This is a genomic window from Tropicimonas sediminicola (genome assembly GCF_900188335.1).
In the GTDB taxonomy this organism is placed as follows: domain Bacteria; phylum Pseudomonadota; class Alphaproteobacteria; order Rhodobacterales; family Rhodobacteraceae; genus Tropicimonas; species Tropicimonas sediminicola.
The window spans coordinates 1-57,671 of the sequence record NZ_FZOY01000001.1; the positions used below are offsets into that span (position 1 = coordinate 1).

General features: G+C 65.7%; 48 protein-coding genes and 1 pseudogene (1 of these 49 running past the window's edge). 25 read left to right on the forward strand and 24 right to left on the reverse strand.

The annotated features are described in order from the left end of the window. Nucleotides 1-33 precede the first annotated feature (33 nt). The 3 genes from CHB86_RS00005 to CHB86_RS00015 all read right to left on the reverse strand — a co-directional run bounded on the left by CHB86_RS00005 (nt 34) and on the right by CHB86_RS00015 (nt 3,430). On the reverse strand, nt 34-909 hold the full coding sequence (locus CHB86_RS00005; protein ID WP_089231525.1) for a formylglycine-generating enzyme family protein: 876 nt from the start codon (nt 907-909) through the stop codon (nt 34-36). A 283-nt stretch (nt 910-1,192) separates the two neighbouring features. Continuing rightward, the gene (locus CHB86_RS00010) at nt 1,193-1,798 is read right to left on the reverse strand and encodes a hypothetical protein (RefSeq protein ID WP_089230510.1); all 606 of its coding nucleotides are present in this window, start codon (nt 1,796-1,798) and stop codon (nt 1,193-1,195) included. A 351-nt stretch (nt 1,799-2,149) separates the two neighbouring features. Continuing rightward, nucleotides 2,150-3,430, reverse strand: coding sequence for an FAD-binding domain-containing protein (locus CHB86_RS00015; RefSeq protein WP_342747438.1), 1,281 nt, complete (start codon nt 3,428-3,430; stop codon nt 2,150-2,152). A gap of 96 nt (nt 3,431-3,526) precedes the next feature. On the opposite strand from CHB86_RS00015, the gene CHB86_RS00020 reads away from it, so the two are divergent. The 4 genes and pseudogenes from CHB86_RS00020 to CHB86_RS25330 all read left to right on the forward strand — a co-directional run. Beyond that, on the forward strand, nt 3,527-3,961 hold the full coding sequence (locus tag CHB86_RS00020) for a thiol-disulfide oxidoreductase DCC family protein (RefSeq protein ID WP_089230511.1): 435 nt from the start codon (nt 3,527-3,529) through the stop codon (nt 3,959-3,961). Further along, a complete protein-coding gene (locus tag CHB86_RS00025; protein WP_089230512.1) occupies nt 3,958-4,347 on the forward strand; it encodes a DUF4149 domain-containing protein in 390 nt (129 codons plus the stop codon). Before CHB86_RS00020 ends, CHB86_RS00025 begins: the two co-directional genes overlap by 4 nt. Before the next feature lie 65 nt (nt 4,348-4,412). Then, nucleotides 4,413-4,826, forward strand: a complete 414-nt coding sequence (locus CHB86_RS00030) for a DUF427 domain-containing protein (protein ID WP_245837681.1) — start codon at nt 4,413-4,415, stop codon at nt 4,824-4,826. A gap of 138 nt (nt 4,827-4,964) precedes the next feature. Further along, nucleotides 4,965-5,147, forward strand: a pseudogene (locus tag CHB86_RS25330) (IS256 family transposase); the annotation flags it as partial. Between the two features lie 217 nt (nt 5,148-5,364). Here the strand turns inward: CHB86_RS25330 and CHB86_RS00040 are convergent. From CHB86_RS00040 to CHB86_RS00105, 14 genes are all read right to left on the reverse strand, one after another. Further along, on the reverse strand, nt 5,365-7,629 hold the full coding sequence (locus tag CHB86_RS00040) for an adenosylcobalamin-dependent ribonucleoside-diphosphate reductase (protein WP_089230515.1): 2,265 nt from the start codon (nt 7,627-7,629) through the stop codon (nt 5,365-5,367). 238 nt (nt 7,630-7,867) lie between these two features. Continuing rightward, entirely contained in the window at nt 7,868-8,503 is a 636-nt protein-coding gene (locus tag CHB86_RS00045) for an ABC-type transport auxiliary lipoprotein family protein (RefSeq protein WP_176442719.1), read from the reverse strand. 8 nt (nt 8,504-8,511) lie between these two features. Then, on the reverse strand, nt 8,512-10,251 hold the full coding sequence (locus CHB86_RS00050) for an MlaD family protein (protein ID WP_089230517.1): 1,740 nt from the start codon (nt 10,249-10,251) through the stop codon (nt 8,512-8,514). 9 nt (nt 10,252-10,260) lie between these two features. Then, nucleotides 10,261-11,046 carry an ABC transporter ATP-binding protein gene (locus CHB86_RS00055; RefSeq protein ID WP_089230518.1) on the reverse strand — a complete coding sequence of 262 codons (786 nt, stop codon included), beginning with the start codon at nt 11,044-11,046 and terminating at the stop codon, nt 10,261-10,263. Between the two features lie 2 nt (nt 11,047-11,048). Next, nucleotides 11,049-12,188 (reverse strand): ABC transporter permease, encoded by a 1,140-nt coding sequence (locus CHB86_RS00060; RefSeq protein ID WP_089230519.1) that lies wholly within the window; start codon nt 12,186-12,188, stop codon nt 11,049-11,051. A 96-nt stretch (nt 12,189-12,284) separates the two neighbouring features. Next, on the reverse strand, nt 12,285-14,729 hold the full coding sequence (locus CHB86_RS00065) for a GcvT family protein (RefSeq protein WP_089230520.1): 2,445 nt from the start codon (nt 14,727-14,729) through the stop codon (nt 12,285-12,287). Between the two features lie 12 nt (nt 14,730-14,741). Beyond that, nucleotides 14,742-15,299 (reverse strand): helix-turn-helix domain-containing protein, encoded by a 558-nt coding sequence (locus CHB86_RS00070; RefSeq protein ID WP_089230521.1) that lies wholly within the window; start codon nt 15,297-15,299, stop codon nt 14,742-14,744. Between the two features lie 141 nt (nt 15,300-15,440). After that, nucleotides 15,441-16,586 (reverse strand): iron-containing alcohol dehydrogenase, encoded by a 1,146-nt coding sequence (locus CHB86_RS00075; RefSeq protein ID WP_089230522.1) that lies wholly within the window; start codon nt 16,584-16,586, stop codon nt 15,441-15,443. Nucleotides 16,587-16,591: 5 nt separating this feature from the next. Further along, nucleotides 16,592-17,968, reverse strand: a complete 1,377-nt coding sequence (locus CHB86_RS00080) for an aldehyde dehydrogenase family protein (protein ID WP_089230523.1) — start codon at nt 17,966-17,968, stop codon at nt 16,592-16,594. A 61-nt stretch (nt 17,969-18,029) separates the two neighbouring features. Continuing rightward, on the reverse strand, nt 18,030-19,394 hold the full coding sequence (locus CHB86_RS00085; protein WP_089230524.1) for a glutamine synthetase family protein: 1,365 nt from the start codon (nt 19,392-19,394) through the stop codon (nt 18,030-18,032). Nucleotides 19,395-19,493: 99 nt separating this feature from the next. Next, nucleotides 19,494-20,528, reverse strand: a complete 1,035-nt coding sequence (locus CHB86_RS00090; RefSeq protein ID WP_089230525.1) for a twin-arginine translocation signal domain-containing protein — start codon at nt 20,526-20,528, stop codon at nt 19,494-19,496. 55 nt (nt 20,529-20,583) lie between these two features. Beyond that, complete coding sequence (locus CHB86_RS00095; RefSeq protein ID WP_089230526.1) at nt 20,584-21,909, reverse strand: TRAP transporter large permease; 1,326 nt, start codon at nt 21,907-21,909, stop codon at nt 20,584-20,586. Beyond that, on the reverse strand, nt 21,909-22,433 hold the full coding sequence (locus CHB86_RS00100; protein ID WP_089230527.1) for a TRAP transporter small permease subunit: 525 nt from the start codon (nt 22,431-22,433) through the stop codon (nt 21,909-21,911). The genes CHB86_RS00095 and CHB86_RS00100 overlap by 1 nt, the downstream gene beginning before the upstream one ends. Before the next feature lie 26 nt (nt 22,434-22,459). Then, a complete protein-coding gene (locus CHB86_RS00105) occupies nt 22,460-23,272 on the reverse strand; it encodes an N-formylglutamate amidohydrolase (protein ID WP_089231529.1) in 813 nt (270 codons plus the stop codon). Between the two features lie 105 nt (nt 23,273-23,377). On the opposite strand from CHB86_RS00105, the gene CHB86_RS00110 reads away from it, so the two are divergent. The 5 genes from CHB86_RS00110 to CHB86_RS00130 all read left to right on the forward strand — a co-directional run bounded on the left by CHB86_RS00110 (nt 23,378) and on the right by CHB86_RS00130 (nt 31,449). Next, nucleotides 23,378-24,256 (forward strand): MurR/RpiR family transcriptional regulator, encoded by an 879-nt coding sequence (locus tag CHB86_RS00110; RefSeq protein WP_281251199.1) that lies wholly within the window; start codon nt 23,378-23,380, stop codon nt 24,254-24,256. Nucleotides 24,257-24,795: 539 nt separating this feature from the next. Beyond that, a complete protein-coding gene (locus tag CHB86_RS00115; RefSeq protein ID WP_217898242.1) occupies nt 24,796-26,376 on the forward strand; it encodes a tetrathionate reductase family octaheme c-type cytochrome in 1,581 nt (526 codons plus the stop codon). A 1-nt stretch (nt 26,377) separates the two neighbouring features. Beyond that, nucleotides 26,378-27,040, forward strand: a complete 663-nt coding sequence (locus CHB86_RS00120; protein ID WP_089230529.1) for a cytochrome b/b6 domain-containing protein — start codon at nt 26,378-26,380, stop codon at nt 27,038-27,040. Between the two features lie 229 nt (nt 27,041-27,269). Further along, nucleotides 27,270-28,250 carry an efflux RND transporter periplasmic adaptor subunit gene (locus CHB86_RS00125; RefSeq protein WP_089230530.1) on the forward strand — a complete coding sequence of 327 codons (981 nt, stop codon included), beginning with the start codon at nt 27,270-27,272 and terminating at the stop codon, nt 28,248-28,250. Beyond that, nucleotides 28,243-31,449 (forward strand): efflux RND transporter permease subunit, encoded by a 3,207-nt coding sequence (locus CHB86_RS00130; RefSeq protein WP_089230531.1) that lies wholly within the window; start codon nt 28,243-28,245, stop codon nt 31,447-31,449. Before CHB86_RS00125 ends, CHB86_RS00130 begins: the two co-directional genes overlap by 8 nt. Before the next feature lie 65 nt (nt 31,450-31,514). On the opposite strand, the gene CHB86_RS00135 is transcribed toward CHB86_RS00130, so the two are convergent. The 3 genes from CHB86_RS00135 to CHB86_RS00145 form a co-directional block, all read right to left on the reverse strand. Further along, nucleotides 31,515-32,735, reverse strand: a complete 1,221-nt coding sequence (locus tag CHB86_RS00135; RefSeq protein ID WP_089230532.1) for a glycosyltransferase family protein — start codon at nt 32,733-32,735, stop codon at nt 31,515-31,517. An 18-nt stretch (nt 32,736-32,753) separates the two neighbouring features. Continuing rightward, nucleotides 32,754-33,533, reverse strand: coding sequence for an HAD-IIB family hydrolase (locus CHB86_RS00140; RefSeq protein ID WP_089230533.1), 780 nt, complete (start codon nt 33,531-33,533; stop codon nt 32,754-32,756). A 178-nt stretch (nt 33,534-33,711) separates the two neighbouring features. Next, on the reverse strand, nt 33,712-35,691 hold the full coding sequence (locus CHB86_RS00145; RefSeq protein WP_089231533.1) for a bifunctional 2',3'-cyclic-nucleotide 2'-phosphodiesterase/3'-nucleotidase: 1,980 nt from the start codon (nt 35,689-35,691) through the stop codon (nt 33,712-33,714). A 222-nt stretch (nt 35,692-35,913) separates the two neighbouring features. Between CHB86_RS00145 and nudC the strand changes: the two genes are divergently transcribed. Together nudC and CHB86_RS00155 are read left to right on the forward strand one after the other, a co-directional pair. Next, on the forward strand, nt 35,914-36,882 hold the full coding sequence (gene nudC, locus CHB86_RS00150) for an NAD(+) diphosphatase (protein WP_089230534.1): 969 nt from the start codon (nt 35,914-35,916) through the stop codon (nt 36,880-36,882). A gap of 43 nt (nt 36,883-36,925) precedes the next feature. Continuing rightward, nucleotides 36,926-37,378 carry an SRPBCC family protein gene (locus tag CHB86_RS00155; protein ID WP_176442720.1) on the forward strand — a complete coding sequence of 151 codons (453 nt, stop codon included), beginning with the start codon at nt 36,926-36,928 and terminating at the stop codon, nt 37,376-37,378. A gap of 13 nt (nt 37,379-37,391) precedes the next feature. Here the strand turns inward: CHB86_RS00155 and CHB86_RS00160 are convergent, their stop codons facing one another. Then, nucleotides 37,392-38,231, reverse strand: a complete 840-nt coding sequence (locus tag CHB86_RS00160; protein WP_089230536.1) for a prephenate dehydratase — start codon at nt 38,229-38,231, stop codon at nt 37,392-37,394. Between the two features lie 124 nt (nt 38,232-38,355). Here CHB86_RS00160 and CHB86_RS00165 point away from each other — a divergent pair, with 124 nt between their 5' ends. The 5 genes from CHB86_RS00165 to CHB86_RS00185 all read left to right on the forward strand — a co-directional run bounded on the left by CHB86_RS00165 (nt 38,356) and on the right by CHB86_RS00185 (nt 44,988). After that, nucleotides 38,356-38,877, forward strand: coding sequence for a c-type cytochrome (locus CHB86_RS00165; protein ID WP_089230537.1), 522 nt, complete (start codon nt 38,356-38,358; stop codon nt 38,875-38,877). Nucleotides 38,878-39,065: 188 nt separating this feature from the next. Further along, nucleotides 39,066-40,934: an extracellular solute-binding protein gene (locus CHB86_RS00170; protein WP_089230538.1), complete on the forward strand. Its 1,869-nt coding sequence runs from the start codon at nt 39,066-39,068 to the stop codon at nt 40,932-40,934. 27 nt (nt 40,935-40,961) lie between these two features. Beyond that, on the forward strand, nt 40,962-42,122 hold the full coding sequence (locus CHB86_RS00175; protein WP_089230539.1) for a microcin C ABC transporter permease YejB: 1,161 nt from the start codon (nt 40,962-40,964) through the stop codon (nt 42,120-42,122). A 1-nt stretch (nt 42,123) separates the two neighbouring features. Then, the gene (locus CHB86_RS00180) at nt 42,124-43,284 is read left to right on the forward strand and encodes an ABC transporter permease (RefSeq protein ID WP_176442721.1); all 1,161 of its coding nucleotides are present in this window, start codon (nt 42,124-42,126) and stop codon (nt 43,282-43,284) included. Between the two features lie 87 nt (nt 43,285-43,371). Beyond that, nucleotides 43,372-44,988: an ABC transporter ATP-binding protein gene (locus CHB86_RS00185; RefSeq protein ID WP_089231534.1), complete on the forward strand. Its 1,617-nt coding sequence runs from the start codon at nt 43,372-43,374 to the stop codon at nt 44,986-44,988. Nucleotides 44,989-45,012: 24 nt separating this feature from the next. Here the strand turns inward: CHB86_RS00185 and hemN are convergent, their stop codons facing one another. Next, nucleotides 45,013-46,368 carry an oxygen-independent coproporphyrinogen III oxidase gene (hemN, locus tag CHB86_RS00190; RefSeq protein ID WP_089230541.1) on the reverse strand — a complete coding sequence of 452 codons (1,356 nt, stop codon included), beginning with the start codon at nt 46,366-46,368 and terminating at the stop codon, nt 45,013-45,015. A 64-nt stretch (nt 46,369-46,432) separates the two neighbouring features. Between hemN and fnrL the strand changes: the two genes are divergently transcribed. Further along, nucleotides 46,433-47,179 (forward strand): transcriptional regulator FnrL, encoded by a 747-nt coding sequence (fnrL, locus tag CHB86_RS00195; RefSeq protein WP_089230542.1) that lies wholly within the window; start codon nt 46,433-46,435, stop codon nt 47,177-47,179. 100 nt (nt 47,180-47,279) lie between these two features. Here the strand turns inward: fnrL and CHB86_RS00200 are convergent, their stop codons facing one another. Then, nucleotides 47,280-48,116, reverse strand: a complete 837-nt coding sequence (locus tag CHB86_RS00200; protein ID WP_089230543.1) for a universal stress protein — start codon at nt 48,114-48,116, stop codon at nt 47,280-47,282. Nucleotides 48,117-48,315: 199 nt separating this feature from the next. On the opposite strand from CHB86_RS00200, the gene ccoN reads away from it, so the two are divergent. The 8 genes from ccoN to ccoS all read left to right on the forward strand — a co-directional run bounded on the left by ccoN (nt 48,316) and on the right by ccoS (nt 56,615). Beyond that, on the forward strand, nt 48,316-49,923 hold the full coding sequence (gene ccoN / locus CHB86_RS00205) for a cytochrome-c oxidase, cbb3-type subunit I (RefSeq protein ID WP_089230544.1): 1,608 nt from the start codon (nt 48,316-48,318) through the stop codon (nt 49,921-49,923). 15 nt (nt 49,924-49,938) lie between these two features. Continuing rightward, nucleotides 49,939-50,664 (forward strand): cytochrome-c oxidase, cbb3-type subunit II, encoded by a 726-nt coding sequence (ccoO, locus tag CHB86_RS00210; protein ID WP_089230545.1) that lies wholly within the window; start codon nt 49,939-49,941, stop codon nt 50,662-50,664. A 13-nt stretch (nt 50,665-50,677) separates the two neighbouring features. After that, complete coding sequence (locus CHB86_RS00215) at nt 50,678-50,878, forward strand: cbb3-type cytochrome c oxidase subunit 3 (protein WP_089230546.1); 201 nt, start codon at nt 50,678-50,680, stop codon at nt 50,876-50,878. Next, a complete protein-coding gene (gene ccoP / locus CHB86_RS00220; RefSeq protein ID WP_089230547.1) occupies nt 50,875-51,771 on the forward strand; it encodes a cytochrome-c oxidase, cbb3-type subunit III in 897 nt (298 codons plus the stop codon). Before CHB86_RS00215 ends, ccoP begins: the two co-directional genes overlap by 4 nt. 569 nt (nt 51,772-52,340) lie before the next feature. Continuing rightward, nucleotides 52,341-53,786 (forward strand): cytochrome c oxidase accessory protein CcoG, encoded by a 1,446-nt coding sequence (gene ccoG, locus CHB86_RS00225; protein WP_089230548.1) that lies wholly within the window; start codon nt 52,341-52,343, stop codon nt 53,784-53,786. A gap of 2 nt (nt 53,787-53,788) precedes the next feature. Next, entirely contained in the window at nt 53,789-54,238 is a 450-nt protein-coding gene (locus CHB86_RS00230) for a FixH family protein (protein WP_089230549.1), read from the forward strand. Between the two features lie 6 nt (nt 54,239-54,244). Further along, on the forward strand, nt 54,245-56,452 hold the full coding sequence (locus CHB86_RS00235; protein ID WP_425445397.1) for a heavy metal translocating P-type ATPase: 2,208 nt from the start codon (nt 54,245-54,247) through the stop codon (nt 56,450-56,452). 4 nt (nt 56,453-56,456) lie between these two features. Next, entirely contained in the window at nt 56,457-56,615 is a 159-nt protein-coding gene (gene ccoS, locus CHB86_RS00240) for a cbb3-type cytochrome oxidase assembly protein CcoS (RefSeq protein WP_089230550.1), read from the forward strand. 84 nt (nt 56,616-56,699) lie between these two features. On the opposite strand, the gene CHB86_RS00245 is transcribed toward ccoS, so the two are convergent. Beyond that, on the reverse strand, nt 56,700-57,671 hold the 3' portion of the coding sequence (locus CHB86_RS00245) for a D-alanyl-D-alanine carboxypeptidase family protein (protein WP_089230551.1). The gene runs 528 nt beyond the window's last position; the window shows 972 of its 1,500 coding nt (coding positions 529-1,500); the start codon falls outside the window, past its right edge; its stop codon occupies nt 56,700-56,702.

Consider the following 57,671-nt stretch of genomic DNA (forward strand, 5'->3'; position numbering starts at 1 on the left):
GCTATACGAGGAGCACGTTTGCCAAGGCGACGGTCATGCCCAGACTGGCCGACTTTTGCTCCGCCCAGTGGTCGGTTTTTGCGCCGCCGTTGACACATGCAGCGCAAGGCGCTTTGGATCTGGGCGGGGTCCATAGTAATCCTGAACCCACTCCCAGACATTTCCCGTCATCTCGTAGAGGCCATAGCCGTTGGGCGGAAAGCTTCCAACCGGCGCGGTCCCGACCCAGCCATCTTCTGCCGTGTTGGCCGCCGGGAAGTTGCCTTGCCAGGTATTCATTGCATGAACCCCGCCCGGCATCATTTCATTGCCCCATGGGAACTTCTTTCTGGCCAGCCCCCCTCGCGCGGCAAACTCCCATTCGGCCTCTCTCGGCAAGCGCAACCCTGCCCAGCGACAATAGGCGAACGCGTCGTACCAGGCGATCTGCACGACCGGATGGTCGGGCCGGTCTTGCCAGTTGCTTCCGGGGCCTTCCGGCGTACGCCAACACGCGCCTTCCACGAGCCGCCACCAGGGAGCGGTGCCGGCGAAATCGGGATATTTCGCGGTGTTGTCGAGGAAAAGGTGGAAGACGTAGCTCCACCCTTCCTGCTCCGCGACCGTGCGGTATCCGGTCGCCTCGACGAAGGTTGCGTACTCGGCGTTGGTGACAGCGTGTGGCGCAATCCGAAACGGCGACACCCGGACGCGTCGGCGGGGGCTGTCGAGGTCATCGGGATACCGCGACTGGCGTGCGCCCATATCGAAGAACCCTCCATCGAGCTTCACCAGCCGGTCACGTAGCTCAGATCTGAGTTCAAGCGGCGCCTGAGGCACCGAGAGGGCAGGGGCCTCGAACCTCGCATCAGAGTCCCTTGCAGAGGCTTCGGTCGCCGGACCGCAGCAGGTCTTGGTGTCGTCATGCATTTCGTGTGTGCTCGCTTCTCTCAACGGCGTACTTGCCATGCATTCTTCCATCAAGCCAAGGGTCGTTGCTCGCTGGCCTGGAACGCATCTATGTCTTTCGGATGCTGGCGACGGGCACTTGCCTGCGATTCAATAGTCGCTTGCCATCATGCCGGAGGAAGTCCAGCTCTCAGATCCGGAACTCGCCTTGCTCGAATTCCACCGGCCGTCCTCGAACTTCGGCGCAGCCTTGCCTGAAGCGCTTGGCGCCCCTGAGCAGGCCCTTCGACAGGAACGTCGAGGATCATGACCAGCCTTCCGTTTGATTGGCTATTGCGGGAGGCGCAAAGCGATCGCTGCCAGATCGCAGAGGATTGACCCGCGTTGCAAGTTGGAGCCGCCAGTCAGGCGCCAAGGTAATACGCTCCCGTGCGGCCCAGGCCTCTGCCTGGTCCACGAGAGGCAAGCCGGGCTTGACCTGGTCGATGAAGAGCCGCTCCGGTCGGCGTTCTATCCGGTCGACAAGCGGCGCCACGAGATCGCGTCCGAAAAGATCCTCGATCCGCGCTCGCTCCATGCCAACGATCTCCTCGAGCCCGATCACCCGATCCGGGCAGGTCGCGTGGCTCGAAGAGCGACGCTGCCTTCCTTCGATCCGTCCCGTATCTGGTCCGTCAAGAAGGACCGGCGGCAGATCGGTGTCTTCGTTGGCCAGAAGAGCCGCCATTGCCTGCATGACGCGCTGGCCGGTGGCCGGGGCAAAGACGACCTCCCGGCGTGGGCGGAATCGGCCCGCGCCGATGAGCAGCGTCTTGAGCGTAGAGAGGTCGGTCTGGTCCGTCGTGCTCGCCACCAGCACCGGCTGAGCACCGCCCAGCATCACGGCTTCGAGACCCAGGAATGTTTCCATGGTCCCTGTATGCCCATTATTTCTGGTGCTTTGCTCACCGCACGAGCTGGTGCAGCTGCGCCCTTCGCCAAGTCACATTGCTGAGGCAATCCTTCGCAGGGGGAAGACCGGTTTGGCGCTGCGGGTGCCCGGGAGCGGCGACTGCACGGCAACTTGAGCAGTCGTCAGCATCAGGCTCGGAACCATGAGGATGGGCGACGTCCGGTCGTAGCGAGATGGCCGTCACCGGCGGCTCGAATTGCGGTGGTCATCCAACGCAATATGCATCCGGAATGGCATCTGTACGCGCTCCGATTTCGCGAGTGTCGGCGCAATCCGCTCAACAGCCTTCAGTCTTGACGGTTTTCATCGTCACCGCTGCGTCATCTCCAGCGTTCGTAGAACATCGGGAATCCGCTTCTTCACCTTGAAGAAGCCCGCGGTCGCATGAGGCCAGATCGCCGTATCCCAGGTGCGGCGCAGTTCGCAAAGTGAAATGCCTTGACGTTCAAGTGCAGGCGCCTGCGTCAGCAGATAGTCTCGCAGAGGACCCTCGGGGACATAGGGCGTGACGATCTGACCAACGCCTTCGGTTGTCGCCCAATCGGCAAGAGCCGTCGGCTCCGCCGCTCGGAGACGCCGTGCGACCAGACCGCAGCGCCGCACGGTATCGTCGAGGACCTCGTTCTCGAAGGCCGAAACCGCCGCCGAAATGGGACGCTTTGACCGCAGTTCACTGCCTGCCAAGGTCGCGCAGGTATGGATATCCAGCCCGGACAGGTCGAAGGTCTCGACGCGGCAGTCTTCCTCGGTGATGAGGAGCGCGGTCTGAACACGCGTTTGCGGCGGTCGAACCTCCCGCAGCGGCCGCAAAGGTGGCAGGCCGTCCGGCTCGGTATGATCCAGCGGGACAATCTCCGCTGCGAGGTCGGACTCGCGCACCTGGAACCGACCTTCGGTGAAGCGCTCGATGTTCGAAGCGGTTGCCTGGTACGCCTTGCCACGTGTGTGCAGCCCTGCAACCCATCGCCAACCCAGCGTGTTCGAGGCCGGATCGCCGTCGATCAGGTGACGCAGGAAGAAGTCCGCCCCAGTTCGCCATGGAAGGCCAAAGGTGAAGATCCAGATCGAAGCGAACCACATGCGCGCGTGGTTGTGCAGGTACCCAGTCTCGGCCAACTCCCGCGCCCAGAAGTCAAAGCATTGCAGCCCGGTCTTGCCGCTCTCGGCGGCCTCGAGCCGGCTCCGCAAATCGTCATTTCTCTGCACCTCCGCAAGATCGTGTTCGAGCCCCGAACGATAGCTTTCCCAAATCGACGGTCGATGCTCCAGCCACCCCTTGAAATAACCGCGCCAGATAACCTCCTGGATGAACTTCTCGGCTCCGGCCGGGCCGTGCGCGTCGAGCGCGGCCGCCACGGCCTCGCTCTCCGTTACGAGGCGACGACGGATATACGGCGAGAGATGGCTGGCCGAGGTCTGTTTGCCTGGCCCGGCATCGACATTGCGGTTTGCTGCGTAGCTTCGGCCCATGCGCGGACGGAAAGCGTCGAGCAGGTCCAGCCCGGCCTTTCGGGTGCCGGGCCGTCTGTCGGAACTGTACTGAGAACTGGTCATGGCGTTGAAACTGGGCCGCCGGCACCGTTTGTCCATGCAGGCTTCGACTGCCTCGCATGATACTCGGACGAGACATCTCGTCCGCTCGACTTATGTAGCACTGCGAAAGGCGGTCGGGAGCGAATTGGCGATATGCAATCATCGATAGCGGCGGGAAGGCTGGACAGGGACGCGTCAGCGCCGGGCGATTCACTCACGGTCTATTTCGACGGATCCTGTCCTCTGTGCACGGCAGAGATCCAGCACTATGCCTCCCGAAGAGGAAGCGAGGCGTTGCATTTCATCGACGTATCCGACGAGACTGCGACAACCGGCCCGGACCCGGACAGGACTGCAGCGATGCAGAGGTTTCACGTGCGCCGTACGGACGGCACTCTGCTGTCGGGCGCTGCCGCTTTCGCGGAAATCTGGAGCATGTTGCCCGGCTGGCGCATTGCCGGACGTCTCGCCCGGACGTGGCCTGTGTCGGTCTTCCTGGAGATCGGATACCGTGCGTTTCTGCCGGTCCGTCCCGCAATTTCGCGCCTCGCACGGCGCATCATGGGGCGCGGGAGGGGCGCGCAATGACGAGCCTCGCGCTTCTCGCAACAGCGCTTCTGTTCGGTGGTATGATCCTGTATTCGTTTGGCTTCGCGGCGTTCCTCTTCTCGGCTCTGCCGGCTGCGCAGGCAGGCAAACTGCTGCGACGCGCCTTCCCGCACTTCTACCTGTTCGTGCTCGCCGCATCGGCTCTTTCGGCCTTGCTCCTGGTGGGGGCCGACGCATCGGGCGCATGGCTCATGGGACTGGTCGCTCTTACGGTGATTCCGGCCCGTCAGGTTCTGATGCCGGCGATCAACGAAGCGACCGTCACGGGCCATACGAAGCGCTTCAAGGTCCTGCATGGGCTGTCGGTCGCCCTGACCCTGTGCCATATCGCAGCTACCGCGGCCGTCCTCGTCGGCTTTACCTGATCGTCGCAATGCCGCTTCTGCCCGAGAACGTTCAGCACTACCCGAGGCCACCGCGGTTGGAGCCAGTGAGCAACCGCATCCAGATCATCCTCGGCGGTGCAACGGTGGCCGACACGTCCCGGGCAATCAGGGTTCTCGAAACCCACCATGCGCCGACCTACTATCTCTGGCCGGACGACATCGTCGCCGATCTGCGCCCTGTACCGGGTAGGAGCTATTGCGAGTGGAAGGGCGTTGCCTCCTATTTCGACGTGATCTCCGGCGGACAGGTCGCGGCCCGCGCGGCCTGGTGCTACGCCGCTCCCACCCGATTTTTTCGGCCGCTGACAAACCACGTCGCTTTCTACGCCGGCAAGATGGACGCATGTATGGTCGATGGCATTCGCGTCGTTCCACAGCCGGGTGATTTCTATGGCGGCTGGGTCACGCCAAACCTCATCGGGATCCCAAAGGGCGCGCCGGGCACCGAGCATTGGTGACCCCTGCTGGCGCCCCTCCCGACGCCACGCATCTGCCTGTTCCCGAGATCAGCCAAAGCGATGGGCTACAAGCAAGAGCTCTCTTTCCATTGGCTGTGTCTGCCGTTCCCAGAGGATTGCGCAAAAGCATCTACTTGCCGCAATGACCTTATTGGGATCTTTCCCACGACGGAGCCCATCATTCGGCTCGTCGGAGCGCTGATGCTGGAGGCCAACGACGAGTGGACCGTCGCGCGAAGGTACGCGAAGGTACATGTCGCTTGAAACTCTCGCCCGCGCACCGACGATCCAACCTTCAGGCTGCCCGCTGTGGCGACCTGATCAGCCTCGAGCCTCTCCGAAGCTCCGCGCTCTTACACCATCCGGTGGGACACTATCGGACAGGGCGAATTCGTCAGTTCAGAAAGGCGTTCGCCGAAAGCCGAGTATTTCCAATCGCTTCAAGGCCCTTGGTGCTCTTGATCCCGACATTTGGCAGCCAATACACCCGGTTTTGGCTTCGTGACGCCCTACGGAACAAATTGCTCCCGGTTAGGCCTCAGCCGCACTTCGAATGCCCGCAGCTCATGCAGGTCATGCAGCCTTCGACCATGCGCATCTCGTATTGTCCGCAGGACGGGCAGGCCTGGCCTTTGGGGCGGTCGCCGACGACCATGCGTTCGGCTTCCGGGTCCGCCTTGAGGCCGAGCCCCTCGCCCTCGATGAAGCCGATCGAGACCATGTGGCGCTCGATCACGCCGCCGATGGCCGCGAGGATCGACGGTACGTACTTGCCCTGCATCCAGGCCCCGCCGCGCGGGTCGAACACGGCCTTGAGTTCCTCGACCACGAAGGACACGTCTCCCCCGCGCCGGAACACGGCCGAGATCATCCGCGTCAGTGCCACGGTCCAGGCGAAATGCTCCATGTTCTTGGAGTTGATGAACACTTCGAACGGGCGGCGCGTGCCGTTCAGGATGATGTCGTTGATCGTGATGTAGATCGCGTGCTCGCTGTCGGGCCACTTCACCTTGTAGGTGTGCCCCTCGAGCGATTGCGGCCGGTCGAGCGGTTCGCTCAGGTAGATGACGTCGGCGCCCTGATCGGCCTCGGGCGTGTCCTCGGTGGTCTCGCTGACCGACAGCACGGAGCCCGTCACATCGTTCGGACGATAGGTGGTGCAGCCCTTGCAGCCCGAATCCCAGGCCTGCATGTAGACGTCCTGGAAATCGTCGAAGCTGATGTCCTCGGGGACGTTGATCGTCTTGGAGATCGAGCTGTCCACCCATTTCTGGGCCGCCGCCTGCATCCGCACGTGATCGCCCGGGCTGAGCGTCTGGGCGTTGACGAAATGCTCCGGCAACTCGCGCTCGCCGAACTTGTCACGCCACATCTGGACCGCGTAGTCGACCACTTCCTCTTCGGTTCGCGACCCGTCCTTCTGCAGCACCTTGCGGGTGTAGCTGTAGGCGAAGACCGGCTCGATGCCGGAGGAGACATTGCCGGCATAGAGGCTGATCGTGCCCGTGGGAGCGATCGAGGTCAGCAATGCGTTGCGGATGCCGTGTTCGCGGATTGCGTCGCGCACGTCCTCGTCCATGTGCTGGAGAGAGCCGCTGGCGAGGTACTTTTCAGCGTCGAACAGCGGGAAGGCGCCTTTCTCCTTCGCCAATTGCACCGACGCCAGGTAGGCGGCGCGGGCGATCCGGTGCAACCAGCGCGAGGTCTGGCGCGCCGCTTCCTCAGAGCCGTAGCGCAGGCCCACCATGAGCAGCGCATCGGCAAGGCCGGTTACACCAAGCCCGATCCGGCGCTTGGTACGGGCCTCCTCGGCCTGTTGCGGCAGCGGGAAGCGCGAGGCGTCGACCACGTTGTCCATCATCCGCACGGCAGTGGCGACCAGCTCGTCCAGCGCCTCCTCGTCGATCTCGGCTTCGTCCTCGAATGGTGCCGCGACGAGGCGTGCGAGGTTGACCGAGCCCAGAAGGCAGGCGCCATAGGGCGGCAGGGGCTGCTCGCCGCAGGGATTTGTGGCTGCGATAGTCTCGCAATAGGCGAGGTTGTTCATCGCGTTGATGCGATCGATGAAGATCACGCCCGGCTCGGCGTAATCATAGGTCGACTGCATGATCCGGTTCCACAGGTCACGCGCCTCGACCGTGTGATAGACCTTGCCGTCGAACACCAGCTCCCAGGGACCGTCGGCCTTCACGGCCTCCATGAAGGCGTCGGTCACCAGCACCGACATGTTGAACATGCGCAGCCGGGCCGGGTCGGACTTGGCGGTGATGAAGCTCTCGATATCGGGGTGATCGCAGCGCATCGTCGCCATCATCGCGCCGCGGCGCGAGCCGGCGGACATGATGGTGCGGCACATCGCGTCCCAGACGTCCATGAACGACAGTGGGCCGGAGGCATCGGCGGCCACGCCTTTCACGTCGGCGCCGCGCGGGCGGATCGTCGAGAAATCGTACCCGATCCCGCCGCCCTGCTGCATGGTCAGCGCGGCCTCCTTCAGCATGTCGAAGATCCCGCCCATGTTGTCGGGGATCGTGCCCATGACGAAGCAGTTGAACAGCGTGACGGTGCGCCCGGTGCCGGCGCCGGCGGTGATGCGCCCGGCGGGGAGGTACTTGAAATCCTCCAGCGCGGCATAAAACCGGTCTTCCCAGTGGGCGGAGTCCTTCTCCACCTCGGCGAGCGAGCGGGCGATCCGGCGCCAGCTATCCTCGACCGTCAGGTCCAGCGGCGTTCCGTCCGCGTTCTTGAAGCGGTATTTCATGTCCCAGATGGACTCGGCGATGGGGGCGGCAAAGCGGGTCATGTGGTATCCGATGGAGTGGAGATCTGCTGGTCGGATGCCAAATATAGCGAAACTGACCGGCGGCGACACCACATTCTTGATATTCTGCGTCGCAAAATTCCGGTCGTGCCGCGCGGGGCGAAAAAGCCTTTCGAGATAACAGGCTTGGCGTGACCGGCGGCGCACCCGTCGGTCGCGGAAACGACCTGCCGACACAGCCGACCGCGCCGTGCTGCCGGTGCCGGGAGGGGCCCGTGCCTCAGCTCGGCGCCTGGGCGATTCCGCGGGCGCTCAGCACCCAGGAAGAGAGCTCCGCGAGCAGGCTGCCGGACGCGGCCTCGTAGGCGGCGATGATCGTGGGGGTCGCGGTGTCGGGCACCGCCACGGCTCGCGTGAAGGTGCGGCTCGACAGGATCCGCGCGTCGTCCTCCCGCACGAGCCGGGCGACGAGGGTCATCCGTACGGTGCCGGTGTCGCCATCAGGCTGCACGTCGACGTGGAACTCGGTCAGGTTGCTCACCAGCGCCACATCGCCCGAAAGCCCGAGCGGCTGCCGGCCGACATAGCGGAACGCGCCCATGCGCTCGAAGCTCTCGACCAGGGCCGAGCGGATCATCGCCGGGGCGGTCTCGCTCCAGCGCGCGTCGGGAAGGTATTGCACCTGGGCCGAGGACGGCCGTACCAGGATCCGGTCGGTGTTGATGACACCGCTGGCGGTGGGCTCCTCGACGATGAAATCGATTCCCTGCGGCCCGCCCCGTGTCGTGGGCAGCGACCGGGGCGCGCGCAGCTCGTAGACGTCGAGCGGTGCGCTGGCCTGGTTCAGGGCGCCCACGGCCGAGCACCCGGCGAGGGCGAACAGGGCAAGGGCGGCGACCGTCAGGGGGCGGAGCATGGGCATCCTCATCGTCTGTAGACCGGTTCGTCCCGGCCGAGGAAATAGCGCGCGGGGTCGCGCTCGATCCTCTGGACGAGCTTGTCGAGATTGGTGACCAGATCGCGAGCCTGGCGGGCGAGGTGGGAGAACTGCGGCAGCCCCTCGTTGCTGAAGGCGCGCAGCGGCGGGCCGATGCTGGCGGCGGTGCGGTTGACCTCGTTGAAGGCGGCGCTCGCCGCCTCGACCGTGCTGCGCAGTTCGGCGCTGATCACCGGCACGTCCTCGGTGACCTCGGCGATCGCCGCGTCCAGCCGGTCCAGCGTCTCGCGCAGGCGATCGCTCAGGGGGCCGATGTCCTCGGTCAGGAAGGCATCCGCCGAGGTGAACGCCTTGTCGGCGGCGGAAAGCGCCGAGTCGCCGGTTTTGAGCGCGGTGTTCAGGCGTCCCAGTGTTTCGTTGGCATTGGTGAAGGTCTCGGTCACCGCGTCCACCGCGGTGCCGATTTCGGCCGAGATCGCGTCGGTGCGTCCCGCAGCGGCGGAAAGGTCCGCGCCGACCGTCTCGACCACCCGCGCGGCGGTCTCGGTGGCGGTGCGGATGTCCTGCATGATCGCCGGCAGGTCCGTTTCGGCGATCTGCGCGGCGGAGGTGGCGACGCGGCTCGCCTCGGCCACGAAGGCGCGGGTCTCGCTGACCAGTTCGGTGCCGCTCTCGGTCACGAGGATGTCGAAATCCGTCGCCGCGACTTCCACCGCCTCGACCGCCGTCGAGATCTCGTCGAGCGTGGTTTCGGCCAGTGCCAGCGTCTGCTCCGCGGTGTCGATGAATTCCGTCGCGCGGCTCCCGGCGGTGCGGAATTCGGCCATCGTGTCGCTGGCGTCCCCGGCGACCTGGTCGAGCTGCTGGCGGAGGGTTTCGGTCGTCTGCTGGAGGTCGGCCACGAGGCTTGGCAGCTCCTCGTTCATGAAGCGGTTCGCGGTGTCGAGCGCGGTGCGGCCGCTGTCGAGCGCGGCATCGCCCTTGTCCAGCGTGCCCTCGGCGCGATGTGCGAAGTCGGTGATGCTCTCCAGCGTCGTGTCCGCCGTGTTCAGCACGCTCTCGGTTGCGGCGGAGATCTCCTCCAGCTTGCCGGTGAAGGCGACGAGTTCCGAGCTCGAGGTGGCAATCGTGTCGGCGACGGAGGAGAAATCGGCAAGCGTCTGCTCGAGGTTGGCGGAGGCGCTCTCCACGTTCTGCAGGATCGTGGCCACGCGCTCCTGGTTTTCGGTCCCCAGCAACTCGCCGAGCTGGCGGCTGACCGAGAGCACTTCCTCGACGATGGTTGGCGCGTCCTCGCTCAGCGTCTGCAGCACCGAGCGTCCGGAGCGGATCAGCGGAATGGTCTGGTCCGAGCTGTCCGACAGCAGCGGATCGCGCGGATCGCCCGACGAGATCCCGACGAACGAAACCCCGGTGACCCCGAGCGACTCGATGGTTGCGACGCTGCTGGTACGCACCGGCGTGTCGGCCGCGATCTCGACCCGCACCCGGACCTTGCCGCTCCTGTCCGGCGCGAGGCCGACATCCACGACCTGGCCGACGGGAAACCCGCTGAAGCGCACGTCGGAGGCATTCGAGAGGCCCGAGACCGTCTCGAACTCGATGTCGAAGTAATCGTACTGCCGGTCGAGCTCCACCCGTGCGAACCAGACGAAGAACAGCAGCAGCCCGACGAAGCCCGCCAGGGTAAAAGCGCCGATCAGCACGTAGTTTGCACGGGTTTCCATGAGACTCGCTTAGCCTTTTGTCGGCGGCGCAGCAATTGCGCCGCGTGCCGCGCGTGCCCTCGGCCCCAGGAAATACTCCTTGACCCAGGGGTGATCGACCTCGGCCATCTCCTCGACGGTGCCGGTCACGAGCACGCGCTTTTCGGCCAGCACCGCCACGCGGTCGCAGACCGCGTAGAGCGTGTCGAGATCATGGGTCACGAGAAAGACGGTGATGCCGAGCGAGCGGGACAGGTCGCGGATCACCTCGTCGAAGGCGGCGGCGCCGATCGGGTCGAGCCCGGCGGTGGGCTCGTCGAGAAACACGATCTCCGGATCGAGCGCCAGCGCCCGCGCCAGGCCCGCGCGCTTGCGCATGCCGCCCGACAGCTCGGCGGGATACTTGTCGCCGGCGATCCAGGGCAGGCCCGAGAGCGAGATCTTGAGCCGCGCCAGCGCCTCGGTCAGTTCCGTCCCGAGCCCCGGGATCGCCTTGAGCGGCACCTCGACATTCTCCAGCACGCTAAGCGAGGAAAAAAGCGCCCCGTCCTGGAACATCACCCCGATCCGCTCGCTCAGGCCGCGCAGTTCGGCCTCGCTCGCCGTTTCCATGTCGGTGCCGAGCATTCGAACCGAGCCGGCCGCCGGCCGCTGCAGCCCGGCGATGGTGCGCAGCAGCACCGACTTGCCGGTGCCCGAGCCGCCGACGACGCCGAGGATCTCCCCGCGATAGACATCGAGGTCGAGGTTCTCGTGCACCACGTGGCTGCCGAACTGGTTGCGCAGGCCCCGGACCTCGATCACCGTTTCCGCCATGCTTACAACCCGATCTGCTGGAAGAAGATGGAAAAGATCGCGTCAGCGAGGATGACCGCAAAGATCGCCGCAACCACCGCCGAAGAGGTCATCCGACCCAGCGACTCTGCCGTGCTGCCCACCTTCAGCCCCGCCTGGCAGCCGATCACGCCGATCAGGATGGCAAAGACCGGCGCCTTCACAAGCCCGACGAAGACGTTGGAGACATTGGTACCCTCGACCAGCCGCGTGGCGAACATCGCGGGCGATATGCCAAGCTCCATCCAGGACATCAGCGCGCCACCGAAGAGGCCCGCGGCATCCGCGATCAGCCCCAGAATTGGCAGCATCAGCAAAAGCGCCAGCACGCGCGGCACGATCAGCGCGTGGCCGGGGTCGATGCCCAGGGTTCGCATGGCGTCGATCTCCTGGCGCATCTTCATCGAGCCAATGGCGGCGGTATAGGCCGAGGCGGTGCGGCCGGCGACGATGATCGCGGTCAGCAGCACGCCGAGTTCGCGCAGGATCGAGATCGCGATGAGGTCGACGACGAAGACCTCGGCGCCGAACTGGCGGAGCTGGGCCGAGCCCTGGAACGCCAGGACCACGCCGATCAGGAAGGACATCAGCGCCACGATCGGCACCGCCTGCAGGCCCACGGCCTCGCAATGGTGAACCAGCGCGGTGAGGCGGAACTCCCGTGGCCGGATGATGCTCTGGGCGACGCGGGCCAGGAACATCCCGAAGACGCCGGCGAATTCCGTGAGCAGGGCGCCCATGCCAACCACGCCCGCGCCGATCCGGCTCAGCAAGGCGGTCAGCCACGGCGCGCCGGGCTCGGCCGGTTCGGGCGTGGGGCGGGCTTCGGTGACGGTCTCGATCACCTGCGCCACGTTCGGCGCGGCGCTGGTGACGGAGACCTCCGCCTGCCGGGCGTCGAACCGCTGGCGGGCGGCATCGATGGCCCAGGCGATGCTCGTGTCGATGCTTTCGGCGGAGGCGAGGTCGAACTCGACCGGCCCCTCGCCATCGATCTCCCGAAGCGCCGCCTCAAGCGACGGCAGATCCCGCACCGTGAGCCGGCCGGAGAGTTCGACGCGGGTCCGCTCCGCCTCGCTGCGGATCTCGAAACTGCCTTGCCTGCGGTGTGTTCGCCTCTCCATGCCCCTTCCTCTCACAGAGCAGGGCGGCAGGAAACGGGGGAAACGCACTGCACGCGGCGCCCCGGCATGGGAACCCGGGGCGTGCGGCGATCGGGATCAGTCCTTCACGCGCTCGGAGCGCGGGTCGTACATCGGCTTGAGCGAGGCTTCCGCCGCCACCCGCACCCCGGCGACCTCTATCTCGAAACGCGAGGCAAGAAGCTCCGCCGGCGTCTCGCCGGGGCAGGGGACGTATCCCAGCCCGACAGCGCCACCCAGCGTGTGCCCGTAATTGCCCGAGGTCAGGTGACCGACGACCTCGCCGTCCCGCAGGATCGGCTCGGCGTGGTAGAGCAGTGGCTCCGGGTCGGTCAGGCGGAACTGCACCAGGCGCCGCTCCAGCCCGGCGTCCCGCTTGCGCAGCAGCGCGTCGCGGCCGATGAACTCCGGCTTGTCGCGCTTCACGGCAAACCCCAGCCCCGCTTCCAGAACGTGGTCCTCGCAGGTGATGTCGTGCCCGAAATGGCGGAACGCCTTCTCGATCCGGCAGGAATCCATCATGTGCATGCCGCAGAGCTTCAGCCCGTGATCGGCGCCCGCCTCCCAGAGCGTCTCGAAGGCGTGGGCGGCCATGTCTGCGGAGACATAGACCTCCCAGCCCAGCTCGCCCACGTAGGTCACCCGGTGCACCCGCGCGAGGCCCATGCCCAGCTCGATCATCTGCGCTGTGCCGAAGGGGTTCGCCTCGTTCGAGAAGTCGTTGGGCGAGACGGACTGGAGCAGGGCGCGCGCGTTCGGCCCCATCACAGCGAGCACCGCCTCGCCGGCGGTGACATCGGTGATGACGACGCGGTGGTCGCCCACGTGGCGGCGCAGCCAGGTTTCGTCGGACAGCCGGGTCGCGGCCGGCGTGACGACGAGAAAGGCTGTCTCCGACAGGCGCGTCACGGTCACGTCGGCCTCGATCCCGGCGCGGCTGTTCAGGAACTGGGTGTAGACGATCTTGCCCACCGGCACCGAGTAATCGCCGCCGCCGACGTAGTTCAGGAAAGCCTCCGCGTCCGGCCCCTCGACGCGGAGCTTGCCGAAGGAGGACATGTCGTAGAGCCCGACCCTCTCGCGCACGGCGCGGTGTTCCGCGGCCGAATTCTCGAACCAGTTCTGGCGCTTCCAGCTGTAGCGATATTCGCCCGGCTCGCCCTCGTTCGCGAACCAGTTGGCCCGCTCCCAGCCGGCCAGTTCGCCAAAGACCGCGCCACGCGCCTTGAGCTGTTCATGCAACGGCGTGCGGCGGACGCCGCGAGCCGTGGCCTTCTGCCGATAGGGGAAGTGGTCGGCATAGAGCAGGCCGAGCGTCTCCTTCGAGCGTTCGAACAGATAGTGCCTGTTTCCCTGAAAGGGCTGCATCCGCGAGATGTCGACGTCGCCGAGGTCGAACGGCTTCTCGCCCGTCTCCATCCAGTCGGCCAGCGCCATCCCGGCGCCGCCTGCCGACTGGATGCCCACCGAGTTGAATCCGGCGGCGACCCAGACGTTGTCCATCTCGGGCGCGAGGCCGAGGTGATAGGCGTCGTCGGGCGTGAAGCTCTCGGGGCCGTTGAAGAAGGTCTGGATGCCGGCTTCCGCGAGCATCGGCAGCCGGTTCACCGCCATCTCGAGGATCGGTTCGAAATGGTCGAAATCCTCCGGCAACTGGTCGAACTCGAAGCTTTCGGGGATGCCGTTCATCCCCCAGGGCTTCGCATTCGGCTCGAAGGCGCCGAGCAGGATCGAGCCCGCGTCCTCCTTGTAATAGGCGCATTCATCCGGCACCCGCAGGACGGGCAGCTGCTCGAGGCCGGGGATCTTGTCGGTGACGATGTAGAAATGCTCGCAGGCGTGCAGCGGCACGTTGGTGCCGGCCATGCGCCCGACCTCGTGCGCCCACATGCCGGCGCAGTTGACGACGTGATCGCAGGCGATCTCGCCCTCGCCCTCGGCGCTCTGCCAGTGCACGCCGGTCACGCGCCGGCCGTCCCTGCGCAGGCCGGTGACCCTGGTGCGTTCCAGCACCTGCGCGCCGCGTATCCGCGCGCCCTTTGCCAGCGCCAGCGCGATGTTCGAGGGGTCGCCCTGGCCGTCCAGCGGCAGGTAGACGCCGCCGACCACGCCCTCGCAGTTCAGGTGCCCGTAGCGCGCCTGAACCTCCGTGGGCGAGATCGGCTCGACTTCCACGCCAAAGGCCCGCGCCATCGATGCCTGGCGCAGCAGTTCCTCCTGCCGCTCCGCCGTCAGCGCCACGGTGATCGAGCCGACCCGCTTGAAGCCGGTCGACATGCTGGTCTCTTCCTCAAGCGTGCCGTAGAGCTCCTGGCTGTAGCGGGCGAGCCGGGTCATGTTCTGCGTCGCGCGCAGCTGGGCGATCAGCCCGGCGGCGTGCCAGGTGGTGCCGGAGCAGAGTTGCTTGCGCTCGAGCAGCACGACGTCGGTCCAGCCGAGCTTGGTCAGGTGGTAGGCGACGGAGCAGCCGATGACCCCGCCTCCGATGATGACGACGCGGGCCTGCTTTGGGGGAAGAGGCATGAAGGTGGTTCCTCAGTAGACGGGCGGAGAAATGACCCAGATGGCGATGGAGGGGGAGTCGTAGGGGTTGGCCCAGCAGTAGCTTTGCTCGCGGATGCGGAAGCTGTCGCCGGCGGCAATGGTGAACTTCTGGTCGTCGAGCCAGATGTCGAGCTTGCCCGACGCCATCCAGACCACCTCCTGGGTCGGGCGGGCGACCGGGGTCATGCGGCTGGCGCCGGGCAGGAAGGTGGAGTGGATCACCTCGAAACTGTCGGTCAGGTCCGGCGAGATCAGCGTCTCGACCAGGCCGCCTTCGTTCTCGCCCATGACCCGCCGGGCCGAGGCGCGCACCACGCGGCCGCGCTCGGCCTCCGGCGCATCGGCATTGCCGAAGAACAGCGAGACGGGGACGTCGAACACCTTGGCGATGGCCTGCAGGTCGGACATGCGCGGCGTCGAGATGTCCCGCTCCACCTGGCTGACCCAGCCTACGGAGCGGCCGAGCGCGCCGGCGAGCTCTTCCAGCGTCATCTTGCGCGAGGTCCGCAGGGCGCGGAGGTCCTTTCCAAGGGTATCGTTGCCGCTCATGGCTGATCCGCTCTCGTGAAATTTTCGCCATAAATTTCACAGAGTGGGCGTGCGGCTGTCAATCGGGATTCTGCAGCGCAGTGCAGAAATCGTCCCCCGGAAGGGCCGCGGCGCGCCCGGAGGCGCGCCGCGTTGAGCACTCTAGAGAAGCGTCTCGAACAGCTTCCGGGTATTTTCATAGGTCATTTCGACCGGATTGCCGCCGGTGCTCGGATCGTTCAGCGCCGATTTCGTCAGCGCGTCGAGATCCGGGTCCGTGACGCCGAGCTCGGTCAGCGTCCGGGGGATGCCCAGAGAGGCGTTGAGTTCATCCACATAGGCGCAGAACCCGTCGAACCCGCCGTCGATGCCCAGATAGGCTGCGGCCTGGCCGAGGATGCCCTCGCAGGGCGCTTGGTTGAACTGGAGCACCGCCGGCATGCAGACAGCGTTGGTGGTGCCGTGATGGGTATGGTGCACGGCGCCGATCGGGTGGCTCAGCGCGTGGATGGCCCCGAGCCCCTTCTGGAACGCGGTGGCGCCCATCGCGGCGGCCGACATCATGTGCGCCCGCGCCTCGAGGTCGGTGCCGTCCGCATAGGCGCGCGGCAGGTACTCCTTGACCAGCCGCATCCCTTCGAGCGCGATGCCCTGGCTCATCGGATGGTAATGCGGCGAGCAGAAGGCCTCCACGCAATGCGCGAAGGCGTCGAGCCCGGTGCCGGCGGTGATGAACTTCGGCATCCCGACCGTCAGTTCCGGATCGCAGATCACCACGGAGGGCAGCATCTTCGGGTGGAAGATGATCTTTTTCTCGTGGGTCTCGGAATTGGTGATGATACTGGCGCGGCCGACCTCGGAGCCGGTGCCGGCGGTGGTTGGCACGGCCACGATGGGGTGGATGCCCGCGGGGTCGGCGCGGGTCCACCAGTCGCCGACATCCTCGAAATCCCACAGCGGGCGAGACTGCCCGGCCATGAACGCGAGTGTCTTGGCAAGGTCGAGGCCCGAGCCGCCGCCAAAGGCGACAACGCCGTCGAAGCCGCCCTCGCGATAGACCTTCAGCCCGGCCTCGACGTTCTTGTCGGAGGGGTTCGGGTCCACATCGGAGAACATCGCCCGCCCGAGACCGGCCTCGTTCAGCAGGTCCAGCGTGTGGGTTGTGATCGCCATGCTGGCGAGCCCGCGGTCGGTGACCAGCAGCGGCCTGGTGATGCCGGCGGCGGCGCAGGCATCGGCGATCTCGGTGATCCGTCCGGCGCCAAAGCGGACCGGGGTGGGATAGTTCCAGTTTCCAACCAGTTTCATGTCGGTCAGGCTTTCTTCAGGTGGTAGGATTTCGGGCGGGTGAGGGCGTGGAAGCCCAGCACCGACAGGCCGGCGCCGCGGCCGGTGTCCTTGCAGCCGGTCCAGCAGAGCGCCGGGTCGAGATAGTCGCAGCGGTTCATGAAGACGGTGCCGGTCTGGAGCCGCTTGCCAATGGCGTCCGCGGCGGCGGTGTCGGCCGTCCAGAGCGAGCAGGTGAGGCCGAAGACGCTGTCGTTCATCAGCGCGATGGCCTCCTCGTCATCCCTGACCGGCATGATGCCGACGACGGGGCCGAAGGTCTCGTCGCGCATCACCCGCATGTCGTGGGTGACGTTGGTCAGGATCTGCGGGCTGAGGTAGGTGCCGCCGTCATCCGCCGGGCTGGCCGGAATATGGGCCACGGCGCCGGCTTCCAGCGCTTCGGTCACCTGGGCGCGCACCTCGTTGGCGAAGCGGACGTTGGCCATCGGGCCGATGGTGGTCTCCGGGTCCAGCGGGTTGCCGAGCTTGTAGCCCTTCACGATCTCCACGCATTTCTCGAGGAAGGCGTCAAAGACGCTCTCGTGCACGTAGATCCGCTCGATCCCGCAGCAGCACTGGCCCGAGTTGAACATCGCTCCGTCGATCAGCGTTTCCGCGGCGGCATTGATATCGGCATCGGCCCGCACGTAGCCCGGGTCCTTGCCGCCAAGCTCGGTCGAGACGGCGGTGAAGGTGCCTGCGGCGGCCCGTTCCATCGCCTGCCCGCCGCCGACGGAGCCGGTGAAGTTCACGAAGTCGAAGGCGCGGCCGGCGATGAGCGCGGAGGTGGTGTCGTGGTCGAGGAAGACGTTCTGGAACACGTCGGAGGGGATGCCGGCGGCGTGGAAGGCCTCCGCCATCCTCTCGCCCACCAGCAGGGTCTGGGCCGCGTGCTTCAACACCACGGTGTTGCCGGCGATCAGCGCCGGCGCGACCGTGTTGATCGCGGTCATGTAGGGGTAGTTCCACGGCGCGACCACGAGGACGACCCCATGCGGCTCGCGCTCGATCTTGCGGAGGAACGTGTCGCTGTCCTCGATCACGATCGGAGCAAGCGCCTGATCTGCGATGTCGGCCATGTAGGTGGCGCGTTCGTTGAAACCTCCGAACTCGCCGCCATAGCGGACCGGGCGGCCCATCTGGTGCGCCAGTTCCACGGCCATGCGGTCGGTGGTCTTGCCCACTTCGGCCACGGCAGCGCGGACGAGCGCGATGCGCTCGGCCATCGGGCGGGCGGCCCAGGCGGGTTGTGCGGCGCGGGCGCGGGCGGCGGCGTCAAAGGCGTCGTCCCGGCTCAGCACGGGACGTTCGGCATAGACCGATCCGTCGATCGGCGAGATGCATTTCACGGTTTTTGTCATGGCTCTTCCAGTTCAGCCGTTGTGAGTGGCCCGGCCCCGCGGCAGGGGCTGGGCAGATGGGTCAAGCGCCCTCGAAGCCGCGCGAGAGCTCCCAGTCGGTCACCACGCGGTCGAAGGCTTCCTGCTCGACTTCGGCGCAGCGGGTGTAATGGTCGACGACGAAATCGCCCATCGCCTCCCGCAACATCGCGGAGTTGCGAAGGGTTTCGGTCGCGTCGCGCAGCGTGTGGGGGATCTCGCCGGCGTCGCTGTCCTCGTAGATGTCGCCGACGGTGGCGGGGGGTAGCTCCAGCTTCTCCTCGATCCCCTTGATCCCGGCGGCCAGAAAGGCGGCCTGGGCGAGATAGGGGTTCATGTCGGAGCCGGCGATACGGCATTCCATGCGCACGCCCTTCGTGCCCTCGCCGCAGAGCCGGAAGCCGGCGGTGCGGTTGTCCACCGACCATGCGGTCTTGGTGGGGGCGAAGGTGCCCTTCACGAAGCGCTTGTAGCTGTTGACGTAGGGCGCCATGAAGAAGGTGTAGTCCGGCGCATAGCGCAGCAGGCCGGCGCAGAAGTTGCGCATCAGGCCGGACATGCCATGCGGCGCTTCGGCATCATAGAACGCAGGCTCGCTGCCGTTCCAGAGCGACATGTGCACGTGGCTGGCGCTGCCGACCTTGTCATGGTGCCACTTGGGCAGGAAACTCGCGGCGTGGCCGTGCAGCCAGGCAATCTCCTTGGTCGCATGCTTGGCGATGGTGTGGTGATCGGCGCAGGCGAGCGCATCGGCGTAGCGGATGTTCAGCTCTTCCTGGCCGGTCTCGGCCTCGCCCTTGGTATTCTCCACCGGGATGCCGGCGGCGACCAGGTGGTTGCGCAGCGGGCGCATCAGGAGCTCGTCGCGTCCACTCAGGAGGATGTTGTAATCGGCGTTGTGACCGGAGAGCGTCTCCAGGTCGCGGTAGCCGGACTTGCGGATCTCCTCGAAGCTCTTCTCGAAGAGGAAGAACTCCAGCTCGGTCGCCATCATCGGGCTGAGGCCCATCGCTTCGAGCCGGGCGATCTGCGCTTTCAGAACCTGCCGCGGACCATGGGGCACCGGCTCGTGGCTGTGATGGTCGAGGATGTCGCAGAGCACCATAGCCGTGCCGTCGAGCCAGGGCACCGGGCGAAGGGTGGCGAGGTCGGGCTTCATCACGTAGTCGCCGTAGCCTGCGGCCCAGGAGGTTGAGGCGTAGCCGTCGGGCGTGGCCATCTCGAGGTCGGTCGCCAGCAGGTAGTTGCAGCAGTGGGTCTCTTCCCAGGCATGGTCCACGAAGTTCCGTGCATGGAAGCGCTTGCCCATGAGCCGGCCCTGCATGTCGACCTGGCAGACCAGGACGGTGTCGATGGAGCCGTCGTCGACGGCGGCTTTCAGGGCGTCGAAAGTGAGCGGGGCGGGCATGTTCGTCCTCTTGTCAATCGGCGACCGGCCCCGAGGGGCCGGTCATTTTCCTTTTGTCGGGCCGGCCCTTGCGGGCCGATCCCTTCTGTGGTCGCGGGGTCAACCGTAGCGGTAGGGCCGGCCGGCCTTCTGCATGTCGGCGTTGTACTTCTTGATGATCTCCACGACCTTGGCCTTGGTCTCGGATTCCGCGGCGATCTCGTCCCAGAAGGCAACGGCGGCTTCCTCGACGGTCGCCCATTCGGCATCGGGGATCGTGGTGAGCTGCATCTTGTCGCCGTTGACGCGCAGGCTGGCCTCGCCGCCCCAGTACCACCACTGGCGGTAGTAATGCGACTGGTCGCAGCAGACGCGGAACAGGGTCTGCAGATCGTCGGGCAGCTCGTTCCAGCGGTCCATGTTGGCGAAGAAGCTGCCGGCCCAGGCGCCGGAGATGTTGTTGGTGAGGAAGTAGTTGGTCACGTCGGCCCAGCCGACCGTGTAATCCTCGGTGATGCCCGACCAGGCGATGCCGTCCAGCTCGCCGGTCTGCACGGCGACCTCGATGTCCTCCCAGGGCAGGGTCACCGGGACCACGCCGAACTGGGTCAGGAAGCGGCCGGCGGTGGGGAAGGTGAAGACCCGCTTGCCCTGCAGGTCTGCCAGCGAGTTGATCGGATCCTTGGTGGCGAAGTGGCAGGGATCCCAGGCGCCGGCGGAGATGTGCTTGACCCCGACCTTGGAATATTCGGCATCCCAGATCTCGTTCAGTCCGTATTGGTTGAACAGCACCGGCACGTCGAGCGAGTAGCGCGAGGCGAAGGGGAAGTAGCCGCCGAACACGGTCACCTCGGTCGGCGAGGCCATCGAGTCGTCATCTGACTGCACGGCGTCGATGGTGCCGCGCTGGAGCGCCTGGAACAGCTCGCCCGTCGGCACGAGCTGGTCGGCGTAGAACAGCTCGATCTGCATCCGGTCGCCGGCGATGGTGTTGAACATCTTGATCGCAGGGTCGATCACATGCTCGGCGAGGGCCGGGCCGGCATAGGTCTGCATCCGCCACTTGATCGTGGATTGGGCGAGCGCCGGCGTCGCCAGCACCGCTCCGGGCGCCAGCGCGGCGGAGCCTTTGAGGAAATTCCGTCTCGTCGTCATGTCCAACCTCCTGTTGGTTTCCTAGGGTTGTCGCCCCGTTCTCGGGGTCTGGTGGTTACTTCGAATAGACGTACTCGGGCAGCCAGAGCGCGATCTGGGGAAAGACCATCACCAGCGTCAGCGCGCCGACCATCACGAAGACGAAGGGGATGATCGAGACATAGATGTCCTTGAGCCGGATCTCTGGCGGCGCCATCGCGCGCATCAGGAACAGGTTGTAGCCGAAGGGCGGGGTCATGTAGGCGATCTGCGTGGTGATGGTGTAGAGCACACCATACCATATCAGGTCGAAGCCGAGCGCCTTGACCAGCGGCACGTAGAGCGGCGCGACGATCACCAGCATGGCGGTATCGTCGAGGAAGGTGCCCATCAGGATGAAGCTGAGCTGCATCAGGATCAGGATCATCCACGGGGAAAGCCCGAGCTTCTCGGTGAAGACGCTCTCGATCGCCTTGACCGCGCCAAGCCCGTCGAACACCGCGCCGAAGGCGAGGGCGGCGAGGATGATCCACATGAACATGCAGGTGATGCCGAGGGTGGCGCGCACCGAATGCTCGAAGACCTCCCAGGTCATCCGGCGCTTCACCACGGCGGCGAGGAAGGCCGCGAGCGCTCCGATGGCGGAGCTTTCGACGAGCGAGGTCCAGCCATTGACGAAGGGTACCATCATCGCCGCGAAGATGAAGATCGGCAGCAGGCCGGCGCGCAGCAGGGCCAGCTTCTCCGACATCGGGATGTCGCGGTCCTCCTCCGGCAGAACCGGGCCGAGCGATGGCTGGAGCCGGCAGCGCAGGGCAATGTAGATGACGAACATCGCGGCCATCATCAGCCCCGGGACGACGCCGGCGAGCCAGAGCTGGCCGACCGGCTGGCGCGCGATCATCGCATAGAGCACGAGCACGACGGAGGGCGGCACGAGGATGCCAAGCGAGGAGCCGGCCTGGATCACGCCCGTCACCATCTGCTTGTCGTAGCCGCGCTTCAGCAGCTCCGGCAACGCGATGGTGGCGCCGATCGCCATGCCGGCGACCGACAGACCGTTCATCGCCGAGATCAGCACCATCAATCCGATGGTCCCGATGGCGAGACCGCCGCGCAGGCCGCCCATCCAGACATGGAACATCTTGTAGAGGTCGTCGGCGATGCGGCTGTTGCTGAGGATGTACCCCATGAAGATGAACATCGGCAGCGTCAGAAGCGGATACCATTTCATCAGCTTCATCGCGGCCGAGAAGCCGAGGTCGTATCCCCCGCGGTCGCCCCACAGGAAGTAGGCGGAGATGACGGCAACGAAGCCGATGGCGCCGAAGACGCGCTGCCCGGTGAGCAGCATCAGCATCATCGAGGAGAACATCAGGATGGCGATCATGTCGTAGGACATCAGATCTGCTCCTCGCGCGGATAGGGCACGCCTTTGAGGCGCAGGATGTCCTTGAGCAGTTCCGAGATCGCCTGCAGCAGCATCAGGAAGATGCCGGTCACCATGATCACCTTGATCGGCCAGAGATAGGGACGCCAGGCAGTGGGGCTACGCTCGCCGCCGTACTGGAACGAGTAGATCGTGCTGTCGATCCCGCCCCAGAGCAGGAAGCCGAGGTAGGTGATCAGGAACAGCACGGTGATCGCGTCGATCTGGCTTTTGCGGCGGTTGCTCCATTCGCCGTAGAGCAGGTCCATCCGCACGTTGGAGCCCATCTGGATCGAGTAGGGGCCGCCGAGCATGTAATAGGCCACCATGGCGAATTGCGCCATTTCCAGCGTCCAGAGCGATGGCAGGAAGAAGGTCTTGGAGATCGAGGACCACAGCAGGATGCCCATCATCACGAAGATGCCGTACATCACGATGCGGCCTATGATGCGGTTCATCCCGTCTATGAGGCGTATGTAGCGTCTGGCGAATTCCATGTCCGGCCCGTTCGTCTTCCTGCCTGTCAGTCCGTCGTTGTCTCTGCGGTGGCCGGCGCGGCCGTATCGGCGAGCATGGGAGGGGCGATCTCCCGCAGCAAGCCGGCCAGTTCCGCCGCCACCCGGTGCACGCCCGACGGCGTGTCGATCAGGTCGTTGCGCACCTCTATCATCACGTTGGCGAGGCCTCGCGCGACCCCGTGGTCCCGCAAGGTATGGGTAACCCCGTCGCTCGCGGCGTAGGGCGCGTTGAGCGCCGTGGCCATCCCGGTGTGACGGCTCGCGATGGCCATCATCGCGTCGGCCATCCGCGCGTCGGCGTCATGCAGCAGGCCCAGCTCGACCTCGCGCGCGCGGCCCATGTACACGGGCGTGAAGCTGTGGATCGTCACCAGCAGGGCGGGCCCGTTGCGCCGGTCGAGCGTGCCAGTCAGTTCCTTGCGGAAGGGGGCGTAGATCTCGCGGGCGCGTTGTTCGCGGGCGGCTGCGGCCAAGTCCCGGTTGCCGGGAATCTCGAAACGCTCGCTCCGGGCGGGGACGGCGTCGTGGGCCTCGGGCGGGCGGTTGCAATCGTAGACCAGCCGGGAGACCCGCGCGGCGACAAGTGGCGCGTCGAGCTCCGCCATCAGTTCGACAGCCAGGTCGCGGGCGCCGATGTCCCAGGCCGCGTGGGAATGCTTGGCTTCCTCGTCCAGCCCGAGCTCGCCCAGGGCTGCCGGAATGAAGCGCGATGCATGTTCGCAGACCAGCACGAAGCCACCGCGGCCGCCCGCATTCAGGGTGCGGACAGGCGGGCCTTCCTTCGGCCCGAGCAGGGATGACTCGGTCGCTTGGATCATGCCTCCCATTGGTCAGACCCGTTCCTGACCTGTCAACAAGATTTCTGTAGACATCGTTACAAAGCGATTTTAGCCTGTAGAATATGTTATGAAAGCAGGCAGGTCGTGTCCGGAACCGTCCCCAGGAAAACGGTGAAGCAGCTTCTGCAGGACAACATGTCGGAGCTGACCCGTTCGGAACTGCAGCTCGCGAATGTCCTGCTGCGCGACTATCCCATGGTCGGGTTGCAATCGATCACGCGTTTCGCCACCGCGGCGGAGGTTTCTACCCCGACGGTCATCCGCATGGCGCGCAAGCTGGGGTTCGACGGCTTCCCGACGCTTCAGGAGGCGCTGCGCGACGAGGTGGCGGCGCAGATCAAGAAGCCGATCTCCAAGCACGAGGACTGGGCTTCCGGGGGCAGCGACGAGCATGCCGTCAACCGCTTTGCCGAGGCCGTCGCCGACAACCTGCGCCACACGCTGGAACGGCTGGACCGGGCGCAGTTCGATGCGGTCGCGGGGCTGCTCGCCGACACCGGCCGGCAGGTTTATGTTGCCGGCGGGCGGATCACCCGGTCGAACGCCGACTACCTCTTCAACCACTTGCAGATCATTCGCCCGAACGTCACCCAGATCGGCAATTCGGTGAATGTCTGGCCGCAGTACATCCTCGACATGGACGAGACGGCGACGCTCGTGCTGTTCGACATTCGCCGCTACGAGAGCGACATGTTCCGGCTGGCGACGCTTGCCCGCGAGCGGGGCTGCAAGCTCGTGCTGTTCACCGACCAGTGGGGCTCGCCCATCGGCAAGGTCGCCCAGCATGTCTTCCATGCGCAGGTGGAGGTGCCGTCGAGCTGGGACTCCACCATCGCGATCATGCTCATCGTCGAGGCGCTGATTGCCGAGGTGCAGCGCGCTCGTTGGGAGCAGAGCCGCCACCGGATCGAGGAGCTCGAAGCCATGTTCTCGACGACCCGGCTGTTCCGGTCCCCGGACTGAGCTGGCGGGCAGCTGACGTGCTCCGTTCAAGATGCATATGCGTTGTTGATTTAACCGCTTGTGTGGCGGGCCGCGTCGGGCGCGGCCCGGCCTGACGATGATGCGGCAGTCGACGTCGCTCGCAGGAGCGCAAGCGGCACGAATGCAAGCGAATCGGCGACGGCTGCGTCGAGAATCATTGAGCAAGGGGCGCGTGCGATGGGCTCCCGAGATGGTGATTTGGGCACGATTTTTCGGTGTCGGCAGCTCTTAATGTGTATAATAAATGCACAAAAAAATCTGATGGCGTTACCCTTCGCCTCATTGTGGGCATTTGGGGTCGATTATAGAAGTATCTGTGAAATACATTTTTGTTTTCGTCGGATAAATTCAAATATTCATAATTTGTGTTGGATCAAGGCAGGGCGTTTCGCGCCCCTGTATCTCTGGAGGCGGTCAGGTGCGCCCGCGCCGCCTGGAGATGGAGGGACCCGTTCATGCTACCCGGAAAGACGTTGGCAATCGTCAGCCTCGCTCTCGCTCTTGGAGGAGCCGGAGCCGTGGCGGCTCAAGAGGCGGCCGTGCCGCCGGACAAGGGCTCCGGCACGACGGTCGACCATTCGAAGCTGGAGGTGCTCCAGAAGGAGTTCGCCAGCGGCCCGGAGGTCACGGCGGCCTGTCTGACCTGCCACACCGAGGCCTCGGACCAGGTGAAGCAGTCGATCCACTGGACCTGGGACTACGAGCACCCGGTGACCGGTCAGGACCTCGGCAAGAACAATGTCATCAACTCCTATTGCGTGGGTGTTGCGGCCAACGAACCGCGCTGCACCTCCTGCCACGTGGGCTTCGGCTGGAAGGACATGAACGAAGCGCCTCCGCAGGAGGCCAATGCGGTCGATTGCCTTGTCTGCCACGACAAGTCCGACACCTATGCCAAGATCCCCGCCGGCGCCGGCCAGCCCTTCGGCAAGGAGGTCAAGGAAGGCGCCATGACCAACATGGGCAAGCCGGCCCAGCCGGTGGACCTCAAGCTGGTCGCCCAGAGCGTCGGCCTTCCTGACCGCGACAATTGCGGCAACTGCCACTTCTACGGCGGCGGCGGCGACAACGTGAAACACGGCGACCTCAGCTCGGTGATGCACAATCCGACCGAGGATATCGACGTGCACATGGCCTCCGACGGGCTGAACTTCACCTGCAGCGAATGCCATGTCTCCGACCAGCACCAGTGGCACGGCTCGCGCTACAACGTGACGGCCAAGGACACCGAGGGCGTTCCGCTCCCGGGCCAGCGGCACGATGTTGCGACCTGCGAGAGCTGCCACGACACCGAGCCGCATGACAGCCTGACGCTGATCGGCTTCAAGCTGAACTCGCACCGCGACAAAATCGCCTGCCAGACCTGCCATATTCCCGAATATGCCAAGGGCGGCGTGCCGACCAAGACCGTCTGGGACTGGTCGACGGCCGGCAAGAAGAACGATGAAGGCAAGCCGTTCAAGGTCGCCGAATACGAATCGAAGAGCGGCAAGAAGAAGCCGACCTACGACTCGATGAAGGGCGATTTCGAGTGGGGCGAGGACCTGAAGCCGGAATACTTCTGGTTCGACGGACAGGTCGAATATGCCAATGCCGACAAGGACGTCGTTCCGGGCGAGATCATGCTGGTCAACACGATCTCCGGCAGCCAGGAGGACGACAAGAGCCGGATCTGGCCGTTCAAGGTCATGCGGGGCAAGCAGCCCTATGACACCGAGCGCAACCGGCTGCTCTATCCGCATCTCTTCGGCCCGGGCTCCGATACCGCCTATTGGGGCAAGTGGGATTGGGACACGGCCTTCGAGGCGGGCGCGGCGGCGTCGGGCACCGAGTATTCGGGCAGCTTCGACTTCGTCTCCACCGAGATGTTCTGGCCCATCACCCACATGGTCGCCCCGGCCAAGGACGCGGTGCAATGCGAGGAGTGCCACAAGGAGAACGGCCGTCTCGCCAATATCGCCGGCATCCACATTCCGGGCGCCAACCCGATGGGACCGGGCGGCAAGCTGGGCGCCGTGATCCTCGCGTTGACGCTTCTCGGCATCATCGGCCACGCGATCATGCGCTTTTTCGGCCGCAAGAACATGAAGGAGCACTGAGATGTCCGAACGTTTGGTCAAGATCTACCCGCCGTTCGAACGGTTCTGGCACTGGGGCCAGGTGGTGCTCGTGCTGGTGATGACCTTCACCGGGTTCCGGCTCTACGGCATCCACGAGATGATCCCCTACGATCAGGCCGTGGTGGTGCACACCTACTCGGCGCTGTTGCTGATGGTGCTTTGGGTCTTCGCGATCTTCTGGCACTTCACCACCGGCACCTGGAAGCACTACGTGCCGACGTCGGACGGGCTGTGGCAGGTGATCCGCTTCTACTCCTTCGGCATCTTCAAGGGCGAGAAGCACCCCTATCGCAAGGCCTACTGGCGCAAGCACAACCCGCTGCAGGCGATGGCCTACCTGGCGCTCAAGCTGCTGATCTTCCCGACGATCTGGATCACCGGCATCGCCTACCTGACCTATCGCCTGTGGGAGCCGGCGGCCGGGTCCGGGTTCTGGATCGAGATCGTGGGCAACCTGCACGTGCTGGCTGCTTTCGGGATCCTGTCGTTCATCGTCATGCATCTCTACCTGATGACCACCGGCCATTCGGTCTGGCAGCACATCCGGCCGATGTTCACGGGCTATGACGACATCGAACTGACACCGGCGGAAGAGGCCTACCTGGAGGCCGACGAACCCGGCCGGATCAAGCCTGTCGCCTGAGGCAGAAGCGCGGGTAAGACTGGAGGGCGGCGCGATGCGCCGCCTTTCGCCTGCGCCGAACCCCGCACTGCGACGGGATGTGGCAGGCCAAACCCCATGTTTTCCGGGCGTTTGAGGCGTAGGCTTGCGATGTTCCCAGTGCTTCGCTCCGCGACTCGCCCGGTGGGGCTTGATAAATATTCACAAAATAGCATATGTTGGCGATCGCCGGTTGGACAGGAGGTCCCGAATGCCACGTCACATCATCCCGTTCTTGCTCGCCCTGACCCTGCCGCTCGCCGCCGAGGCGCAAGACACCATGCAGGCACGTCAGGTGGAAATCCCCGAGTGGAAGGCCGTTTTCGGGCGCATCGAGACCCGCGACAGCATACCTGCGCGCTCGCGCCTTGGGGGAACGTTGGTGGAGCTAGGCGTTGCCGAGGGAACGCGGGTGGAGGAGGGCGACCTGATCGCCACCGTCAGCGACGAGAAGTTGGCGCTGCAGCTTGGCGCCGTGGACGCGCAGCTGCGATCGCTCCAGGCGCAGCTCGAAAACGCCCGGACTGAGCTGGGGCGGGGCGAAAGCCTGCTGCAACGCGGTGTCACGACGGCACAGAACCTCGATTCCCTGCGCACGCAGGTGAACGTGATCACCGGCCAGATCGATGCCGCCGAGGCAAACCGCGAGGTGCTGCTTCAGCAGGAATCCGAGGGCGCGGTGCTGGCGCCGCTGTCCGGGACGGTGCTCAACGTGCCGGTGACGGCGGGCACGGTCGTCATGCCGGGCGAAACCATCGCGACCATTGGCGGCGGCGGGTTCTTCCTGCGGCTTGCGGTGCCGGAGCGCCACGCGGGGTTCCTCGAGGAGGGGGCCGGGATCCGGATCGGCGGCGGAGCGGAGACGCAGACCGGCACCCTGGCGAAGGTCTATCCGCAGATCGAGAACGGCCGGGTGATCGCGGATGTCGAGGTCGAGGGCCTGAGCCAGGATTTCGTCGACGCCCGCGTTCCGGTGCGCTTGCCTGTCGGCGTGACCGAGGCCGTGATCGTGCCGCCGGAGGCCGTGAGCTCGCGCATGGGGCTCGATTTCGTCACCGTGGAGGGGCCGGACGGCGCGCCCGTACAGCGCACGATCGTCCTTGGGGAGGCCGTCGAGATCGACGGTGCGCCCGCCATCGAGGTCCTGTCCGGGCTGAAGGGCGGCGAGACACTGGTGGCGCACCATGAGTGACCAGTCCGATCCCATGCGCCGCGGCATTGCCGGCGGCCTGACCAGCGCCTTCATCCGTTCCGCGCTGACCCCGCTCATCATCCTCGCCAGCTTGGCGGTTGGCCTGATCGCCCTTGTCAGCCTGCCGCGAGAGGAGGAACCGCAGATCTCGGTTCCGCTCGTCGACATCCACATCCAGGCGCCCGGGCTCAAGGCTGAGGACGCGATGAAGCTGGTGACCGAGCCGATGGAGACCATCGTCAAGGGCATCAACGACGTGGAGCACGTCTATTCCCAGACCGCAGACGACTACGCGATGGTCACCGCCCGGTTCCTGGTGGGCACCTCCTCGGACTCGGCCATCCTGCGGGTGCACGAGAAGGTGCGGGCCAACATGGACCGGATCCCTGTGGGCATCGACGACCCGCTGATCGTCGGCCGCGGGATCGACGATGTCGCCATCGTCTCGCTGACCCTCACGCCGGCTGACCCACAGAGCGAGGTGACGGCGAATGACCTGACGCGCATCGTGCGCGAACTGCAGGTCGAGGTCGCCAAGATCCCGGACGTGGGCCTCACCTATATCGTCGGCGAGGCCCCGGAAGCCATCCGCATCGCGCCGGACCCGGAGCGGCTCGCGCTCTACGGCGTCACGCTTCAGCAACTCGCCGGCAAGGTGCAGGGGGCCAACCGCGCCTTCTCGACCGGGCTGGTGCGCGACGGCGGCGAGCAGATCGCGCTCGTGGCCGGTCAGACACTCAAGGTCCCGTCCGAGGTCGCGAACCTCCTGCTGACCACCCGCGACGAGCGCCCGGTCTATGTGCGCGACGTGGCCGACGTGAGCTTCGTGCCCGACACGTCGGACCGCATCGTCGCCAATGTGACCCGGGCGGAGGACGGCACCATCACCCGTACTCCGGCGGTGACGCTCGCCATCGCCAAGCGCGCCGGCGCCAACGCGGTGGTCGTGGCCGAAGGGATTCTGCACCGTGTCCACGAACTCGAACACGAGCTGATCCCCGACAGCGTGTATGTCGAGGTCACGCGCGACTACGGCGAGACCGCGAACGAGAAAGCCAACGAACTGCTGTTCCATCTCGGCCTCGCCACCGTCTCGATCGTCGCTCTGGTGCTCTTTGCCATCGGCTGGCGCGAGGCCATCGTGGTCGCCATCGTGATCCCTGTTACCATCCTGCTCACGCTCTTCGCGGCATGGATTATGGGCTACACGCTCAACCGGGTGTCGCTCTTCGCGCTGATCTTCTCGATCGGCATCCTGGTCGACGACGCCATCGTGGTGATCGAGAACATCGCCCGCCACTGGGCGATGCCGGACAAGGCCGACCGCGTCACCAAGGCCATCCGCGCCGTGGCGGAGGTGGGCAACCCGACCATTGTGGCGACGCTGACCGTGGTGGCGGCGCTGCTGCCGATGCTGTTCGTGTCGGGACTGATGGGCCCCTACATGAGCCCGATCCCGGCGAACGCCTCCGCCGCGATGATCTTTTCCTTCTTCGTGGCGGTGATCATCACGCCATGGCTGATGGTCAAGATCGCGGGGCGCGCGCCCGCGCACGACCCCGAAGGCAGTGCGCATCATGGTGGCGCACTGGGGCGGATCTATGCCGCTGTCGCCCGGCCGCTTCTGCGGACGAAGGGCGGGAGCCTGGTTTTCCTGCTGCTCGCGGCGGCGCTGTCGTTCGGCTCGCTGGCCGCGCTTTACACCCGCGACGTGACGGTCAAACTGCTGCCCTTCGACAACAAATCGGAGCTTTCGGTGGTGATCGACCTGCCGGAAGGCGCCTCGGTGGAGGAGACCGACGCGGTCGCACAGGCGGTGGCGCGTGAAGTTCTGGAACTGCCCGAGGTGGTCTCGGCGCAGACCCATGCCGGCGACGCGGCGCCCTTCAACTTCAACGGGCTGGTGCGGCACTATTACCTGCGTGCGCGGCCGGAGATGGGTGATGTGCAGGTCAACCTGACCCCTAAAACCGACCGCGACCGGACCAGCCACGACATCGCGCTGGAGATCCGCGAGCGGATTGCCGGGATTGAGGTGCCGGAGGGCACCAGCCTCAAGACGGTGGAGCCGCCTCCGGGGCCACCGGTGATCGCGACCCTCCTGGCCGAGGTCTACGGCCCCGACGGAGAGACACGTCGCGCGGCTGCGGAGAAAATCCGCGCGGCCTTCGAGGAGGTTCCGTTCGTGGTCGACGTGGACGACAGCTTCGGCGTCCAGCCGCGGCGGCTCAGGGCCACGATCTCCAGCGACCAGCTCGAGTTCTTCGGCGTCCAGGAGAGCGACGTCTTCGACACGCTCGGGATCCTGAATGCCGGCACGACGGTGGGCTACTCGCATCGCGGCGACGGCCGCTACCCGATCCCTATCACCATCGAGCGGGACAAATCCGACCGCGTGGTCGACGAGAGGTTCCTCTCCACCCCGATCCCGGCCAACGTCCTTCCCGGTGCGCGCGGCGTGGTGGAACTGGGCGACGTCGTCGAGATCGCGGAGGAAAGCGCCTCCTTCCCCATCTTCCGTCACAACGGACGCGCGGCCGAAATGGTGATGGGCGAGTTGGCGGGCGAATTCGAGGCGCCGCTCTATGGCATGCTCGCCGTGGCCGAGGTGCTGGACGCCATGGAGTGGGAAGAGGGCACGAAGCCCGAGATCCGCCTCAACGGCCAGCCCGAGGACGAAAGCGTCGTGACCCTGCTCTGGGATGGCGAATGGGAGGTGACCTGGATCACCTTCCGCGACATGGGCGCGGCCTTTGCCGTGGCTTTGCTGGGCATCTACATCCTCGTGGTGGCGCAGTTCGGCTCGTTCCTGCTGCCGCTTGTGGTGCTGACACCGGTGCCGCTGACCTTCCTGGGGATCATGGCCGGGCACTGGCTGTTCAACGCACCGTTCTCGGCCCCGTCGATGATCGGCTTCATCGCGCTCGCGGGCATCATCGTCCGGAACTCGATCCTGTTGGTCGACTTCATCCGTCACGCGGACCCGTCGAAGGACAAGCTCGAGACACTGATCGAGGCGGGCTCGATCCGCTTCAAGCCGATCCTGCTGACGGCCGTGGCCGCGATGATCGGCGCCGCGGTGATCCTGGCCGATCCGATCTTCCAGGGGCTGGCGCTGTCGCTGCTGTTCGGTCTGCTCAGTTCGACCCTGCTGACAGTGCTGGTGATCCCGGCAATCTACCGTGTGTTCCGCACGTGATCGGAGTGTCGGTGCGGAACACGAGCCGCGCCGACACCGAATTTTCGTTCGAAAAATCGTATGCCTCAGGTGTATTCCGCTGCGTCCTGATCCACCGCCCAGAGCATGTCCTTCAACAGGTCGGGATCGGCCGAGTGGACCCTGTTCCAGGTCGGGATGAAGGGCGTATCGGCAGGGTTCTCGAGGAAGACGTGACCGGCGACCACGATGTTGCGCGCGAACAGCTCTATCGACTGCTCCTCCTTGTGCCTGTCGATCGCGAGCCCGTTCATCTTCGCGTCGTTGTAGTAGCAGTCGAGCAGGTCGAGCGCGGAGCGGTAGTAGGTGGCCTTCAGCGAGCGGAAGACCTCCTCGGAAAACACCGTCCCGTCGGCGGCGAGCTTGCGGAAGATCGCCTTGCAGATGTCGATCGACATCCGCGACAGCCCGGCGGACGCGTCTTCCTCGCTCAGCGGCTGGTGCTTGTGGTCGTAGGCGTCGGAAATCTCCACCTGGCAGACCGATTTGGGCGCCAGGTTGCGCCAGGCCTCCGAGAGCACGCCGATCTCCAGCCCCCAGTCGGACGGGATGCGCAGGTCGGCGAGGATCGGAGCGCGCATGGCGAACTCGCCTGAAAGCGGGTAGCGGAAGCTGCGCAGGTAATCGAGATAGTCGCGATCGCCGACGACCCGCTTGAGTGCGATCAGCAGCGGGGAAACGAGGAGGCGGGTCACCCGGCCGTTCAGTTTCCTGCCGTCGGTCCGCGGATAGTATCCCTTGGCGATCTGATAGGGGAAGGTCGGGTTGGCGACCGGGTAGACCAGCCGGGCCAGCATGTCCTTCGAATAGGTGACGATGTCGCAATCGTGGATCGCCACCACCGAACTGTCGGCGCAGGCGAGCAGGTAACCCAGGCAGGTCCAGACGTTCTTGCCCTTGCCCGGCTCGGCGGGGGCGAGGCCGAGATCTTCGAGCCGCTGCTGGATCGCCAGCATCCGGGGACTGTCGTTCCAGATCACGACGTGGTTCTGCGGCAGCACGGAGAAGAACTTGCTGGCGTGCTTGAACTGGGCCTCGTCCGCCCGGTCGAGCCCGATCACGATCCGGTGCAGGTAAGGCACCTGCGCCAGTTCGTCGAGGATCGCCGGAAGCGCCTCGCCCTCCAGTTCTGAGAACAGCGAGGGCAGGATAAGCGAGATCCTGCGGCTGGCCGCGAAGGTCGACAACTCGGCCGTCAGCGCCTCGGTGCTGGTGGAGCGCAGGTTGTGCAGCGTGGCGATGTTGCCGTTCTGGTGGAAGTCCGCCATGGGGCGCCTCTCCTGTTCCTAGATGCCAAGTGTGTCGAGCAGATCGAGCACCGCGGTGTTCCAGCCTTCCGGGCCAGGGGCGGCGGTCCGGCGGACCCGTCCGTCGGCCTCGCCGTCAAGCGCGGGCAGCGCCGTGCCATGCGGGTTGGCGACGATCACGCCGTACTCCGCGGCCTCGATCATTTCGCGGTCGTTGGGTGCATCGCCGAGCGCCAGGCGCGGCGGATTGCCGTACCGGGCTGCGATCTCGTCCATCCGGTCGGCCTTGGTGCCGCCGAAGGACAGGGTCAGGAAACGTCCGCCCCGCCTTGCGGTCACGCCCTGCGCGCCGAGCGCCTCAAGGAAGCGTTCCAGCTCCTCTGGGGTGCCGTGCCAAAGCCCGGGCTCCGAGAACTGCCTGCTCGCGGCAAGATGCGCTTCGGTCGGCGGCAGGCCGGTCACACGCGCGACCCCGTCGGGGCCGAGGTCGGAGAAGCCTTCGAACAAGCCGCGGATATCGGACGGAGTCGCGCCGAGCGCCGCGATCAACCGGGCGTGGTCGGGGGAGCCGGCCTCGGCTTCGGAACCTGAATCCAGGAGGCCCGCACCATTCTCGACGATCGCGGGGCAATCGGAGCAGCCGATCCGATCGCGAAGCAGGGCCAGTTCCGCGGCGGTCTTGGAGGATGCGAGGATCAGGGGAATGCCCGCTTCTGACAGACGGTCCAGCGCCGGGCGGGCCGGCTCGGGCGAGTAGGTTTCGTGATCCAGCAGGGTGCCGTCGAGGTCGGTGAAGACGATCAACGGGGGATTCCGCATACGGCACTCCAAGGTTGCGCGCGGCCGTCGCGGCCCGCTCCATCGGTGGCATCCTAGGGCAGCTTTTCCGAAGCTGCGAGAGCAATGCTGCCGTTCTCTCAGGACCTTACGCCGCAAACTGCCTCGCTGTCGCGGCAAAAGGAGGGACAGGCCGCCGGAGCGGCCCGCCCGGGGTTTGTCAGAGCGTGATACGATAGCTCGCGAAGCCGTCGGCGCCTTCGCCGGCGGGCTCGATGGTGACGGCCTTCACGTCGGAGATGTGGTCGGCCGCCTTGGGGCCGGTCTCGAACAGGACGGTGGTGCCCTCCATCGGCGCAAAGCTCCAGTTGCCGTCCGCCGTCGGGTTGATCGTGCCCTGTTCGACGATGTAGCGCACGATGACGTCGCGGTTGGTATCGGGCGCCTCGAGGATGATCGTGTCGCCCATCGCACCGGGGAAGGAGCCGCCACCGCTCGCACGGTAGTTGTTGGTGGCGATGACGAACTCCATGTCGTCGGTCACCGGTGCGCCTTCGAACTCCAGGTTGACGATCCGGCTCGCCTCCGGGTTCAGCTCCTCGCCCTTCGGCCCGAAACGGGACGGTTGGGACAGGTCGATCTGGTAGGTTACCCCGTCGATCACGTCGAAATTGTAGGACGGGAACTCGGGGTTCAGCAGCGGTGCGTCGGTGCTGCCGGGCGCGACCTGGTTGAACATGCCAGCCGACCGCTCCAGCCAGCCCTTGAGCTCGGCGCCGGTCACCTTCACCGCGCGCACGGTGTTGGGATAGAGGTAGAGGTCGGCGACGTTCTTGATCGCCACGTCGCCCACCGGCACGTCGGTGTAATACTCGGGGCCGCCACGGCCGCCGGCCTTGAACGGCGCGGCGGCGGAAAGCAGGGGCAGGCCCTCGTATTCCGCGCCCTTCAGCATCTGGCCGACATACCATTTCTGGGCGATCGAGACGATCTGCACCGACGGATCGTCCGCCACCAGCGCGAAGTAGCTGTGAAGCGGCGCATCGGTCTTGCCGACCGCGCGGCGGACATAGGCCAGCGTTTCCTCGTGCACGTCCCGGACCGAGTCGAGAACCGACTCGTCGTCCTCCACCAGCGCGGTGATCGAGCGGTCCTCGTTGCGCTTCGAGATCGGGCGTGCCTCGGTCTCGAAATTGACCACCCGCCAGGCGTCGCCGTCACGCTCCAGCATCAGGTCGATCAGGCCCATGTGCGAGCCCCAGAAGCCGCCCATCACGGCGGGCTTGCCGTGGATCGTGCCGCGTTCGGCGTCGACGGCGGCGTAGTCGGCAAAGGTGGGCGACGGGAACACGAGGTGGTTGTGCCCGGTCATCAGCGCGTCGATGCCCTCGACCTCCGCAAGCGGCACCGAGGCGTTCTCCATCAGGTCTGTCCGGTCGGCCGAGCCGATCCCGGAATGGCTGAGCGCGATGATCAGGTCGCAGCCTTCCTCGCGCATCTGCGGCACCCAGGCCTGCGCCGTCTCGACGATGTCGCGGGTCTGGACGTTGCCCTCGAGGTGTCGGCGGTCCCAGTTCATGATCTGAGGTGGCACGAAGCCGATCAGGCCGACGCGGATCGGATGGGTGGTGCCGTCGCCCATGGTGATCTCGCGGTCGAGGATCACGTAGGGTTTGATGAAGGTCGTGTCCTTCGTCGGGTCTGCGCCCATTTCCTTCGCGATGTTCGCGCAGACCACGGGGAATTCCGCCCCGGCGAGAGACTTCTCGAGGAAATCGAGCCCGTAGTTGAACTCGTGGTTGCCCAGCGTCGAGGCGTCGTAGCCGACCGCGTTCATCGCGGTGATGATCGGGTGCATGTCGCCTTCCTTCATGCCCCGCTCGTAGGCGATGTAGTCGCCCATCGGGTTGCCCTGCAGGAAGTCGCCGTTGTCCACCAGCATGGAGTTGGTCGCCTCGGCGCGGATGCCCTCGATGATCGTGGCCGTGCGCGACAGGCCGACCGTGTCGATCGCGCGGTCGGAATAGTAGTCGTAGGGGAAGACGTGCACGTGCAGGTCGGTCGTTTCCATGATCCGCAGGTGGGCCTGGTTGTTGGCGGCGCGGGCGGAGAAGGGGTGGAGAGTGATCAACGAGGCGCCTGCAAGACTGCCCGCGAGGAATCCACGGCGGGAAAGTTGGAAAGTGGTGTTATGCGGCATGGCCAGCTCCCGGGTCATGAGTGTCTGTCGGGAGTATGGCACCGCGATAACATCTGTATGAACCTGATTCCGTAGTCGGTGGAAAAACTTCTCGTCGCAAGGCCGCCGCGCCGAATTTGTCTGTTTCCATGCAAGCGAGCCGAAACCGAATGCCTTCAGAGGTTTGCGCCTGCGCCCGGCACGTGGCAAGGGTCGCGGGATCGATGGCAGGAGGCAGGTGCAATGCGACTCGCGGAGACGGTGACCTTTGGCGGCGGCGGTCTCGCGCGCGTGGCCGAACTGCGCGGCGACCGGGACGCCATCGAGCGACTCATGGCCGATCCGGCCGCGAAGATCCTGCCGATGTGGCAGGCCAAGCCCCTGGTGCATGGCGAGGCGACGCTGGGATTGCGCGGCGTGCCGGCAGATGCCGAGATCCTGCGCCATGCCGAGGAGCCGCCGATCTTTCTCGGCCTCGACGGCAAGGTGCCATGGTTCGCTGCCGATGTCTCCGCCTGGGTGCCGGAGGGGCAGGTCGTGGAAACCGTCGGCGCCTTCGTCGACCTCTCCGAACAGCTCTATCCCGATCTCGGCGAGGACAGCCGCTTCGTCGAGCTGCGGGCCAGCATGACCCGGCTCTCGCCACTGGATGCCGAGATCGCGGCCACGGCGCGGGCGCTGCATGCCTGGCACGGAACCCACGGGTTCTGCGCCCGCTGCGGGGTAAAGACCCACCCGGCCAAGGCCGGCTGGCAGCGTGACTGCCCGGCCTGCGGCGCGTCGCATTTCCCGCGCACCGACCCGGTGGTGATCATGCTCATCACCCACGGCAACTCGGTGCTGCTCGGGCGGAGCCCCGGCTGGCCGGAGGGGATGTTCTCGCTGCTCGCGGGCTTCGTGGAGCCGGGCGAGACCGTCGAGGCGGCGGTGCGGAGGGAGGTCGTCGAAGAGGCGGGGGTCGAGGTCGGCGCGGTCTCCTATCTCGCCTCGCAGCCCTGGCCATTTCCGGCCTCCCTGATGATCGGTTGCCGCGGGCAGGCGAAGAGCCGCGCGATCCGGATCGACCCGGAAGAGATCGAGGAGGCCATCTGGGTCAGCCGCGAGGAGATGCTCGAGGTCTTCACGGGCGGGCATCCGCGCATCAGGGCGCCGCGCAATGGCGCGATTGCGCGCTTCATCCTGTCACACTGGCTTGCGGATCGGCTGGATTGACGCGAAACATCGCCGTGAAAAGCACGAACACCGGGGACACCAAATGAAGCTTTCGACCCAAGAGGAGATCGACGCGCCGATCGAGCGGATCTGGGCCGCGGTCACCAATGCCGGCGATTACGAGCGCCAGGTGCGGCGCAAGGGCGTGGAAGTGACGCGTCATTCGGAAGGTGCCGATCTCGGCGTCGGCACGACCTGGACCGCGAAGTTCGACTTCCGGGGGCTGCAGCGCGAGCTTCACACCGAGATCTCGACCTTCGACGCGCCGAACCTGCTGGTGCTCGATTCGGTCGTGGGCGGGGTGGACGCCGTGGCGCAGGTCGAGCTGACCGAGCTTCCCGGCAATCGCACGCGCCTCGCTGCCTCGGTGGACATGAAGCCGACCTCGATCCCGGGCCGCGTGCTGATCCAGACGCTCCGGCTGGCCAAGACGACGCTGACCAACCGGTTCCAGCGCCGGGTGCGCCGCTTCGCCCGCGAGATGGAACAGCTCTGATCGCCGCGCGGCGTCAGTGACGCCGCGGATCGGCGGGGTAGACGCCCAGGATGTCGAGCCGGTCGGTGAAATAGGCCAGCTCCTCGAGCGCGAGCTTCACGCTGCGGTCGTCGGGGTGGCCTTCGATGTCGGCATAGAACTGCGTCGCCGAGAACGAGCCGTCGACCATGTAGCTTTCCAGCTTGGTCATGTTGACTCCGTTGGTGGCAAAGCCGCCCATCGCCTTGTAGAGCGCGGCGGGGATGTTGCGGACGCGGAAGACGAAGGTGGTCATCATGCCGTCGTCGCCGCGCCGGCTGTGGTCGGGCTGGCGCGACATGATCAGGAAGCGCGTGGTGTTATGCGCCTGGTCCTCGATGTGTCGGGCCAGGATGTTGAGGCCATAGGCTTCCGCCGCGAGGTCCGAGGCCAGCGCGCCGACGTTGCGCAGCCCGCGCCGCGCGATGTCGGCCGCAGCACCGGCGCTGTCTGCCGCCGCTTCGCCACGGATGCCGAACTGGTCGAGGAAGCCCCGGCACTGCGGCAGCAGGACGAGATGGGCACGCACGGTCTCGATCTCTTCCATCTGCACGCCGGGCAGGGCCATCAGGCTGATGTGCACGCGCACGAAGGCTTCATCCACGATATGCAGCCCGCTTTCGGGCAGCAGGCGGTGGATATCGGCCACGCGACCGTAGGTGGTGTTTTCCACCGGAAGCATCGCCAGATCGGCCTTTCCGCTCTGCACGGCCTCGATGGTTTCCTCGAAGGAATGGCAGGGCTGGGCTTCGTATTCGGGCCGCGCGTCGTGGCAGGCCTGGTGCGAATAGGCACCGGGCTCGCCCTGGAACGCGATGCGGGGACGATCTGTCATTGGTTTTAGCCCCTGATTATCAAGTTGATGCGACGATATGGCGGGTGACCGGGCAAACTTCAACTTGCACCATGGGCCGTGAACCACGATAGATGCGCGAAACGTTCATTCAGCGGGATGCGACATGTTCGACACGATGACACTCACCAAGACCGTTGGCGCCCTCTGCGGGTCCCTGCTGGTCTTTCTGCTTGGCGTCTGGGCCGCCGAATCCCTCTACCACGTGGGTGGCGGCCACGGAGATGAAGACCATCAGGCCTATGTGATCCCAACCGACGAAGGCGAGGAAGCCGGCGGCGAAGAAGCCGAGGAAGTGGATTTCGGAGCCCTGCTCGCCAACGCGGACGTGGGCTCGGGCGAGACGCTGTTCAAGAAATGCCAGGCCTGCCACGCGCTGGAGCCGGGCGTGAACAAGGTTGGCCCGTCGCTGCACAACGTGGTCGGCAAGCAGGTTGCCGCAGAGGCAGGCTTTGCCTATTCCGGCGCGCTGGTTGCCGTGGCCGACGTCTGGACCCCCGAGCACCTCAACGGTTTCCTTGAGAACCCGAAGTCCTACGCGCCGGGCACCAAGATGTCCTTCGCCGGCTTCAAGAAGGCCGAGGACCGCGCCGACATCATCGCCTACCTGGAAAGCGCCGGCAGCTGACCGCGCGCCATTTCGGCGAAAGACATGCCGCCTCTCCGCAAGGAGGGGCGGTTTTTCGTTCCGGTCGGTCGCGCCCGCCCGGATGACCGGTGCTCACACGGGCTCACGGAATCTCGCCTTGTCGATGCTGCGCATGCTCACTAGCCTGCCTTGCAACGCTCGAGACACAACCGCCGCGAGGATGCCCGATGACTCTGACCCGCTTCCTGCCTTCCCTGCGCTCCGCCCTGACCGCCGGGGCCCTGCTCGCGCTGTCGACGGCAGCCCTGGCCGCGCCCGAGGGGTGGATCACGTCGCACGGCATATCGACCTTTCCGGGCGAGCTGAAATACCCGGCCGACTTTCCGCATCTCGAATATGTGAACCCTGACGCTCCCAAGGGCGGCGAAATGTCGATCTGGGCCTTTGGCGGCTACGATTCGATGAATCCCTACACGATCAAGGGCCGCGCCGACCGGCTCGCGAGCGCCCCCTACGAGAGCCTGCTGGAAGGTGTGGCCGACGAGATCGGCAGCGACTACGGCCTGCTCGCCGAAAGCATCGAATACCCGGAGGACCGCAGCGAGGTGATCTTCACCCTGCGTCCGGAGACGAAGTTCTCCGACGGCTCGCCGCTGACCGCCGAGGATGTGCTGTTCACCTACGAGCTGTTCCGCGACAAGGGCCTCCCCAGCTTTCGCGCGGTGCTGCGCCAGCAGGTCGAGAGCGCCGCGGTGCTCGACGAGCGACGCATCCGCTACGTCTTTGTCGAGGACCAGCCCAAGCGCGACCTGATCCAGACCGTGGGTGGGCTGCCGGTGTTCTCCAAGGCGCATTACGAGGCCAACGGGCTCGACCTCGAGGAAAACTCGATGACGCCGTTCCTCGGCTCCGGCCCCTATGTGCCGGCGGTGATGAACGTGGGCGAACGCACGATCTACCGCCGCAACCCCGACTACTGGGGCAAGGATCTGCCGCAGAACATCGGCCGGCACAATTTCGACAGTATCCGCCTGGAATACTTTGCCGACTACAACGTGGCGCTCGAGGGCTTCAAGGGCGGGGCCTACCACTTCCGCAACGAGGCCAGTTCCAAGAACTGGGCCACCAGCTATGACTTCCCGGCCGTCAACAACGGCCATGTCGTCAAGGCCGAGCTGGACGACGGGACGATCGCGACCGGCCAGAGCTTCGTGATGAACCTGCGGCGGGAGCAGTTCAAGGATCCGAAGGTGCGCGAGGCAATCGGGCTTCTGTTCAACTTCGAATGGTCGAACGAGCAACTCTTCTACGGCATCTACGAGCGGATCAATTCCTTCTGGGAGAACTCCGACCTCGCCGCGACGGGCCTGCCCTCCGAGGCAGAGCTGGCGCTTCTGGAACCGCTGGCCGACAAGCTGCCCGAAGGCGTGCTCGACAGCGAGCCGGTCATGGCGCCGGTCTCCGGCCCGCGGCAGCTCGACCGCGGCAACCTGCGCAAGGCGTTGGCGCTGCTGGACGAGGCGGGCTGGGAAGTGGGCTCCGACGGGATGCGGCGCAAGGACGGCAAGACGCTGAAGGTGGAATTCCTGAACGACAGTCAGACCTTCGACCGCGTGATCAACCCCTATGTCGAGAACCTGCGCCGCGCAGGCATCGACGCCGTGCACAACCGCGTGGACCAGGCCGAAGCGACCAACCGCGAACGCTCCTACGATTTCGACATCATGACCGACCAGTTCCCGATGGGGTATATCCCCGGTGCGGGGCTCCAGCAGTATTTCGGCTCGGAGACGGCCGACAGCTCGGTCTTCAACTCCATGGGCCTGAAATCCGAGGCGGTGGATTCTCTGATCGACACCATCACCGCCGCCGAAACCCAGGAAGAGCTACAGGCCGGTGTGCGCGCGCTCGACCGGGTGCTCCGGGCCGAGCGGTTCTGGGTGCCGCAATGGTACAAGAACAAGCACACCGTAGCCTATTTCGATATGTACGAGCACCCCGAACCCTTGCCGCCCTATGCGCTCGGCAATCTGGATTTCTGGTGGTATAACGCCGAAAAGGCCGAGAAGCTGAAAGCAGCCGGCGTGCTGCGATAACAACAACAGGCAGGGCAGAGCACCTTCATGGGCGCCTATATCCTACGGCGATTGCTGCTGATCATTCCGACGCTGTTCGGGATCATGCTGATCAATTTCGTGCTGACGCAATTCGTCCCCGGCGGGCCGATCGAACAGATCATCGCCCAGGTCGAGGGCGAGGGCGACGTGTTCCAGGGCATTGCGGGCGGCGGTGACGCCGGCGGCGGGGCCGGCATGGAGAGCGCGGCGGACGACCGCTACCTCGGCGCGCGCGGCCTGCCGCAGGATTTCCTCGACGAACTCGAAGTGGACATGGGATTTGCCCGGATCACCTGCGCGGAAGGGTTCGAGGGCACACCCACGCTCGACGACCCGGCCTGCGAGAAGGAGGCCATCGGGATCATGGAGCGCTTTGCCATCCTGATGGGCAACTACCTGCGCTTCGACTTCGGCGAGAGCTACTTCCGCTCGATCTCCGTGGTGGACCTGGTGATCGAGAAGATGCCGGTTTCCATCACCCTCGGGCTCTGGTCGACGCTGATCGCCTACATCGTCTCGATCCCGCTCGGTATCCGCAAGGCGGTGAAGGACGGATCGAGCTTCGACACCTGGACCTCGGGCTTCATCATCGTCGCCTACGCGATCCCGGGGTTCCTGTTCGCGATCCTGTTGCTGGTGCTCTTTGCCGGCGGCTCCTACTGGCAGATCTTCCCGTTGCGCGGGCTGGTCTCGGAGGGCTGGGAGGACATGAGCCTGCTGGGCAAGATCGGCGACTACTTCTGGCACATCACCCTGCCGGTGATCGCCTCCACCATCTCCAGCTTCGCCACGCTGACGCTGCTGACCAAGAACTCCTTCCTGGACGAGATCAAGAAGCAGTACGTGATCACCGCCAAGGCCAAGGGCCTCAGCGAGAGCCGCGTGCTCTATGGCCACGTCTTCCGCAACGCGATGCTGATCGTGATCGCGGGCTTCCCTGCGGCATTCCTCAGCGTCTTCTTCGGGGCCTCGATCATCATCGAGACGATCTTCTCGCTGGACGGGCTCGGGCGGCTCGGCTTCGAGGCCGCCGTCGCAAGGGATTATCCGGTGGTGTTCGGCACGCTCTATGTCTTCGGGCTGATCGGCCTGCTGGTCGGGATCCTCTCCGACATGATGTATGTCTTCGTCGATCCGCGGATCGACTTCGAAAGCCGGCAGGTGTGACATGACGGACCAGCCGCTCGACACCCCCGTGCGCCCGAAGAAGGGCCTATTCTCCCTCTCGCCGCTGAACCAGCGGCGCTGGCGCAACTTCAAGCGCAACCGGCGGGCCTACTGGTCGCTGATCATCTTCGCGGTGCTCTTCGTGACCTCGCTGTTCGCCGAATTCATCGCCAATGACCGGCCGATCCTGATCCAGCATCGGGGCGAATACTATTTCCCGATCCGGAACTTCTATCCCGAGACGGCCTTTGGCGGCGATTTCCCGACGGAGGCCGTCTATCGCGACGTCGAGGTGCAATGCCTGATCGTCTCGGGCGGGCTCGAATGGTGCTTCGACGATCCCGAGGGGGTCATCGAGCAGGTCGAGGCCGGCGCCACGGAAATCGAGGGCGATGAGGTCGTCCGTGGCTGGATGATCTGGCCGATCGTGCCCTACAGCTACAACACGCCCAACACGCTCGGGCAGCCCGCGCCCTCGCCGCCGGACGCCGATCACTGGCTTGGCACCGACGACGCGACCCGGGACGTGCTGGCGCGGGTGATCTACGGCTTCCGGCTGTCGATCCTGTTCACCCTGATCGTCACCGTCAGTGCCTCGATCATCGGTATCGTCGCGGGCGCGGTTCAGGGCTATTTCGGCGGCTGGATCGACCTCGTGTTCCAGCGCTTCATCGAGATCTGGGTCTCCACGCCGTCGCTCTACATCATCATCATCATGTTCGCGATCCTGGGGCGAAGTTTCTGGCTGCTGGTCTTCCTGACAGTGCTCTTCGGCTGGCCGGCCCTCGTCGGCGTGGTGCGGGCGGAGTTCCTGCGGGCGCGAAACCTCGAATACGTGCGCGCGGCCAAGGCGCTCGGCGTATCGAACTGGAAGATCATGTTCCGCCACATGCTGCCCAACGCCATGGTGGCGACGCTCACCATGCTGCCCTTCATCGTGACGGCGACCATCGGCTCGCTGGCCTCGCTCGATTTCCTCGGCTTCGGGCTTCCGTCCTCGGCGCCCTCCCTGGGGGAGCTGACCTTACAGGCCAAGCAGAACCTGCAGGCGCCCTGGCTCGGCTTCACGGCATTCTTCGTCTTCGCGATCATGTTGTCGCTGCTGGTGTTCATCTTCGAAGGCGTCCGCGATGCCTTTGATCCGCGAAAGACCTTCCAATGACCGGGCCGGCGGACAGGACGGAGCGGGGCTTCCTGCCCCTCGCACTCCGGGGCTACTTGAGACCAGATGATGAGGCAGGGCCGCGCGATGTCTGAGCGAAACCTTCTGACTGTGCGCGACCTGCGGGTGTCGTTCCGGCAGGACGGGCGCGACATCCCGGCGGTCAAGGGCGTGTCCTTCGACGTGGCGGAGGGCGAAACCGTCGCGCTGGTGGGCGAATCCGGCTCGGGCAAGTCGGTCACGGCGCTCTCGACGGTGAGCCTGCTGGGCGAGAATGCCACCATCACGGGCTCGATCGACTACCTCGGCACCCAGATGGTGGGCGCGCCCGAGGCGGACCTGATGAAGGTGCGCGGCAACGATATCAGCTTCATCTTCCAGGAACCGATGACTTCGCTGAACCCGCTTCACACGCTGGAGCGGCAGTTGGTGGAATCGATCACGCTGCACCAGGGGCTTGTGGGAGATGCCGCCCGGGCGCGGGTTATCGAATTGCTCAACAAGGTCGGGATCCGCGACCCGGAGAGCCGGCTCGGCGCCTATCCGCACCAGCTCTCGGGCGGCCAGCGGCAGCGGGTGATGATCGCGATGGCACTGGCCAACGGTCCCGACCTGCTGATCGCGGACGAGCCGACCACGGCGCTCGACGTGACGATCCAGGCGCAGATCCTCGACCTGCTGGCGGAGCTGAAGCAAACCGAGCGGATGAGCCTGCTGTTCATCACCCACGACCTCGGCATCGTGCGCAAGATCGCCGACCGGGTCTGCGTGATGAAGGACGGCGAGATCGTCGAGACAGGGCCGACCCACGAGATATTCGCCAACCCCCGGCATCCCTACACGCAGAAGCTCCTCGCGGCCGAGCCCAAGGGGGTGATGGCTCCGATCCAGGGCAACCCGCAGGAGATCGTGTCGACCGACGGGCTGAGGATCTGGTTCCCGATCCAGCGCGGCTTCCTGCGCCGGACCGTGGGCCACGTTAAGGCTGTGAACGACGCGACACTGTCGGTCCGGGCGGGCGAAACGCTCGGGATCGTCGGCGAGAGCGGTTCCGGCAAGACCACGCTGGCGCTGGCGATCATGCGGCTGATCGCCTCCGAAGGGCCGGTGGTCTTCATGGGCGAGAACGTTCAGGGGCGGCCGCAGCGGCAGTTGCGAGACCTGCGCCGGCACATGCAGATCGTGTTTCAGGATCCCTACGGCAGCCTGAGCCCGCGGATGACGGTGGAGCAGATAATCGCCGAGGGTCTCGGCGTCCACAAGGCCGTTCGCAGTCGGTCGCGGCAGGAGATGGTGCGCGACATCATGGTCGAGGTCGGACTCGATCCGGCGACCATGCACCGATATCCGCACGAGTTCTCCGGCGGGCAGAGGCAGCGCATCGCAATCGCGCGGGCGATGATCCTCGAGCCGCGTCTGGTGGTGCTGGACGAGCCGACCTCGGCGCTCGACATGACCGTTCAGGTTCAGATCGTCGAGTTGCTGCGGCGGCTGCAGGAGCGCCACGGCCTCGCCTACCTGTTCATCAGCCACGACCTGCGGGTCGTGCGGGCGCTGTCGCACAAGGTGATCGTGATGAAGCAGGGCGACATCGTGGAAAGCGGCACGGCGCAGGAGATATTCCGTTCGCCGAAAACCGACTACACTCGCGAGTTGATCGCGGCGGCCTTCAACCTGGGCGAGGAGATGCCGCAGACCGGATGAGGTCTGCGGCGGGGCGCGCGCGTGTCAGATCGCGTGGCTGTGGCCGGCCTTGTCCATCTCGTAGGCGTCGAATGCCTTGGCGATCATCCGCGTGAGCGGCCGTCCAGCAGGCGGGATCTGAAGCCCCGAGCGGTCGACGGTCACGAAATCCCCGAAGGTCCGTTTCACCTCCGCGAACAGGCTGTCGACCTGATCGGCGCTGCCGCCCCAGCCGGAGAGGATCTCCTCGCGGTCGATGCGGAAATTGCACATGAGTGTCTCGATCATGCGGGCCCGCATCAGGTCCTGCCCGGCAAACGCATGGCCGCGGCCTGTGGCGAAGCGGCCTTCGCGGATTGCTTTGGTGTAGTCACCGGTGCCGGAGATGTTCTGCGCATAGCCTTGCGGGAAGCGTGAGATCGCCGAGGCGCCAAGTCCGATCAGCGCCGGGGCCGGGTCCACCGTGTAGCCCTGGAAGTTGCGCCTCAGGGTGCCGTCACGGGCGGCTTGCGCCATGGAATCGCCGGTCCGGGCGAAATGGTCGATGCCGACCTCGTCGTAGCCGTCCCAGACGAACAGCTTCCGGGCGGTTTCGAACAATTGCAGCCGGGCTTCCGGGGTCGGGAGCGCATCGGAGGGGATCAGCGTCTGTCGCCGCGCCATCCAGGGAACGTGCGCATAGCCGTAGAGCGCCACGCGGTCCGGCGAGAGCGAGAGCAGCTTCTGGACGCTGTCGGTGATCCTGGCGCGGCTCTGGTGCGGCAGGCCGTAGAGGATATCCGCGTTGAGGCTCGTCACCCCGCGGGCGCGGATGCCGTTCACCGCGGCTTCGGTGATCTCGAAGCTCTGCTCGCGGCCGATGATCTTCTGGATCTCCGGATCGAAATCCTGCACCCCGATCGACGCGCGGGTCATGCCGGCGGCGGCCAGTGCATCGAGCCGGGCGTCGTCGATCTCGTTCGGGTCGATCTCGACCGAGAATTCGCCGCCCTCCGCCATCGGCACGGCGCGAAAGATCGAATCGGCCAGGTCCAGCATCATTTCCGCCGACAGAAGTGTCGGTGTTCCGCCGCCCCAGTGCAGCGCGGACAATTTGACGCCCTCGGGCAGGGCGGCGCCAAGCATGGCGATCTCGGACTTCAGCGTCTCGAGATATCCGGCCACCGGAGACAGGCTCGAGGTGCCCTGCGTGCGGCAGGCGCAGAACCAGCAAAGCCTTCTACAAAACGGAATATGAACATATAGTGACACCCTCGAGTCGGGCGGCAGGGCGCCGACCCAATCCGAGAAATGCCTCGATCCGATGCCGGACCCGAAGTGCGGGGCCGTGGGATAGCTGGTGTAGCGAGGGACGCGGGCGTCAAAGAGCCCGAGCTTCGCAAGTTGCGATACCGTTTCCATGCGCTTACCTTTAGAGAGGCTCTGAACAGGGAACCTTGATCTCAATCAAGGATGGCGCGCGCGGATGGAAATGCAGGAAATCGAACTGACGCATCTGGAATGCTCGGATTGTCCGATCCGTCACCGCGCGGTTTGTGCGCGCTGTGATACCCAGGAACTCGATCAGCTCGAGGAAATGAAGTATTACCGGACCTTCGAGGCTGGCCAGACCATCGCCTGGACGGGAGACAAGCTCGATTTCGTCGCCACGATGGTCAGCGGAATCGCCACCCTGAGCCAGACGCTCGAGGACGGGCGCACGCAGATGGTCGGTCTGCTTCTGCCGTCCGATTTCATGGGGCGGCCCGGGCGCGAGATGGCGAGCTACGATGTGACGGCCACCACCGACGTCGTGATGTGCTGTTTCCGTAGGCGGCCCTTCGAGGACCTGATGCGGAACACCCCACATATCGCGCAACGCCTGCTGGAGATGACCCTCGACGAGCTGGACGCGGCGCGGGAATGGATGCTGCTGCTCGGGCGCAAGACCGCGCGCGAAAAGATCGCCAGCCTTTTGGCCATCATCGCCCGCCGCAATGCCTCGATCAACCTCGGCCGGGCAGGGGGGCGCATGGAGTTCGACCTGCCGCTGACCCGCGAGGCGATGGCCGATTACCTCGGCCTGACGCTGGAGACGGTGAGCCGCCAGGTTTCGGCGCTCAAGCGCGAAGGGGTGATCGAGCTGGCCGGCAAGCGGCACGTGTCGGTGCCGGATTTCGACCGCCTGATGCTTGAGACGGGTGACGATACCGACGGCGGCATCCCTGTCTGAGACGGGGGTATCCGGCCTACTTCAGATCAAGGGTTGTCCGTAAACGCCTCGGAACGGGAGCGGGCCGGTTCGGCCCTGCTCCCAATTGTCGGCCCTTCCGTCAGTGGCTCATGAACACCGGGACCTTCGCGGCTTCCAGCATGTCTCGGGTCGCTCCGCCCATGATCGCCTCGCGGAAGCGCGAGTGACCATAGGCGCCCATCACGAGCATGTCGGCCTGCTGGTCCTCGCAGTGACGGGCCAGCACATCCGCAGTGCGCGGCATCGTGGCGGCGATCACCGAGATCTCGGCCTTCACGCCGTGGCGCGAGATCATCTGCGACAGCATCCCGCCGGGGTCGGAGCGGTCCGGCCCGTGCCGCGGCGGGTCGATGATCACGATATTGGTCATCGACGCCTGCTTGAGCAGCGGCAGCGCGGCGCGCACGGCGTCGAGCGCCTCGGCACTCTGGTTCCAGGCGACGACGATCCGCTCGGGCTTCCTGGCGAGGGTCCCATCGGGCATGACGAGCACCGGCACGTTGCCGGCAAAGAGCGCCGCCTCGATCACCGCCTCCTCGGCCACGCCTTTGTCGTCGCCATAGGGCTTGGGAAGCACCACGAGATCGGAAAAGCGTGCGCGGTTGCCGACGAGGTTCTGGATCGTGCCGATCTGCGCCAGCGCCGCATCGCTGGACCAGCGGCAATCTTCCGTGGCCATGGCGGCGCGCACGGCCTCGTCGATTTCCTGGGCCTCCTGGCGCGCGCGCTCCAGGGTTGCCTGCTCGATCATCGCGTTGGTGCCGGCATAATAGTAGCCGGGCGTCGAGTGATCGATGCCAAGGGCCAGGATATCGAGATGCGCATCCTGGTTGCGGGTCATCGCGATGGCGCCGCGCAACGCGGAGCCGTCGAGGTTCGTATTGGTCAGAATCGTGAGGATCGATTTGTAAGCCATCTGGCCCACCTCCGGGCAGTCGGTGTCTGATCTGGAATGTAGGGCCGCAGCCATCGTGGCACCTTGACCTGTCTCAAGCAGTCCCTGCGACGACATTGACCTAGATCAATGCGGATGCGAACCCGTATCCTCAGAAGCGAGTGAGAAACGCAAAGGGGAGGGATATTGTTCCCTCCTCCAACTAACCAAGGGACAAACCATGTGGGATTACGCCAAGGTCACGGCGTTGGGGCTATTGGCGCTGGCAGCCGCCATCGCAGCCAACTACGCACGTGACGCAGCCTATCTCGTCCATGCGATCATCATCATGGTCGCTGCCGGGGTCGCATTCATCTGGAGCGTGCGTCAGATCGACGAGGAAAAACCGGCGGCGGAGGTGTCCGTGGGATATCTCGACGGCGTCGTTCGCTATGGCGTGGTCGCGACCGCCTTCTGGGGCGTGGTCGGCTTTCTCGCCGGCACGTTCATCGCCTTTCAGCTGGCCTTCCCGGTGCTCAACTTCGAATGGGCGCAACCCTACATGAACTTCGGACGGCTGCGGCCGCTGCACACCTCGGCGGTGATCTTCGCCTTTGGTGGCAACGCGTTGCTCGCGACCTCGTTCTACGTCGTGCAGCGGACCTCCGCGGCGCGTCTCTGGGGCGGCAACCTCGCCTGGTTCGTCTTCTGGGGCTACAACCTCTTCATCGTGCTGGCCGCCACCGGTTACCTGCTGGGCGCCACCCAGTCGAAGGAATATGCCGAGCCGGAATGGTACGTCGACCTCTGGCTGACGATCGTCTGGGTCGCCTATCTCGCCGTGTTCCTCGGCACGATCCTGAAGCGCCAGGAAAAGCACATCTACGTGGCAAACTGGTTCTTCCTGAGCTTCATCGTCACGGTCGCGATGCTGCACATCGTCAACAACCTCAGCCTGCCGGTGTCGATCTTCGGGTCCAAGTCGGTGCAGTTGTTCTCCGGCGTGCAGGACGCGATGACCCAGTGGTGGTACGGCCACAACGCAGTGGGCTTCTTCCTGACGGCGGGCTTCCTGGGCATGATGTACTACTTCGTGCCGAAGCAGGCCGAGCGCCCGGTGTTCTCCTACAAGCTCTCGATCATCCACTTCTGGGCGCTGATCTTCCTGTACATCTGGGCCGGTCCGCACCACCTGCACTACACCGCGCTGCCGGACTGGGCCTCGACCCTCGGCATGGTGTTCTCGATCATGCTGTGGATGCCCTCCTGGGGTGGCATGATCAACGGCCTGATGACGCTCTCGGGCGCCTGGGACAAGCTGCGGACCGACCCGATCATCCGCATGATGGTCGTCTCCGTCGGCTTCTACGGCATGTCCACCTTCGAAGGCCCGATGATGTCGATCAAGGCGGTGAACTCGCTCAGCCACTACACCGACTGGACCATCGGCCACGTGCACTCCGGTGCGCTCGGCTGGAACGGCATGATCACCTTCGGCGCGCTCTACTTCCTGACGCCGCGCCTGTGGAAGCGCGAAGGGCTCTATTCCAACGCCGCGGTGAACTGGCACTTCTGGCTCGCCACCATCGGCATCGTGCTCTACGCGGCCTCGATGTGGGTGACCGGCATCATGGAAGGCCTGATGTGGCGTGAAGTCGACGCCAACGGCTTCCTCGTGAACTCCTTCGCCGACACCGTCGAAGCCAAGTTCCCGATGTATGTCGTGCGCGGCCTCGGCGGCGTGCTCTACCTCACCGGCGCGATCATCATGTGCGCCAACCTCTGGCTCACCGTCACCCGCGGTCAGCCGAAAGCCGCCCCGGCCGCCGTTGCGGCGCCGGCCGAGTAAGGGAGGGCAGGACAGATGGCTCTTATCGACAAGCACAAGATCATCGAGACCAACGCGACGATCCTCTTCGCGCTCAGCTTCTTCGTCGTCACCATCGGTGGCATCGTGGAGATTGCGCCGCTCTTCTATCTCGAGAACACGATCGAGGACGTGGAGGGCGTTCGCCCCTACTCCCCGCTCGAGCTCGAGGGGCGCAACATCTACATCCGCGAAGGCTGCTACGTCTGCCACAGCCAGATGATCCGGCCGATGCGGGACGAGGTGGAGCGCTACGGCCACTACAGCCTCGCGGCGGAATCGCAATATGACCACCCGTTCCAGTGGGGCTCAAAGCGGACGGGGCCGGACCTCGCCCGCGTCGGCGGGCGCTACTCCGACGACTGGCACGTCGACCACCTGGTCAACCCGCAGTCGGTGGTTCCCGAATCCGTGATGCCGAAATACGGCTTCCTGCTCGACCGGATGCTGGACGGGAAATACATTCAGGAGGTCATGGAGACGAACGTCGCGGTCGGTGTGCCCTACACCGACGAGATGATCGAGAACGCGATGGCGGACTTCGTCGCCCAGGCCGATCCGGACAGCGATTACGACGCGCTGCTGGAGCGGTACCCGGGTGCGCAGGTGCGCAACTTCGACGGCGAGCCCGGTATCTCCGAGATGGATGCGCTGATCGCCTATCTCCAGATGCTCGGCACCCTTGTCGACTTCTCGACCTTCGAACCTGACGCCAGCCGTTAAGGAGGAGGGGAGCGTGGACACATACTCCCTCATGCGCGAGTTCGCGGACAGCTGGATGCTGCTGTTCCTCGTGCTCGTGTTCCTCGGCGTGATTCTCTGGGTCTTCCGGCCCGGCAGCGCCAAGGCTCAACGCGACAGTGCAAATATCATCTTCCGGCACGAGGACGCGCCAGCGGACCCGACGGAACTGGACCCCAAGGAGGTTCGGGAATGAGCAAACAACCCGTGAAGAAAAAGACCGACGACGTCGGCACGACCGGACACAGCTGGGACGGGATCGAAGAGTACAACAACCCGCTTCCGCGCTGGTGGCTGTGGACCTTCTACGCGACGGTGGTCTGGGCGCTGATCTACACGATCTTCTTCCCCGCCTGGCCGCTGGTGAACGGGGCGACGGCCGGTCTGCTCGGCCATTCGACCCGGGCCAACGTGGCCGAGGAGATCGCCATGTTCGAGGACGCCAACGCCGGCATCAAGCAGCGGCTGGTCGAGGCGGAGCTGACCGAGATCGCGGCGGACCCGGAGCTGAACAGCTACGCCCAGAACGCCGGCGCTGCCGTGTTCCGGACCTGGTGCGCCCAGTGTCACGGTGCCGGTGCACAAGGCGCGCAGGCGGCGGGCTACCCGAGCCTGCTCGACGACAGCTGGCTCTGGGGCGGCACGATCGAGGAGATCCACACCACGATCACCTACGGTATCCGCTACAACGACGATTCGCGCTTCGGTGACATGCTGGCCTTCGGGCGCGACCAGCTGCTGACCGAAGAGCAGATCAACCAGGTCGTCGCCTATGTGCAGCAGATCTCCGGCCAGGAGCATGACGCGGCGCTGGCCGCGGAGGGCGAGACGCTCTTCGCCGAGAACTGCGCCTCCTGCCATGCGGACGACGGCACCGGCGACATCACGCTGGGCGCACCCAACCTGACCGACGCGATCTGGCTCTACGGCGGCGATCAGGAAACGCTGTTCGAGACCCTGTGGAACGGTCGCGCCGGCGTCATGCCGCCGCGTGGCGGGGCCCCGGAATCGGCGGTCGACGAGGCGCTGGTCCGTGCGGTGGCCACCTATGTCCACAGCCTGGGCGGTGGGGTTGCCTCCGCCGAGTGATCGCCCAAAAGCGGTATCCACCCGATGCCCCGCCTCCGTGTGCCGGAGGCGGGGCATTCTCTTTTGGAAGGGACACCGTGGAAACAAGTGGCCCCTGAGACGGGCCACGACACTCCGGCATGATCTAAGTGCATGGCCGATATGACAAATCAAAGGCACATCGGGCATCCGCGTTTGATCTGGATCAAGGTTCGGAACGGCCGCGGAACCTAAAACAGGTTCAACGGCAACGACGGAGCCAGCCGGCCAAACGGCCCGATGATCCGCCAAGTCGAACAAAACATAGCGTTTCCAGAGGGTGTCCTCCCCTGGAAGATACGCCCCGGCCCTCCGTCCTGTTCGCGCGTTTCCTAGGAGGTCCGGGGCGCCTTTCTTTTCGGCCCCCACTCACGGTTTCACATTCAATTTACCGCGCGCGACACGCGGGCGCAGTTTCTGCGGTTCCGGCATTTGGTATCACTTCCGGAACCGCGGGCGGCACGACCGCAATTGATGCATGTCAATGACACCTTTTCCGTGCGCTCCGTATAGGGGCAGGACCGCGAACCCTCATCCACCGGAGATTTTCCGTGAGCGATACAGGCACACAGCCCGAACAGCTTTACGCCGCCCGTGAACCTGTCTTTCCCCGCAAGGTCAGCGGTCGCTTCCGCAACCTGAAGTGGGTGATCATGGTAGTCACCCTGGGCATCTATTACCTGACGCCCTGGATCCGTTGGGACCGTGGCCCGAACCTGCCCGACCAGGCGGTTCTGGTCGATCTCGCCAACCGGCGGTTCTTTTTCTTCTGGATCGAGATCTGGCCGCACGAGTTCTATTTCGTCGCCGGCCTGCTGATCATGGCGGGGCTCGGGCTGTTCCTGTTCACCTCCGCGCTCGGGCGGGTCTGGTGCGGTTATACCTGCCCGCAGACTGTCTGGACGGACCTGTTCATCCTCGTGGAGCGCTGGATCGAGGGCGACCGCAACGCCCGCCTGCGTCTGCACCGCCAGAAGAAGATGGATGCCCGCAAGCTGCGGTTGCGGGTCACCAAGTATGTCGTCTGGACCTTGATCGCGATCGCCACCGGCGGCGCCTGGGTGTTCTATTTCACCGACGCGCCGACCCTGCTGGGCGATCTCTTCACGCTGAACGCCCACGCCGCCGCCTATACGTCGATCGCCATCCTGACCTTCACAACGCTGGTCTTCGGTGGCTTCATGCGGGAGCAGGTCTGCATCTACATGTGCCCCTGGCCCCGGATCCAGGCGGCGATGATGGACCCCGACACGATCACTGTGGGCTACCGCGACTGGCGCGGCGAGCCGCGCGGCAAGCATCGCAAGTCGGCTGAAGCCGAGGCGGGAGAGCTGGGCGATTGCATCGACTGCATGGCCTGCGTGAACGTCTGCCCGATGGGGATCGACATCCGCGACGGGCAGCAGCTCGAGTGCATCACCTGCGCGCTCTGCATCGATGCCTGCGACGACATCATGGACAAGATCGGCAAGCCGCGCGGCCTGATCGGCTACCTGGCGCTGAGCGACGAGACCCGCGAGCGGGAAGGGGAGACGCCGCGGTCGGCCTGGTCGCACGTGTTCCGCGTTCGCACCATGCTCTACACCTTCCTATGGTCCGCTGTCGGCGTCGGGCTCGTCGTGGCGCTGTTCGTCCGGCCGGATATCTCGGCCACCGTCCATCCGGTGCGCCAGCCGGTCTATGTCACCATGTCGGACGGCACGATTCGCAACACCTACGATTTCGGTCTGCGCAACAAGCACGGCGACGACCGGCGCTTCCGCGTGACGCTGGTCTCCGATCACCTCGAGTTGCGCCTCGCCGTCGAGGGCACGCCCTACGAGAGCTTCATGGTGCCCGCCGACACCACCGGCAAGCAGCGGGTCTATGTGCTCGCGCCGGCCGGCTCGGAGGCGGCGATGGCTGACCGGAGCGAGATCCGCTTCTGGATCGAGGACCTTTCCAATGGCGAAAGGGTGTACAAGGACTCCACGTTCGTCGGCACAGGAGACAACTGAACATGCCCCTTACCGGTCGCAAGGTGTTCATCATCACCGCCAGCGCCTTCGGCGTGATCATCGCGGTCAACATCACCATGGCGGTGCTGGCCGTCGGGAGCTTTCCCGGCCTCGAGGTCAAGAACAGCTACGTCGCCAGCCAGACCTTCAACGACGACAAGGCCGCGCAGGAGGCGCTGGGCTGGACGGTGGATGCCGATGTGGAAGACGGCCTGCTGACCATCGCCTTCACCGGCCGCAGCGGCTATCCGGTGGAGGTCGAGAGCCTCGAGGCGATCCTCGGCCGGGCCACCCATGTGAAGGACGATTTCGAACCCGACTTCAGCTATCGGGACGGCACCTTCACCGCGCCAGTGGACCTTGCACCCGGAAACTGGAATATTCGCATGGTCGCAACGGCGCCGGACGGCACGCCGTTCCGCCAGCGAATCGCTCTCCATGTCGTCGACTGAGCGGGAATGACCGACAGCACCTACAGCGCTCCGCCCACCGCCTCCGCCTGCCCGGCCTGCGATGCCGCGCCGATGGCCCGGCGCATTGCAGCGAGCGGCGCACGGACCGAGGAGGCCGGACCCGGCCGGCTGCTTCTGTCGCTTCCCGGCATCCATTGCGCTGCCTGCATCACCACGGTGGAGCGGGCGCTCGACGCCCACCCGGGCGTGCGCTCGGCCCGGGTCAACCTGACGCTGAAGCGCGCCACGGTGGAGGCCGATCCCGGCGTGACCGCCGGGGACCTGGTGAAAGCGGTCAACGGTGTCGGCTACGAGGCGCACGAGCTGGAGAGCGCGGCGCTCAGCGCCACGGCGACGGACCGTCAGGGGCGCGAACTGCTGATGCGGCTGGCGGTGGCGGGTTTCGCTGCGATGAACGTCATGCTGCTGTCCGTGGCGGTCTGGTCCGGGGCGGCCGATGCCACGCGCGACCTGTTCCACTGGATCTCTGCGCTGATCGCCTTTCCGGCCATCGCATTCTGCGGCCAGCCGTTCTTCCGCAATGCCTGGGCGGCGCTCAGGCACGGGCGGCTCAACATGGACGTGCCGATCACGCTGGCGATCCTGCTGGCGCTCGGCACCTCGCTCTACGAGACCGCGCATTCGGGTGAGCACGCCTATTTCGACGCCGCGATCTCGCTCACCTTCTTCCTGCTCGCGGGTCGCTACCTGGACCACCGGACCCGCGCCATCGCCCGCTCCGCCGCCGAGGAACTGGCGGCGCTGGAGGTGCCACGCGCCGAGCGGCTGGTCGACGGTGCGCCGCAGGTGGTGAACGTGGCGGAGCTCGCTCCGGGCGACCTGATCCGCGTGCGTCCCGGCGGGCGGATGCCGGTGGACGGGGTGATCGGCGAAGGAACCAGCGAGATCGACCGGTCGTTGCTGACCGGGGAGACGCTGCCCGTCTTTGCCGAGCCGGGGCGCGAGGTGAGCGCGGGCGAGGTCAACCTGACCGGCCCGCTCACGATCCGCGTCACCGCCGCCGGGCGGGACAGCTCCCTGCACCGGATGGCCGACCTCGTGGCGATGGCCGAGAGCACCAAGAACCGCTACACCTCGCTCGCCGACCGCGCGGCGGGGCTCTACGCGCCGGGCGTGCACATCCTGTCCGCCGTTGCGGCAATCGGCTGGTATCTCTACACGCAGGACGCGCGGCTGGCGCTCAACATCGCTGCGGCGGTGCTGATCATCACCTGCCCCTGCGCACTCGGGCTCGCCGTCCCGGCGGTGACCACCGCCGCCTCGGGCAAGCTCTTCCGCAAGGGCATGCTGATCAAGGACGGCACCGCGCTGGAGCGCTTGGCCGAGGTCGACACGGTGATCTTCGACAAGACCGGCACGCTCACGCTGGGTGCGCCAGAGCTGGAGGAGCCGGAGGCGATCCCCGAAGAAGTCATGGCGCTCGCGGCAGGGCTGGCGGAGGGATCGTCGCACCCGCTCTCCCGCGCGCTCGCGGAGGCCGCGCAGGCGCGTGGCATTGCGCCCGCGTCGGTCGATTCGCTCGCGGAAGTGCCGGGCTATGGCACCGAGGCCAGGTGGCAGGGGCGGCGCGTCCGGCTCGGCCGGGCGGCCTGGGTCGGCGCGGCGCCCGGCGCGCGCACATCGGCCTGGCTCGCGGTCGAGGGCGAGGCGCCTGTCTGCTTCGGCTTCACCGACCGTTTGCGGCCGGGCGCCGAGGAGGCCGTGCGCGGGCTCAAGGACGCCGGGCTGCACGTCGCGCTGATCTCGGGCGACGCCGCGCCGGCGGTCCGCGCCTTTGCCGAGCGGCTGGGCATCGAGGACGTGACGGCCGAGGCGCTGCCCGCGGACAAGGCCGCGCGGGTCGAGGAACTCGCCGCGGCCGGACGGCGGGTGCTGATGGTCGGCGACGGCCTGAACGACACCGCCGCGCTGGCCGCCGCCCATGCTTCGATCTCGCCGGCTTCGGCGCTCGATGCGGCGCGGGTGGCCTCCGACATCGTGCTGCTCGGCGAGGACATCGCCCCGATTTCTGCCGCGGTCACCACGGCACACTCCGCCGTGACCCGGATCCGGGAGAACTTCACCATCGCCACGGTCTACAATGTGATCGCCGTGCCGATCGCCATCGCCGGCTTCGCCACCCCGCTGGCGGCGGCGCTCGCGATGTCGGCCTCCTCGATCACCGTCTCCCTGAACTCGCTCCGCCTGAGGTGACGCAATGGAAGTCCTCGCCTTCCTGATCCCGATCTCGCTGTTTCTCGGCGGGTTGGGACTTGTCGCGTTCTTCTGGACGGTCCGCAGCGATCAATACGACGATCCGGAAGGCGACAGTCACCGGATCCTGTCGGACGAGTTCGACGACAAGCCCAAGTCCTGATCGGTCGCGCGCCGGCGATACGAAAATGGCGGCCCCGACAGGCCGCCATTTGCGCGTGAGTGGTCTGGATTGAGCCGCGTTCCGTCAGGAACCGTTCGGACTGATCGTCCTGCATTCGGTGCCGCGGGCTTCGAGCTTGCGGCAGGCGAGGCCGGCCTGCTCTTCGCTGAGGCCGATGAAATTGGCCTCGAACCCCTTGGCGCCTTGGGCGACCTTGCGCAGCGCGCCGTCCAGCGTCGCCATCTCGGTCAGGGCGGTCTTCAGCAGCACGCGCTCGGCCTTGTACCGCGAGGGATAGGCGCCGACGTTGATGCCCCAGCGGCGGCCGCCCGACGTGGAGACGCGGCTCACCACGACCTGCTCGGCCGCGGCCTGCGCCTGCGGTTTGGCGGCGGCGAAGTCGAGCCGCTTCGGGCGGGGTTCCGGGTTGGGGCTGGTGGTGAAGGCGGCCATCTGGACCGTCTCCGTCTCGGTGTCTGCCTGAGGCCGCGCCTCGGGAGCCTCGGTCGAGGTGACGGCCGCGGTCTCCACGGCGTCCTCGATGGCTTCCTTCGCCCCGGCGGCCAGGGCCACGGCGGCTTCGATCCCGGTCTGCATCGCCGCGAGTTTCACGTCGGCAGGCGCGCCACGGACCGGACGGCCGACCGGCCGGATCGACTGATTGACCGCGCGGGCGACCTGGATGGTTTTGGCGCCCGGAGCGCCGCCATTGCCGACATATTGCGGCGGGGAAGGCTTGCGGACGTTGGCCAGCCGCGGCGCGCGGCTGAAACCCATGTCCATCAGCTCTGCCACCTTCGCGTTGCGCGCGGTGCTGGAGGTGGCGCCCATGACAGTGGTGATGATACGGGTGTCGCCGCGATGCGCCGAGGCCACGAGGTTGGAACCGGCGGCGTTGGTGAACCCGGTCTTGATCCCGTCGGCGCCCTTGTAGGAGCTCAGGAACTTTCGGTTGGTGTTCGCGACCGTGCGAAGCTTGGCATCCGTCTCGAGGCGGGAGAACAGGTTGTAGTAAGCCGGGTAGTCATAGAACAGGTGACGGCCGAGGATCGTCAT

Coding starts and splice junctions, on each gene's coding strand:
- CHB86_RS00005 (WP_089231525.1), bottom strand. CDS start 909: ATGCATGACGACACCAAGACCTGCTGCGGTCCGGCGACCGAAGCCTCT.
- CHB86_RS00010 (WP_089230510.1), bottom strand. CDS start 1,798: ATGGAAACATTCCTGGGTCTCGAAGCCGTGATGCTGGGCGGTGCTCAG.
- CHB86_RS00015 (WP_342747438.1), bottom strand. CDS start 3,430: ATGGACAAACGGTGCCGGCGGCCCAGTTTCAACGCCATGACCAGTTCT.
- CHB86_RS00020 (WP_089230511.1), top strand. CDS start 3,527: ATGCAATCATCGATAGCGGCGGGAAGGCTGGACAGGGACGCGTCAGCG.
- CHB86_RS00025 (WP_089230512.1), top strand. CDS start 3,958: ATGACGAGCCTCGCGCTTCTCGCAACAGCGCTTCTGTTCGGTGGTATG.
- CHB86_RS00040 (WP_089230515.1), bottom strand. CDS start 7,629: ATGACCCGCTTTGCCGCCCCCATCGCCGAGTCCATCTGGGACATGAAA.
- CHB86_RS00045 (WP_176442719.1), bottom strand. CDS start 8,503: ATGCTCCGCCCCCTGACGGTCGCCGCCCTTGCCCTGTTCGCCCTCGCC.
- CHB86_RS00050 (WP_089230517.1), bottom strand. CDS start 10,251: ATGGAAACCCGTGCAAACTACGTGCTGATCGGCGCTTTTACCCTGGCG.
- CHB86_RS00055 (WP_089230518.1), bottom strand. CDS start 11,046: ATGGCGGAAACGGTGATCGAGGTCCGGGGCCTGCGCAACCAGTTCGGC.
- CHB86_RS00060 (WP_089230519.1), bottom strand. CDS start 12,188: ATGGAGAGGCGAACACACCGCAGGCAAGGCAGTTTCGAGATCCGCAGC.
- CHB86_RS00065 (WP_089230520.1), bottom strand. CDS start 14,729: ATGCCTCTTCCCCCAAAGCAGGCCCGCGTCGTCATCATCGGAGGCGGG.
- CHB86_RS00070 (WP_089230521.1), bottom strand. CDS start 15,299: ATGAGCGGCAACGATACCCTTGGAAAGGACCTCCGCGCCCTGCGGACC.
- CHB86_RS00075 (WP_089230522.1), bottom strand. CDS start 16,586: ATGAAACTGGTTGGAAACTGGAACTATCCCACCCCGGTCCGCTTTGGC.
- CHB86_RS00080 (WP_089230523.1), bottom strand. CDS start 17,968: ATGACAAAAACCGTGAAATGCATCTCGCCGATCGACGGATCGGTCTAT.
- CHB86_RS00085 (WP_089230524.1), bottom strand. CDS start 19,394: ATGCCCGCCCCGCTCACTTTCGACGCCCTGAAAGCCGCCGTCGACGAC.
- CHB86_RS00090 (WP_089230525.1), bottom strand. CDS start 20,528: ATGACGACGAGACGGAATTTCCTCAAAGGCTCCGCCGCGCTGGCGCCC.
- CHB86_RS00095 (WP_089230526.1), bottom strand. CDS start 21,909: ATGTCCTACGACATGATCGCCATCCTGATGTTCTCCTCGATGATGCTG.
- CHB86_RS00100 (WP_089230527.1), bottom strand. CDS start 22,433: ATGGAATTCGCCAGACGCTACATACGCCTCATAGACGGGATGAACCGC.
- CHB86_RS00105 (WP_089231529.1), bottom strand. CDS start 23,272: ATGATCCAAGCGACCGAGTCATCCCTGCTCGGGCCGAAGGAAGGCCCG.
- CHB86_RS00120 (WP_089230529.1), top strand. CDS start 26,378: ATGTCCGAACGTTTGGTCAAGATCTACCCGCCGTTCGAACGGTTCTGG.
- CHB86_RS00125 (WP_089230530.1), top strand. CDS start 27,270: ATGCCACGTCACATCATCCCGTTCTTGCTCGCCCTGACCCTGCCGCTC.
- CHB86_RS00130 (WP_089230531.1), top strand. CDS start 28,243: ATGAGTGACCAGTCCGATCCCATGCGCCGCGGCATTGCCGGCGGCCTG.
- CHB86_RS00135 (WP_089230532.1), bottom strand. CDS start 32,735: ATGGCGGACTTCCACCAGAACGGCAACATCGCCACGCTGCACAACCTG.
- CHB86_RS00140 (WP_089230533.1), bottom strand. CDS start 33,533: ATGCGGAATCCCCCGTTGATCGTCTTCACCGACCTCGACGGCACCCTG.
- CHB86_RS00145 (WP_089231533.1), bottom strand. CDS start 35,691: ATGCCGCATAACACCACTTTCCAACTTTCCCGCCGTGGATTCCTCGCG.
- nudC (WP_089230534.1), top strand. CDS start 35,914: ATGCGACTCGCGGAGACGGTGACCTTTGGCGGCGGCGGTCTCGCGCGC.
- CHB86_RS00155 (WP_176442720.1), top strand. CDS start 36,926: ATGAAGCTTTCGACCCAAGAGGAGATCGACGCGCCGATCGAGCGGATC.
- CHB86_RS00160 (WP_089230536.1), bottom strand. CDS start 38,231: ATGACAGATCGTCCCCGCATCGCGTTCCAGGGCGAGCCCGGTGCCTAT.
- CHB86_RS00165 (WP_089230537.1), top strand. CDS start 38,356: ATGTTCGACACGATGACACTCACCAAGACCGTTGGCGCCCTCTGCGGG.
- CHB86_RS00170 (WP_089230538.1), top strand. CDS start 39,066: ATGACTCTGACCCGCTTCCTGCCTTCCCTGCGCTCCGCCCTGACCGCC.
- CHB86_RS00175 (WP_089230539.1), top strand. CDS start 40,962: ATGGGCGCCTATATCCTACGGCGATTGCTGCTGATCATTCCGACGCTG.
- CHB86_RS00180 (WP_176442721.1), top strand. CDS start 42,124: ATGACGGACCAGCCGCTCGACACCCCCGTGCGCCCGAAGAAGGGCCTA.
- CHB86_RS00185 (WP_089231534.1), top strand. CDS start 43,372: ATGTCTGAGCGAAACCTTCTGACTGTGCGCGACCTGCGGGTGTCGTTC.
- hemN (WP_089230541.1), bottom strand. CDS start 46,368: ATGGAAACGGTATCGCAACTTGCGAAGCTCGGGCTCTTTGACGCCCGC.
- fnrL (WP_089230542.1), top strand. CDS start 46,433: ATGGAAATGCAGGAAATCGAACTGACGCATCTGGAATGCTCGGATTGT.
- CHB86_RS00200 (WP_089230543.1), bottom strand. CDS start 48,116: ATGGCTTACAAATCGATCCTCACGATTCTGACCAATACGAACCTCGAC.
- ccoN (WP_089230544.1), top strand. CDS start 48,316: ATGTGGGATTACGCCAAGGTCACGGCGTTGGGGCTATTGGCGCTGGCA.
- ccoO (WP_089230545.1), top strand. CDS start 49,939: ATGGCTCTTATCGACAAGCACAAGATCATCGAGACCAACGCGACGATC.
- ccoP (WP_089230547.1), top strand. CDS start 50,875: ATGAGCAAACAACCCGTGAAGAAAAAGACCGACGACGTCGGCACGACC.
- CHB86_RS00230 (WP_089230549.1), top strand. CDS start 53,789: ATGCCCCTTACCGGTCGCAAGGTGTTCATCATCACCGCCAGCGCCTTC.
- CHB86_RS00235 (WP_425445397.1), top strand. CDS start 54,245: ATGACCGACAGCACCTACAGCGCTCCGCCCACCGCCTCCGCCTGCCCG.
- ccoS (WP_089230550.1), top strand. CDS start 56,457: ATGGAAGTCCTCGCCTTCCTGATCCCGATCTCGCTGTTTCTCGGCGGG.